Origin of the sequence: Erythrobacter sp. NFXS35 (assembly GCF_040148725.1) — a bacterium.
Classification (GTDB): domain Bacteria; phylum Pseudomonadota; class Alphaproteobacteria; order Sphingomonadales; family Sphingomonadaceae; genus Erythrobacter.
On the sequence record NZ_JAGDEB010000001.1, the window covers coordinates 1,021,599 to 1,079,269 of the forward strand.

The 57,671-nt window shown below is 65.0% G+C and carries 47 protein-coding genes, 1 tRNA gene and 1 riboswitch (2 of these 49 cut by a window edge); of the genes, 14 read left to right on the forward strand and 34 right to left on the reverse strand.

Annotated elements, in window-relative coordinates; translation table 11 throughout:
* Together J3454_RS05030 and J3454_RS05035 are read right to left on the reverse strand one after the other, a co-directional pair.
* On the reverse strand, nt 1-2,825 hold the 5' portion of the coding sequence (locus tag J3454_RS05030) for an SDR family NAD(P)-dependent oxidoreductase (protein WP_349512651.1). 859 nt of this gene lie to the left of the window's left edge; 2,825 of the gene's 3,684 nt are visible here — the first part of the coding sequence; its start codon is at nt 2,823-2,825; its stop codon lies off the left edge, out of view.
* Between the two features lie 106 nt (nt 2,826-2,931).
* Nucleotides 2,932-8,442: an AMP-binding protein gene (locus tag J3454_RS05035; RefSeq protein WP_349512652.1), complete on the reverse strand. Its 5,511-nt coding sequence runs from the start codon at nt 8,440-8,442 to the stop codon at nt 2,932-2,934.
* Nucleotides 8,443-8,812: 370 nt separating this feature from the next.
* Here J3454_RS05035 and J3454_RS05040 point away from each other — a divergent pair, with 370 nt between their 5' ends.
* On the forward strand, nt 8,813-10,975 hold the full coding sequence (locus tag J3454_RS05040; RefSeq protein ID WP_349512653.1) for a putative bifunctional diguanylate cyclase/phosphodiesterase: 2,163 nt from the start codon (nt 8,813-8,815) through the stop codon (nt 10,973-10,975).
* A gap of 32 nt (nt 10,976-11,007) precedes the next feature.
* Here the strand turns inward: J3454_RS05040 and queF are convergent, their stop codons facing one another.
* Nucleotides 11,008-11,481 carry a preQ(1) synthase gene (gene queF, locus J3454_RS05045; protein ID WP_349512654.1) on the reverse strand — a complete coding sequence of 158 codons (474 nt, stop codon included), beginning with the start codon at nt 11,479-11,481 and terminating at the stop codon, nt 11,008-11,010.
* 125 nt (nt 11,482-11,606) lie between these two features.
* Between queF and J3454_RS05050 the strand changes: the two genes are divergently transcribed.
* From J3454_RS05050 to J3454_RS05095, 10 genes are all read left to right on the forward strand, one after another.
* Entirely contained in the window at nt 11,607-12,704 is a 1,098-nt protein-coding gene (locus J3454_RS05050; protein WP_349512655.1) for a hypothetical protein, read from the forward strand.
* Between the two features lie 48 nt (nt 12,705-12,752).
* The gene (gene sseA / locus J3454_RS05055; RefSeq protein ID WP_349512656.1) at nt 12,753-13,625 is read left to right on the forward strand and encodes a 3-mercaptopyruvate sulfurtransferase; all 873 of its coding nucleotides are present in this window, start codon (nt 12,753-12,755) and stop codon (nt 13,623-13,625) included.
* The gene (metC, locus tag J3454_RS05060; RefSeq protein ID WP_349512657.1) at nt 13,622-14,821 is read left to right on the forward strand and encodes a cystathionine beta-lyase; all 1,200 of its coding nucleotides are present in this window, start codon (nt 13,622-13,624) and stop codon (nt 14,819-14,821) included. Before sseA ends, metC begins: the two co-directional genes overlap by 4 nt.
* Nucleotides 14,818-15,933 (forward strand): mechanosensitive ion channel family protein, encoded by a 1,116-nt coding sequence (locus J3454_RS05065; RefSeq protein ID WP_349512658.1) that lies wholly within the window; start codon nt 14,818-14,820, stop codon nt 15,931-15,933. Before metC ends, J3454_RS05065 begins: the two co-directional genes overlap by 4 nt.
* A 67-nt stretch (nt 15,934-16,000) precedes the next feature.
* Nucleotides 16,001-16,756: a uroporphyrinogen-III C-methyltransferase gene (cobA, locus tag J3454_RS05070; RefSeq protein ID WP_349512659.1), complete on the forward strand. Its 756-nt coding sequence runs from the start codon at nt 16,001-16,003 to the stop codon at nt 16,754-16,756.
* Nucleotides 16,753-17,052 carry a DUF2849 domain-containing protein gene (locus J3454_RS05075; RefSeq protein ID WP_296717930.1) on the forward strand — a complete coding sequence of 100 codons (300 nt, stop codon included), beginning with the start codon at nt 16,753-16,755 and terminating at the stop codon, nt 17,050-17,052. The genes cobA and J3454_RS05075 overlap by 4 nt, the downstream gene beginning before the upstream one ends.
* A gap of 1 nt (nt 17,053) precedes the next feature.
* Entirely contained in the window at nt 17,054-18,685 is a 1,632-nt protein-coding gene (locus J3454_RS05080; RefSeq protein ID WP_349512660.1) for a nitrite/sulfite reductase, read from the forward strand.
* A complete protein-coding gene (locus tag J3454_RS05085) occupies nt 18,678-19,139 on the forward strand; it encodes a DUF934 domain-containing protein (RefSeq protein ID WP_349512661.1) in 462 nt (153 codons plus the stop codon). Before J3454_RS05080 ends, J3454_RS05085 begins: the two co-directional genes overlap by 8 nt.
* Complete coding sequence (locus tag J3454_RS05090) at nt 19,129-19,905, forward strand: phosphoadenylyl-sulfate reductase (protein WP_349512662.1); 777 nt, start codon at nt 19,129-19,131, stop codon at nt 19,903-19,905. Before J3454_RS05085 ends, J3454_RS05090 begins: the two co-directional genes overlap by 11 nt.
* A gap of 92 nt (nt 19,906-19,997) precedes the next feature.
* The gene (locus J3454_RS05095) at nt 19,998-20,570 is read left to right on the forward strand and encodes a hypothetical protein (protein ID WP_349512663.1); all 573 of its coding nucleotides are present in this window, start codon (nt 19,998-20,000) and stop codon (nt 20,568-20,570) included.
* On the opposite strand, the gene J3454_RS05100 is transcribed toward J3454_RS05095, so the two are convergent.
* The 31 genes from J3454_RS05100 to J3454_RS05250 form a co-directional block, all read right to left on the reverse strand.
* Nucleotides 20,567-21,481, reverse strand: coding sequence for an NAD-dependent epimerase/dehydratase family protein (locus J3454_RS05100; protein ID WP_349512664.1), 915 nt, complete (start codon nt 21,479-21,481; stop codon nt 20,567-20,569). The genes J3454_RS05095 and J3454_RS05100 overlap by 4 nt on opposite strands.
* A 10-nt stretch (nt 21,482-21,491) precedes the next feature.
* Nucleotides 21,492-22,625 (reverse strand): glutamate 5-kinase, encoded by a 1,134-nt coding sequence (gene proB, locus J3454_RS05105; protein ID WP_349512665.1) that lies wholly within the window; start codon nt 22,623-22,625, stop codon nt 21,492-21,494.
* A gap of 53 nt (nt 22,626-22,678) precedes the next feature.
* Complete coding sequence (cgtA, locus tag J3454_RS05110) at nt 22,679-23,752, reverse strand: Obg family GTPase CgtA (protein WP_349512666.1); 1,074 nt, start codon at nt 23,750-23,752, stop codon at nt 22,679-22,681.
* Between the two features lie 84 nt (nt 23,753-23,836).
* Nucleotides 23,837-25,780 (reverse strand): TonB-dependent receptor plug domain-containing protein, encoded by a 1,944-nt coding sequence (locus tag J3454_RS05115; protein WP_349512667.1) that lies wholly within the window; start codon nt 25,778-25,780, stop codon nt 23,837-23,839.
* A gap of 121 nt (nt 25,781-25,901) precedes the next feature.
* A riboswitch (cobalamin riboswitch) is annotated at nt 25,902-26,091 on the reverse strand.
* Nucleotides 26,092-26,339: 248 nt separating this feature from the next.
* Nucleotides 26,340-26,415 (reverse strand) — tRNA-Ala (locus J3454_RS05120).
* Between the two features lie 115 nt (nt 26,416-26,530).
* Nucleotides 26,531-27,484, reverse strand: coding sequence for a hypothetical protein (locus tag J3454_RS05125; RefSeq protein ID WP_349512668.1), 954 nt, complete (start codon nt 27,482-27,484; stop codon nt 26,531-26,533).
* A gap of 183 nt (nt 27,485-27,667) precedes the next feature.
* Complete coding sequence (locus J3454_RS05130) at nt 27,668-28,408, reverse strand: Bax inhibitor-1/YccA family protein (RefSeq protein WP_349512669.1); 741 nt, start codon at nt 28,406-28,408, stop codon at nt 27,668-27,670.
* Between the two features lie 138 nt (nt 28,409-28,546).
* Nucleotides 28,547-29,350: a pyrroline-5-carboxylate reductase family protein gene (locus tag J3454_RS05135; RefSeq protein ID WP_349512670.1), complete on the reverse strand. Its 804-nt coding sequence runs from the start codon at nt 29,348-29,350 to the stop codon at nt 28,547-28,549.
* A gap of 125 nt (nt 29,351-29,475) precedes the next feature.
* The gene (locus J3454_RS05140; RefSeq protein ID WP_296717886.1) at nt 29,476-29,967 is read right to left on the reverse strand and encodes a type III secretion system chaperone family protein; all 492 of its coding nucleotides are present in this window, start codon (nt 29,965-29,967) and stop codon (nt 29,476-29,478) included.
* A gap of 194 nt (nt 29,968-30,161) precedes the next feature.
* Entirely contained in the window at nt 30,162-31,499 is a 1,338-nt protein-coding gene (locus J3454_RS05145) for a tetratricopeptide repeat protein (RefSeq protein WP_349512671.1), read from the reverse strand.
* A gap of 143 nt (nt 31,500-31,642) precedes the next feature.
* Nucleotides 31,643-33,346, reverse strand: a complete 1,704-nt coding sequence (ftsZ, locus tag J3454_RS05150) for a cell division protein FtsZ (RefSeq protein ID WP_349512672.1) — start codon at nt 33,344-33,346, stop codon at nt 31,643-31,645.
* Nucleotides 33,347-33,473: 127 nt separating this feature from the next.
* Nucleotides 33,474-34,796, reverse strand: coding sequence for a cell division protein FtsA (gene ftsA / locus J3454_RS05155; RefSeq protein WP_349512673.1), 1,323 nt, complete (start codon nt 34,794-34,796; stop codon nt 33,474-33,476).
* On the reverse strand, nt 34,796-35,722 hold the full coding sequence (locus J3454_RS05160; protein ID WP_349512674.1) for a cell division protein FtsQ/DivIB: 927 nt from the start codon (nt 35,720-35,722) through the stop codon (nt 34,796-34,798). Before J3454_RS05160 ends, ftsA begins: the two co-directional genes overlap by 1 nt.
* Nucleotides 35,700-36,743 carry a D-alanine--D-alanine ligase gene (locus J3454_RS05165; protein WP_349512675.1) on the reverse strand — a complete coding sequence of 348 codons (1,044 nt, stop codon included), beginning with the start codon at nt 36,741-36,743 and terminating at the stop codon, nt 35,700-35,702. Before J3454_RS05165 ends, J3454_RS05160 begins: the two co-directional genes overlap by 23 nt.
* Nucleotides 36,713-37,678: a UDP-N-acetylmuramate dehydrogenase gene (gene murB, locus J3454_RS05170; protein WP_349512676.1), complete on the reverse strand. Its 966-nt coding sequence runs from the start codon at nt 37,676-37,678 to the stop codon at nt 36,713-36,715. Before murB ends, J3454_RS05165 begins: the two co-directional genes overlap by 31 nt.
* A gap of 5 nt (nt 37,679-37,683) precedes the next feature.
* Complete coding sequence (murC, locus tag J3454_RS05175) at nt 37,684-39,114, reverse strand: UDP-N-acetylmuramate--L-alanine ligase (protein WP_349512677.1); 1,431 nt, start codon at nt 39,112-39,114, stop codon at nt 37,684-37,686.
* Nucleotides 39,111-40,334: an undecaprenyldiphospho-muramoylpentapeptide beta-N-acetylglucosaminyltransferase gene (murG, locus tag J3454_RS05180; RefSeq protein WP_349512678.1), complete on the reverse strand. Its 1,224-nt coding sequence runs from the start codon at nt 40,332-40,334 to the stop codon at nt 39,111-39,113. The genes murC and murG overlap by 4 nt, the downstream gene beginning before the upstream one ends.
* Entirely contained in the window at nt 40,331-41,569 is a 1,239-nt protein-coding gene (locus tag J3454_RS05185) for an FtsW/RodA/SpoVE family cell cycle protein (protein WP_349512679.1), read from the reverse strand. The genes murG and J3454_RS05185 overlap by 4 nt, the downstream gene beginning before the upstream one ends.
* The gene (murD, locus tag J3454_RS05190) at nt 41,566-42,930 is read right to left on the reverse strand and encodes a UDP-N-acetylmuramoyl-L-alanine--D-glutamate ligase (protein ID WP_349512680.1); all 1,365 of its coding nucleotides are present in this window, start codon (nt 42,928-42,930) and stop codon (nt 41,566-41,568) included. The genes J3454_RS05185 and murD overlap by 4 nt, the downstream gene beginning before the upstream one ends.
* Nucleotides 42,931-42,942: 12 nt before the next feature.
* The gene (gene mraY, locus J3454_RS05195; protein ID WP_349512681.1) at nt 42,943-44,013 is read right to left on the reverse strand and encodes a phospho-N-acetylmuramoyl-pentapeptide-transferase; all 1,071 of its coding nucleotides are present in this window, start codon (nt 44,011-44,013) and stop codon (nt 42,943-42,945) included.
* A complete protein-coding gene (locus J3454_RS05200; RefSeq protein WP_349512682.1) occupies nt 44,014-45,540 on the reverse strand; it encodes a UDP-N-acetylmuramoyl-tripeptide--D-alanyl-D-alanine ligase in 1,527 nt (508 codons plus the stop codon).
* A complete protein-coding gene (locus tag J3454_RS05205) occupies nt 45,537-47,021 on the reverse strand; it encodes a UDP-N-acetylmuramoyl-L-alanyl-D-glutamate--2,6-diaminopimelate ligase (RefSeq protein ID WP_349512683.1) in 1,485 nt (494 codons plus the stop codon). Before J3454_RS05205 ends, J3454_RS05200 begins: the two co-directional genes overlap by 4 nt.
* Nucleotides 47,021-48,736: a peptidoglycan D,D-transpeptidase FtsI family protein gene (locus J3454_RS05210; RefSeq protein ID WP_349513140.1), complete on the reverse strand. Its 1,716-nt coding sequence runs from the start codon at nt 48,734-48,736 to the stop codon at nt 47,021-47,023. Before J3454_RS05210 ends, J3454_RS05205 begins: the two co-directional genes overlap by 1 nt.
* 5 nt (nt 48,737-48,741) lie before the next feature.
* The gene (locus tag J3454_RS05215) at nt 48,742-49,320 is read right to left on the reverse strand and encodes a hypothetical protein (protein WP_349512684.1); all 579 of its coding nucleotides are present in this window, start codon (nt 49,318-49,320) and stop codon (nt 48,742-48,744) included.
* Nucleotides 49,317-50,261: a 16S rRNA (cytosine(1402)-N(4))-methyltransferase RsmH gene (rsmH, locus tag J3454_RS05220; protein ID WP_502878562.1), complete on the reverse strand. Its 945-nt coding sequence runs from the start codon at nt 50,259-50,261 to the stop codon at nt 49,317-49,319. The genes J3454_RS05215 and rsmH overlap by 4 nt, the downstream gene beginning before the upstream one ends.
* Nucleotides 50,258-50,752 carry a division/cell wall cluster transcriptional repressor MraZ gene (locus J3454_RS05225; protein ID WP_349512685.1) on the reverse strand — a complete coding sequence of 165 codons (495 nt, stop codon included), beginning with the start codon at nt 50,750-50,752 and terminating at the stop codon, nt 50,258-50,260. The genes rsmH and J3454_RS05225 overlap by 4 nt, the downstream gene beginning before the upstream one ends.
* 434 nt (nt 50,753-51,186) lie before the next feature.
* Entirely contained in the window at nt 51,187-51,957 is a 771-nt protein-coding gene (locus J3454_RS05230) for a hypothetical protein (RefSeq protein WP_349512686.1), read from the reverse strand.
* Entirely contained in the window at nt 51,938-52,327 is a 390-nt protein-coding gene (locus J3454_RS05235) for a hypothetical protein (protein WP_349512687.1), read from the reverse strand. Before J3454_RS05235 ends, J3454_RS05230 begins: the two co-directional genes overlap by 20 nt.
* A gap of 32 nt (nt 52,328-52,359) precedes the next feature.
* A complete protein-coding gene (locus J3454_RS05240; protein WP_349512688.1) occupies nt 52,360-53,388 on the reverse strand; it encodes a cysteine synthase A in 1,029 nt (342 codons plus the stop codon).
* Between the two features lie 52 nt (nt 53,389-53,440).
* Nucleotides 53,441-53,812: a DUF1905 domain-containing protein gene (locus tag J3454_RS05245; RefSeq protein WP_349512689.1), complete on the reverse strand. Its 372-nt coding sequence runs from the start codon at nt 53,810-53,812 to the stop codon at nt 53,441-53,443.
* Between the two features lie 25 nt (nt 53,813-53,837).
* The gene (locus J3454_RS05250; protein WP_349512690.1) at nt 53,838-54,155 is read right to left on the reverse strand and encodes a 2Fe-2S iron-sulfur cluster-binding protein; all 318 of its coding nucleotides are present in this window, start codon (nt 54,153-54,155) and stop codon (nt 53,838-53,840) included.
* A 107-nt stretch (nt 54,156-54,262) separates the two neighbouring features.
* Here J3454_RS05250 and J3454_RS05255 point away from each other — a divergent pair, with 107 nt between their 5' ends.
* From J3454_RS05255 to J3454_RS05265, 3 genes are all read left to right on the forward strand, one after another.
* On the forward strand, nt 54,263-54,880 hold the full coding sequence (locus J3454_RS05255; protein ID WP_349512691.1) for a DNA-3-methyladenine glycosylase family protein: 618 nt from the start codon (nt 54,263-54,265) through the stop codon (nt 54,878-54,880).
* Nucleotides 54,881-55,097: 217 nt separating this feature from the next.
* Nucleotides 55,098-57,059 carry a S9 family peptidase gene (locus J3454_RS05260; RefSeq protein ID WP_349512692.1) on the forward strand — a complete coding sequence of 654 codons (1,962 nt, stop codon included), beginning with the start codon at nt 55,098-55,100 and terminating at the stop codon, nt 57,057-57,059.
* A 68-nt stretch (nt 57,060-57,127) separates the two neighbouring features.
* A protein-coding gene (locus J3454_RS05265; RefSeq protein ID WP_349512693.1) for an SDR family oxidoreductase crosses the window boundary here: on the forward strand, nt 57,128-57,671 show its 5' portion. 263 nt of this gene lie beyond the right edge of the window; only the first 544 of its 807 coding nucleotides appear in the window; the start codon lies at nt 57,128-57,130; its stop codon lies beyond the right edge, outside the window.

The window sequence follows — 57,671 nt, forward strand, 5'->3', positions numbered from 1 at the left end:
TCATGCTCGGTCGGCATCTTGCCGAGATACAGTTTCGACAGCACTCCGCCACCGACCTTCTTGGCCTCGGCCGCGATCTTGTCGGCGGGGAGGAATGGCACGCCTTCAGGGGGAACGCGCAGCAGCCAATCTGCGTCGGCTTCGGGCGTTGCGGCCCGGTCGGCCCATTCGGGCGCGTCGAGGAACAGCCCGGCCTGGCGCAAGCGTGACACGAGAGCGGCGGCGATGGCGGGAGTGAGCAGATACTGATCCCAGCTGCACTCTCCGTCGCCTTCCCGCGCGCAAGCCAGCGCCAGATCCCGCAGTTCGCGCGGGTTGTTGGTGTCATGGCTCATCTTGACGGTATCGTTGCGGGCGAGCCGCGCCAGCACCGCCTCGACCCGCACCCCGCGCCGGATCGCCTTGATCGCGGCGGCGTGGATGGCATTGAGGCGCTTGTTTTCGAGGATCAGCTTGCCGCGCCGCTCGAACAGGCCGGGCTTGCCGCCGGTGCCCGACAGGCGGTCCCCATCAACCGGGCCCGGCGCAATCGCGTTGAACTGCACTTCGGGGCCGAGATAGCGCGCCATGCTTTCCACCATCGCGCGCTGGCCCGCCTTCGACACGGCGTAATCGGCGCGGTTGGGATAGGCGACCGCGAGGTATTTCTCACCGCCGAAATAGGACGAGACATTGAGGATGTAGCCCGATCCTTGCGCCTTCATCAGCGGCGCGACGTGGTGCATCAGGTAGTAGTTCGACACCAGATTGGCATCGAGCGTGTAGTTCCAGGCATCGACCCCCATGTCGACCACCATGTCCTCGGCCCCGGCAACACCGGCGTTGTTGATGAGGTAGTCGATCCGCCCGAACGCCTTCAGCGTCGCATCGACTGCGCCCTTGAGGCTTTCGAAATTGCTGACATCCACATTGGCAAGTGTTTGCACCCGGCGTTCAACCCCGGAAAAGCCGATATCTTCCAGCTCGGACACAATGCGCGCGCGGGCCACGGCCAGTTCGCTTTCGCGCCGGGCGACGATCATCACCTTGCCGCCCGCCAGCGCCAGCAGCCGCGCGACCTGTCCGCCGATGCCCGCAGAGCCGCCGGTAATAAGCGCGACCTTGCCCAGATGCAGCCCCGTGATGTTTTCCGAGAAGCCCGGCATCGCCTTGCGCGCACCGGTCGCCTCGCCGATATTGCCGGGGACGTAGAGCGTGATCGCACCGAGCTTGCTTTCCTTGAGCAGGATGCGCGCGGCGTGGCCGGAAGTGAAGCGAGTGTTCTCGCCTTCGGTGTTGGTGAAGCGGACGATCTGGTTGCCCCATTCTCCCTGCCGCCGGCGTCCCTGCTTGACGTCGAACCCGGATTCGTAGCGCCAGATCCGCACGAGCTGTTCGGTCGCCGCTCGCAGGATGTGGCCATAGACATCGCCCTTGCCGTCGCTGGCCGGGCTGACGAAGACGAAACGCGGCTCCTGCAACAGGTTGTCGTGACGCTTCCAGTAACGGCTCATCGTCCGGGCCAGCGCCATGTTGCCGCCCAGTTCGGCATCCATCAGCGCCTCGACCGCTTGGTCGTCGGCTTCGACGAGCGCGCCCGACAATTCTCCCGCGCCCAGCATCGGCAGGAACAGAGCGCCGCTGATCGGCGTGCCCTTGGCGGTATAGTCCTCCAGCGCGGCTTTCATCGCCTCCGGATCCTTGCGGTTGAAGCGGATGATGGTGAGGCCCTCCCCCACCCCCATCGCCTTGCACCGCTTTTCGGCAATCGCCACGTCGGCCTGACGCGGCAGGCCGAGCGCGACTTCGGCCCCGCAGGCTAGCTGCACCTGCGCCATTTCGAGCGCTTCCTCCCAATCGTCGCCCGCAGCAATCAGCACGGCCAGCCCGGTGCCGTCCATCGAGCGCATGGTGGGCCGCGAAAGATAGGTCGAGCGTTCCTCCTTGCGCACGGTCATCCCATGGGTGACTTCGAAATCGTGCCCATTATAGGCAGCGCTCTCTTCGCTACCGAGGAAGACGCAGGTGGTGGCGATGTCGGCCGGTGTCGGGAATGTCTTGGCGCGTGGTTTTCCTCCCGTGGCGCGTTCGAGCGACATCATGTCGAAGAATTCCTGCGCCGTCGTGCCTGCCTCATCCCCGCGCGCAGTGTCCATCGTGGCGAAGACGCTGCGGATGCGCTCGCTTTCGATCGGACCGGGATAGACAAGGTTCACCCGGATACCCTTGGGCCCGAGTTCGAGGGAGAGCTCGCGGCTCCACGCGTTCATCGCCGCCTTGGGCACGACATAGGCCGCGCGGGCGTAATACGGCGTGCGGCTGAAGATGGTCGAAACGTTGATGATCGATCCGCCCTCGGGAATGTGCGGCGCAGCAACGCGCGCGACGTTGAAGGCGACCCCGAAGATGTTGCGCATCGCATCGGCAACAGTCTCGCTGTCGGTGCTGCCCGCTTTCTGAAGGCTTGCGAGTTCTTCCACGGAGAGCGGGAGTTGCTCGATCGGCTGCTTCGGCCCGGCGCTTCCGGCGTTGTTCACGAGAATGTCGATCCGCCCGAACTTGGCGACTACTTCGGCAATCGCGGCGCGGACAGAGGCGATATCCCCGCCGTCGAGCGCGACGGTGGCAACCCGCGAAGGTTCAATTCCGGTCGCCTTGATCAGTGCTTCGGCGGCGGCAACCGTGCGGTCGGGCGTGCGCCCCGTCATCACCACTGTTGCGCCTTCTGCAAGATAGTGGGCGGCGATATGCCCGCCCAGGTTGCCCGCCGCACCGGTTACGACGGCAACCTTCCCTGCAAGGCGGCCGGTGGCAGGCGCAGCGGTAGCGGCTTTCGACTTGACCATAGCACTCTCCTCGTAAAGTGGCAGCGACGCTGTCGTTCGCTTGCCTGATCGTTCAATCTTCCGGGGAGGAGAGCGAAGAACGTTTCGAAAAAATGCAACGCGCAGGTTAGGGCTCCGGTTCCCCGGTGCCGATCGCAGCCCCCAAGGCAGCCCATGCCTCAAGCAACGCATCGCGGCTTCTGAGGCCCATTTCGGGCAGCGCGTGATTGACGACATAGGTCGATCCGGCGTGCCTGTTCTCCCACATCGCCTGATGCGCTTCGGGCAATTCGTCCCAGCCCACCACCTGCGGTTCGGTCACTTCGAGCAGTCCGGCGGCGATCATGTCATTCATCCGTGCGACTTCGAATGCGTTGCACAGGTGGGTGCCGAGAATGCTGGCGGTCGGCATCAGGATCTGGCGTTGGCGCGTCCACACCTGCGGGGCGTAGAAGGTGAAGCGGCAGCCGGTCAGATCTTCGGCAAAGATCACCCGCCCGGTGAAGGGCTTCACCAGCGAAGTCGAGATGCCGAGCGTGTCCTGCCCGGCCCGCTCAAACACCAGATCGGGGTTGCCGCGCGGATTGTCGGATGATCGCAGGATCTTGCCCACTGCCGAACCGAACGGCTTCATCACCCGGTCCTGATAATCGCGCACCGCCGCCTTGAAGACCTCGATATCCTCCTTGGCATCGGGCAAGCGCGGCATCGTGTCGGGCCAGAGGAAATTCGCGCCTTCGCGCCGCTGGATCGCTTCAAGACTGACGATGCCTTCGATTGCATCCTCCAGCCCCAGCGATTGCAGGAATTCGCGCTGGCCATCGGTGGTTGTGGCGATCACAGAACGCGCGTTGAAACGGCGCGCGGCTTCGATCATCTCAAGGCCCGTCTCGTCGAGCAGTTCCTTGCTGCCCGGCCCGTAATAGATCAGCACCGCCTCGCCCCCGCGCAAGGCCGCACGGCGCAGCATTTCTTCGGCCGTGGCCGTTCCCGGCTTGCCCATAAAGCTGAAATGATAGCCGGACGATGCGCCGTAGAACGCCAGCGTGCCGCCTTCTGCGAGCAGTTGGAAGCTGCGCGGGAACGCCGTTTCGCCTGCGTGGCTGACGACATAATCGGCCAGCTTGCCGCCGTTCAGTGCCTTGTATTCCTCCGCCAGCGGCGCGCCTGCGGCTTCCCACGTCTGCGCCTCCGCCTTGTCTTCCGGCACCACGCTGTAGAGATCGGCGAAGCGCGCATCCTTGCGATTGATCGCCCCCACCGCGCCTTGCACGTCGGTGATGAAGCTGGCGCGCTCCTGCGAGGACACCAGCCCCGTCACCTGCAATCCGGTGCGCACCGATGATCGCAGCGCATCCAGCCCCGTCCCCGTTGCCGCGCCCTCGACGAACAATGTCCGCCCCGGCGCAATCTGCAATGTGGTGAACAGGCAGCGGGCAATCGTGCCGAGGTTGAGCACATAACTCCCCGCCTGTTCCAGCGTCAGGTCGGGCGGCAGCTTGTGCATCTGCGGCGCCTGCACCGCGAGGAACTGCGCGTGGCTGCCGGTCTCGGTCTCGTAGCCTTGGATCGAGAAATCGGCATACATCGGATCATTGCCGACTAGCGGGCTGAGCAAGTCGTTGGTGCCCGAATAGACCGTCACCAGATCGCCAACCTTGATCCGCCCCTGCGCCCGCGTCTCCGACCCCAGCGCAGCGACCAGCGCGATCCCGCCCGATCCGGTGATCTGAACGTCTTCTTCGTGGCTATCGAAGGGCGACACCGGGATGCCGGTCAGCGCCCAGATGTCGTTGAAGTTGACCTCGCTGGTCAGCATGTAGAGCAGCGCCTCGTTGGGTGCGGGCTCTGGCACTGCCACGATCAGCTCCTTCTCGTGGCTTGCGGGCGGGCCGAAGCGGGGCTGGCCGGTGTCGGGATCGCGGGCGATGCCGAAGGCATATTGGTGGCCGGGAATCGGGGTGACGCCGGGAAAGAACGGCGCTCCCATTGGCAGCAGATCGCCTGCTGCCTCAAGGGCTTGCGCACGCATCTCGTGCTCGGCGTCGATCCACACGCCGTTGCGCCGCACCGGCAGCGGCGGCGCGACCTTGTCGATGAACTGCCTGATGCCCGTCTTGCCGCCTTCGGGATCGACGATGGCTTCGGCGAACAGTCGCGCCTCGCGCGCAAGGCCTGCGGTGATCCCCTGTTCGAGCCCGGCACGTACGGCTTCGAGCACCCGCGCACCAGCCTGCCCACGCCCTGCCCAATCGAGTTGGCGCAGAATCCGCTGGAGGAAATCATCCTTCATCACGGCATCGAGGCTGACATCCGACGCCGTATCCCAGCGCGTGACCGCCGCCTGCCGGTCAGCAAAAGCACGGCCGAGCATGCTATCTGCGCCGTGCTTCACATAATCGCGCACCGCCGCGTGCGCTGCCGAGAGCGCATCCTGCGCGCCATCGACCAGTTCATCGACCACACCAATAGCCTCGGCAGCTTCGGCATTGATGCTGCGCCCGCCGAGGATCAGGTCCATCGCATCGCGGACGCCTTCGGCCCCACGCCGGTCGGCGAGCAGGCGCGGCAGGCGCTGCGTGCCGCCATAGCCGGGCAGCAACCGCAGACGGATTTCGGGCTGCCCGAACCGCGCCACCGGCTCGGCAATGCGGTAATGGCAGGCGAGCGCAAACTCCATCCCGCCGCCCAGCGCCACGCCCTGCACCGCCGCGACGCAAGGCTTACCCATGCGCTCGATCGTGCGGAAGGCGAGGTGCGCGTTGTTAGGCAGCACCATCGCGTCTTCCACCGAGTGGATCTCCTCCAACATCTGGCGGATATCCGCCCCCGCGACGAAGGACGATGTGCCCTGCCCGGTGAACACCACCGCCACGACATTATCATCGCGTGCGAGGTAATCGGTGACCAGCACCAGCTCATCGATGGCGCGTTCGTTCAGCGCGTTGACCGGGGGGTTGGTAACGGTGACGGTCGCCACCTGCTTGCCCGGCGCAACCGTATTATATTGCACCAGAAAATAGCGATGCCGGTCGAACAAGGCCTGTTCGTCCGACAGGCGCTGCTTGCGCTGCCAGTCGCCGATCACGGTGCGCAATTCGTCGAGCGATTCCGGGTTGCGCAAGGTCGTGACGTCGCCGACATCCTCGCCCACCACCAGCGCGCGCACCATCCGGCGCATGTATTTGCCGCTGCGGGTTTCGGGGAATTGCGAGACTTCGATGAAGTCGGCGGGAACGGCAACCGCGCCTTTTTCCGTGCGCACCAGATCGAACAACCGGCGCTTGTCCTCAATCGTCAGCTTGCGCCCCGCGACTGGCACCACGAACGCGAGCGGGGTCAGCCCTTTCTCGCGGTGTGGTGCGCCGACTACCAGCACATTGCCGACCGGGCTGTCGGGTGCGAGCGCCTTGTCGCGCAGCACCGCGCCTTCGATCTCCTCGGTGCCCATGCGGTGGCCGGAGACGTTGATGACATCGTCCGACCGCCCGTGGAGCGAGAACGAACCGTCGTCGTGCGCAATCGCGAAATCGCCTTGGGTATAAGCCCATGCGCCCTTCCAGCGCCGCCAGTAGCCCTCCTCCCAGCGCGCCGCATCGCCGCGCCATGCGGGATCGACCCGGCCATCCTCGATCTTGAAGCCTTCGATGTCGCCCCAGATCGTGCGCGCGAGATAGGGGTAAGGCGCGGCGATAACGATTTCGCCCTTCTCGCCCGTTTCGGCTCGCCGCCACGGCACGCCGCCGCCGTCGGTTTCGCGCGCAAAGGGAACCTCCGCCGCAGCGCCCGCTTCGGCATCCTCGACCCACACGTCACCGATGATCCACGGCAGTGGGTAGGAATGCGCGTCGGGACGCAGCGGAAAGTCGTCATTCGCGTAGAAATGCGTCCACGCGATGCCGCCATGTTCGGTCGCCCAGTAGGAATTGATGTACCGGGGCGTGACGTGCTCCATCCCGAACGCCTGCACCGAAGGCGAGACCGGTTCGGCGCAGAAGGTCGCGACCCGCAGGCACCCCATATCGTAGCGTTTGAGTTCGGCGAGATTATCGGGATCGGACATCACCGATTTGAGGAAAGTCACCCCGGCCTTGAAGATCGCGACATTGTGCCGCTCGATCATTGAGGCAAAGCGTCCCGCATGCGGGAATACCGGCGAGGCTTCTGCGACAAGGCTGGTCACCCGTGTCATGAGCGGCGCGCAGATCAAGTAGCTTTGCCCGGTAATCCAGCCCGGATCGGCGACCACGTAAAGCACGTCGCCAGGGCGCGCATCGAAGCTGACCGCCATGGTCTTTGCTACCCCGGCCGCATAGCCGTGCGAATGGACGATCCCCTTGGGTTTTCCGGTCGAACCCGAGGTGTAGATGAAGAACATCGGGTAATCGGCATCGACCGGTAGCGGCTTTGACGAAGCCCAGATAGCGCGGACGAAATCGGCGTCTGGCAAAGCCAGCAGATCGGCCTCGGTCTGAACCGCAAACCCGGCGGCGCGTGCTTTTTCCAGCACTGCGACCAACGCTGCATCGGTCAACTCATGGCTCCAGCGGTCGCGTTCCTCGCGCCAAATAATGTCGGGCTGGTGGGTGTGGCGGCATACGATCACCGCTTCCACGCGCGGCGGCAGAGTGACGAGGCTGGAGGCAATCGCGATCCGCACCCTTGCGGCATCCGCGCTGGTGATGCGGCCGTCCGCGCCCAGCGTGATTAGCGCCCGCCCCACGCCGCGCATCACATCCGACCGATCGACCGTGATCTCGCCGGTCAATGCTTCACGCACAGCCTCGACGATGGTGTCGCGATCCTGTTGCGGCAACTCGAGATCGAGCCCGGAGAGGATTTCGAGCGCGGTCGTCACCGGCACAAAGTTATCGAGCGCCGGGTCGGTGTAGGCGTTCTTGAACGCGGCGACCTGCGCGTTGCGATAGCTTCCATCGGAGGTGACGATCACCCGCGCACCGGTATCGGCGATGCGGTCCGACAGGGTCTTGTCGGAGAAGCCGCCGAACACTGCAGTATAGACCACGCCCAGCCGCTTGGCCGCTTCGGTCCAGTAGATTTGCGGCACGATGTTGGGCATGTTCAACGCCATGCGGTCACCCGGCTTCAGGCCCAGCCCCTGCAAGGCCACCGCGCATTTCGCCACTTCCAGCAGCAACCGCTTGCGGCTGACGGTGAAGCAGTCGAGCGGCGCGCCCTTGCCCCCGCCCGCCGACATGTCCCAACGATCACCTTCGAAGATCAGCGCAGCTTCGCCGCCGTGACCGGAGAGTACATGGCGATCGAGTTCGGAAAAGGCGGCATTGGTGCGTCCGCCCACGAACCAGCGCCAGTGCGGCGGGGTGGAGCCATCGAAGCCGGTGTGCCACGGCGTGAAGTCCTGCGGAAGATCGGGGCTGACCGGCGCCGCGCTGGCCGCATCCCAGCCCTGCCAAAGCCCGTCATCGCCTTTCTCCAGCCACGCACCGGAAGGCCCGCAATCGGCGACGAACCAGTGCATGTTGCGCGCCGCAATGGCGCCGTGGAAGCCGCCCGGATCGGCCAATGCATCGGCACGCATCGCATCCCAGTCGGCGCGGTCAAGCACGCGATTGGCAGCGGCATCGGCCTCGGCAGTACGCGCCCGGGCGTCAGGCATTGTGTTCTCCCCCAATTGTCCTCAAACCGCGCCAGCCGATCCCCCAGCTTGCCCAGTCTTGCAAATATATTACGCCATACATTGCCGTGCGGCAACATTGTGACAGCATTGCTTTGCGTCCCTAACGCAGCAACCCCCAAGACGTTCCATCGCGACTTGCAATTGGCTTGCATCACGCTTTGTCGGCCGCCTACGGGTAATGGTTTTTCAATTGCCTGCAGGTAAAGGGGAAAAAGGCATCTGTTATAAACCAGCAGGCGGTGCCGGAACGGCTTGCCGATCAGGGTTCAAACGGCGGAACCTTCCACGGGGACAAAGCAAGGCAATGGGCTTTCTGAAATCGGTCAGGGACCAGGCAGCGCGAAGCGGCTTGTCGAAGAGGCAAACCGCCTCGGCCGCTGCGTTGCCATCGCTCCCTGACCGCGGGAATGTGCTCAGCGATGTCGAACAGCTCGGCATCGGCATGTTCTGGGCGACCGATGCCGAAGGTCGCCTCGCATTTCTTTCGCAGCGCGCGCTGACGGATCTCGGGCTGACCGCCGCGGACGTGATCGGCAAGCCGTTGACGCAGGTGTTCAGCGAAGCGGAGGCGGACCCGGATGCAGCACACCAGCGCGGGATCGGTTTCAAGCTCAAGGCCCATTCGAAGATCGAGGAACACGTCGTGGCGATTGCTGCTGCCAACGCACGCAGCCCAGAGCTGGGCACGCGCTGGTGGCGGCTCAACGGGCGGCCTCTGGTCGATGGGTCCGGCACCTTCCTCGGCTATCGCGGCAGCGCGCTGGATATCACCAGCCAGTATGCCCGCGACACGCAGACCGCACGCCATTCGCAGGTCGACGAGCTGACCGGCCTCGCCAACCGCCGCAAGCTGGGCCAGCGGTTGACCGCGACTTTGGCCGCATTCCGGGCGAGCCAGCGCAGTTGCGCGCTGATGATGCTTGACCTCGACCGTTTCAAACATGTTAACGACACGATGGGGCACCCGGCGGGAGACGAATTGCTGAAGCAGGTGGCCGAGCGGCTCAAGAGCATCATCGGCGACAGCGGCGAAGTCGGGCGGCTGGGCGGCGACGAATTCCAGGTGCTGCTCCCCGATATGGATGATCGCGGAACCCTGGGCGAACTTGCCAATCGCGTCGTCCAGTCCCTTTCGCAGCCCTATCAGGTCATCGGTCGCCGGGCGATCATCGGCACGTCGGTCGGCATTGCGATTGCGCCCTATGACGGGGTGGACACAGATGATCTGACCCGGGCAGCCGACATGGCGCTGTATGCCGCCAAGGAAGCGCGTGGCGGCACGTTCTGCTTCTTCACCACCGGACTTCGCGACGCGGCGACCAAGACCGCGAAACTGGGCGAACGGTTGCGCGACGCGGTGGATCGCGGGGATCTCAACCTCGCCTATCAACCGCTGGTCGATCCCGCTACCAACGAGGTGCGATCATTCGAAGCGTTGCTGCGCTGGCATGACGAACAGGACGGCCCGATCTCACCGGCCGATTTCATCCCGATCGCGGAGAACGACGATCTGATCCTCAATATCGGCGAAATGGCCCTGCGTCAGGCATGTCAGGATGCGATGCAATGGCCCGATACAATCCAGGTGGCGGTCAATGTTTCGGCCAAGCAATTCGTTCGGCCCGGCTTCCGCAAGACGGTGGCAGCAGCGCTGGAAGCATCGGGCCTTGCTCCGTCGCGGCTGGAACTGGAAATCACCGAAAGCGTCTTCGTCGGCGATCTCGAAGCCGTCGATGCAGTCTTCCGCGATCTTAAAAAGCTGGGCGTTCGGCTCGCGCTGGATGATTTCGGCACCGGATATTCCTCGCTCGCCTATCTCAAGCACGGCCATTTCGACAAGATCAAGATCGACCAGAGCTTCGTGCGCGGCTGCACCGAAAATGGCGATATCAACCCTGCGATCATCTCCGCCATCGTGGCCTTGGCGAAAGCACTGGACATGGTCACCGTCGCCGAGGGCGTTGAGGCGATGGATGAACTGGAGTTGGTCCGCGCACGCGGCGCCGATCTGGTGCAGGGCTATGTCTATTCGCCCGCGATCCGGCAGGACGCGGTGCTGTCCAGATTTGCCGACGGCACCATGCAGGTCAAACCCAGCGGCCCGCCGCGCCACCGGGCGGAGCGCATTTCGATCTTCCGCAAGGTCGGCCTCATTCACGAAGACCACTATTACGACGTGATCCTGCGCAACCTGTCAAAAACCGGTGCACGCATCACCGGTCTGGCCGGGGTGCCGAAGGGAACCGACGTGGTGCTCGATCTGGGCCACGGGCAATTGGTGGTGAGCAAGGTCGCGAACGCAACCGAAAGCAGCCAGGGCCTTCAGTTCGAAACCGCGCTGATCAGCGACGGTAGCGGCGGCTTCATGACTCGGCACCGAATTTCGCCCTATTCGCTGGCCGAAGCGGGCATTCCGCTCGCAGCGCTGGGTGCAGGCGCATTCCCACTGGCCAAATGGCGGGAGGGGCACAAGAGCCCGCCGACTTTCGTGCAGCTCGATCTGGGCCTGTAAGCGCAGATCCGCAAGCAGCGAAGACCTGCCTTTCAGCCGCGCCCGCGATAGGGGGCCACGCCCTGATCCGGTAGCCAGAGGTCTGCTGGCGGCGCGCCCGATTGCCAGAACACATCGATGGGGATGCCGCCGCGCGGATACCAGTAGCCGCCGATCCTGAGCCACTGCGGGCGCATTTCTTCGAACAAACGCACGCCGATGCCCACAGTCACATCTTCGTGAAAGCCGTTATGGTTGCGAAACGCCCCAAGGAACAGCTTGAGGCCTTTGCTCTCGACGATGGTCTCGCCCGGGACGTAATCGATCACCAGATGCGCGAAATCAGGCTGGCTCGTCACCGGGCACAACGATGTGAATTCGGGCGCGGCAAAGCGCACCAGATAGGTCAGGCCGGGCCGCGGATTGGGCACATAATCGAGCACAGCCTGTTCGGGCGAGGTCGGCAGAGGCGTGTCCTTGCCGAGAAACTGCGGGGCCGCGGATGGGGTATCGGGTGTGGTGTTCATGCCGCGCTGTTGCCGTGAATGGGGGACGGGTGCAAGCGGATAGCTGGACGGGCGGGCCACGAAATCCCTATGTGAGCCAGCAATTGTTCAGCCGTCCTACCCCAGCAAATCGACCAGCCCAGCCGATGACCCGCGCACCGTTCCTCCTGTTTCGTCCCGCTGCCGCGCTTGCCGCGCTGGGCCTTGCCGTGCCGCTGGGGGCGCAGCCGCAATCACCCGGCAGCTATTCGCTGCCAGAGCCGACCCCGACGCCCACGCCTGCCCCCGCCGGCCCCGTGGACGAGCGTGCTGGGATCGCGATTCCGCCAAGGACGGTCGAAACGCCGCGGATCCCGCCTGCGCCGATGCTGACGCCGGAGCCGTCGCCTACATCGCGACCGCTTGTGGTGCCGCAACCCACCGCGCGTCCGTTGACACTACCTACACCCCCTTCACCGCAAGCGGCTCCGTCCCCGGGTTCATCGCCGTCCACCACTGCCGATCCGCTGCCACCCGAGGCCCAACCCGGTTTCGCGGGACTGGAACAGCCCACCAGCCCCGCGCCTGCACCTGAGCCAATCGCGCCCGCAACGCCCGCGCCTTCCACTGCGCTGGGCCAGCAGGTATTCAACTGGGTGTGGCTTGGCGGGGCCGGAGCATTCCTGGTGCTGGCGCTCGCCGGACTGGCACTGTGGCGGCGGCGCAAGCCCGGCGTACTGCGCCTCGCCGCGCCGCAGACGACCGCCGAAGCAGCCCTCCCTGCAGAACTGCCGCGCATCGACCTGACGCTGGAAATCACCGGGGCGACCCGCAGCATGATGATGTTCACGTTGAGATACCGCCTTTCGCTTGCCAATCGCAGCGATCGCGCGGTCAACGATCTTGCCGTGGCGGTGCAGCTCGCCAGCGCGCAAAAGGGGAAGAAAAATGCCGCGCCCGTGGCGGCGGCCCGTCACCTCGCGCAGGTGGAACGGATCGGCCCCTTTCAGAGCCGCAGCGTCAGCGGCGAAGTGCAGATGCCGCTATCTGCAATCGACCCGATCATGCAGGGTCAGACCCCGCTTTTCATCCCGCTGATGCATGTCACGCTGGAAGGCGAAGGCCAGCAGGCGCTGGTGCGCAGCTTCGTGATCGGCAGCGCGAGCGGGGGCAGCGATGGCCGGGTCCAGCCTCTGAACCTCCAACAGACGCCTGGCTCGCTGTCGGGGCTGAGAGCGCGGGCGATCGTGGCTCCAGCCGATTGATTGCCCCCTGCCCTTGGCGGATCGCCATGGGGCCGCTAGCCTTGGGGGATGAACGAACCTTTCCCGAGCCTTGTTTCAAGCGAATGGCTGGCAGCGCATCTGAGCGATCCCGGCGTCGCGGTGCTCGACGCCTCGCGTCACCTCCCCGCTGCGAGCCGCGATCCGCAAGCCGAGTTCGCAGCCGCGCATATTCCCGGCGCACGCCTGTTCGATCTGGCGGCGCTGGTGGACGAAACCTCGGCCACGCCGCAGGCCCTGCCGCGCCCCGATCAACTCGCCGCTCATCTCGCGGAACTGGGCGTCGCGCCGGACAGCGCAATCATCCTCTATGATGACAGCGCCGTACGCACGTCTGCGCGGGCGTGGTTCATGCTCACTGCCAGCGGGTGGGACAAGGTGGCGATTCTCGACGGCGGACTGGCGAAATGGCGGGCCGAGGGGCGACCGCTGGAGAGCGGAACGGCCGAGATTGCCCCGTCGCAGCCCGCCGCCCTCGTCCCGGCGAAACACGTTCGCCGCAAGGCCGATATGCTCGCAGACCTGACGAGCGGGGCCGAACAGGTCGTCGATGCCCGCAGTGCCGACCGGGTCTATGGCACGGGCACCGATCCGGTCCATGGCGGTCCGATGGGGCGCATTCCGGGCAGCCTCAACGTGCCTTACGCCGGATTGTTCAATGCCGATGGCACCTACAAAACCCCCGCTGCCCTGGGCGCCGCCTTCGCCGAAGCCGGAGTCGATCTTTCACGCCCCGTCACCACCACCTGCGGCAGCGGCGTGACCGCCGGCGTTCTGTTGTTCGCGCTGCACCTGATCGGCAAGCATGACACCGCACTATATGACGGCAGCTGGTCCGAATGGGGCGCGGACCCCGATACGCCAAAGGCCCAAGGCCCGGATCAAGGGCAGTCCGGCGCATGAGCGGCAGCGGCGATGACGAGCATCTGAAGCCCGCCACGCGCCTCGTGCGCGGCGGCAGGCGGCCGGAATGGACGGGGCCGGTGGTCAACCCGCCCGTTTGGCGCGCGTCCACTCATCTCTATGCCAGCGATGCCGAGCGGCGCGGGGCGGGCAAATCCAATACCGACGGCCAGTTCTTCTATGGCAGGCGCGGTGCGCCGACGCAGTGGGCGCTGGCAGAGGCGCTGACGCAGATCGAACCCGGCGCGCATGGCACGGTGCTCTATCCCAGCGGCGTCGCTGCGATTGCCGGGTGCCTGCTGGCGGTGCTGAAGCCCGGCGACCGGCTGCTGATGGCAGACAATGCCTATGATCCCTCGCGCAGCATGGCGACGGGGCTGCTGAAGCGCATGGGGGTGGAAACGACCTTCTTCGATCCGCTCGACCTTGATGCCTACAGGGCTCTGTTCGCGGAACCGGCACGCGCCGTGTGGCTCGAAAGCCCCGGCAGCCTGACCTTCGAGGTCTGCGACATTCCCGCCCTATCCGCCATCGCGCGCGAACACGGCGCGGTCAGCATGATCGACAACACCTGGGCCAGCCCGCTCGGCCTTGCCGCGCTTTCGCATGGCTGCGACATCACCATGATGAGCCTGTCGAAACACGTCGGCGGCCATTCCGATCTGATGATGGGATCGGCGAGTGCGGGTGCGCGATGGTATCGCACCCTACGCCGCACCGCGCAGGATCTGGGGCAGGTCGTCTCCCCCGATGATGCCGCGCTCGCCGCGCGCGGCCTGCGAACTATGGGTGTGCGGCTCGAAGCGCAGACGCGCGCGGCGCTGCGGATCGCCGACTGGCTGGGGCACCAGCCGCAGGTCGCACGGGTACTTTGCCCGATGCTGCCCTCGGCGCCCGGCCACGAATTATGGCAACGCGATTTCACCGGCGGCTGCGGTTTGTTCGGTTTCGTCCTCGCCAGCGATGATCGCATGGCTGCGGCACGGGTGGTCGATACGCTTGATCTGTTCGGCATCGGATACAGTTGGGGCGGATACGAAAGCCTCGCCCTCGTCACAAGCCCGCAGGATTATCGCTGCGTAATGCCCAGCCCCGACCGCGCCGGCCCGGCGATCCGCCTGTCAATCGGGCTCGAAGACCCGGACGACCTGATCGCCGATCTCGCGAAGGCGCTGGCACAGATGGAGACTGCATGATCATTACCGCTCTCACCGCACCGCAAGCCACGGAAACCCCGGCTCCTGACGGTGACCAGACCCCCGCCGCCGCCGACGCCGCAGCCTCGCCCGCACCCAGTCCGACGCCTGTCGAGACCCCCGAGCCGGAACCGGTCGAACCGGTCGAGGCCGCGGATAGGCTGCGCGAAGGCGTCGCCGCGCAGAACGAAACGGCGGGCGCGTTCCTTGACCGGCTCGATCGCATCGCGGTGGAGGTCGGTGATATCCGCATTTCGATGTTCGATACCTTGCTGGTGGTGGGCGTCATCCTGCTAGTCATCACCGCAGCGATCCTGATCAACCGCTTCGGGCGCAAGATGATCCGCGGCGTGAGCAAGTTCGACGAGACGCAGAAGCTGCTTTCGGAGAAAATCCTGACGATCATCGTCTGGGCCGCGGCGTTCTTTATCGGCATCGATCTGCTCGGCATTGATCTGACCGCGCTGGCGTTTTTCGGCGGCGCGTTCGGCCTTGCTATCGGTTTCGGCCTGCAGAAGACCTTCGGCAACCTGATCGCAGGAATCATCCTGTTAATGGACAAGTCGATCAAGCCGGGGGACGTGATTGCGGTGGCCGATCAGGCGGGACAGCAGACCTTCGGCCAGATACGCAAGATTGGCATTCGCGCGGTTTCGGTCACAACGCGGGACGAACGCGAATACCTCATCCCGAACGAGAACCTGATGATCAATCAGGTCGAAAACTGGTCTTATTCCTCCAGGAACGTCCGCATCCAAGTCGAAGTCGGGGTGAGTTATGATGCCGACATGAAGCTGGCCGAGGAGTTGATGCTGCAGGCCGCGAAAAAGGCGCGCCGGGTGCTCGATACTCCGCCGCCCACCGCCTGGATGAACGGCTATGGCGATAGCTCGGTCAATTTCACTATCCATTGCTGGATCAGAGATCCCGAAGAAGGCGTCGGCAATATCCGCAGCGAGGTGCTGAAGAACCTGTGGTGGCTGTTCAAGGAGCACGATATCGAGATTCCGTTCCCGCAACGCGATCTGAATATCCGGCAGAACAAGCAGTTCGAGCGGCTGATCGCGGCATTGGCGGAACGGGACGATCCTTCGCCTGACACAGGGCAATAGTTCCGCTTCGCAGCCGCCAAACCATTCTCGCTGGCATCGCAGGCCATTCGCGCGCATTTGCGGTGGCATGCAGATTGGCACCATCTATCTTGTCGGCGCAGGACCGGGTCCGGTCGACCTTCTGACTCTGCGGGCCGCGCGCCTGATCGAAGCGGCGCGAGTGATCGTTCACGATGGGCTGGTCGGACCGGATATTCTTGCGCTGGTGCGGGCCGATGCCCGGCTGATCTCGGTTGCCAAACAGCGCGCCCGCCACACCATGCCGCAGGACGAAATCAACGCTCTGCTGGTGCGAGAAGCGATGAAGGGACGCGATGTCGTAAGGCTGAAAGGCGGCGATCCGTTCATCTTCGGGCGCGGCGGCGAGGAAGCTGAAGCCGCGCGCGCCGCGGGTGTTCCGGTCGAAGTCGTTCCCGGCATCAGCGCCGCCAACGGCGCGGCGGCGGCGAGCGGCATTGCGCTGACCCATCGCGACGCCTCCAGTATCGTCAGCTTCGTCGCTGGGCAATGCAAGGGGCTGGCCGAGCAGAACTGGTCCGGCCTTGCGGGCAAGGGCCGCACGCTGGTGATCTACATGGGCGTCTCCACCGCCGCACAGATTGCCGATAAGCTGATGGCCGATGGCCTCGCCCCTTCGATGCCCGTCGCCGTGATCGAGAACGCCGCGCGCCCCGAAATGCGGGTGCTGCGCGGATTGCTCGCCGGATTGCCGGAGCTGGTGGAGCGCGAGGCGGTGCAAAGCCCCGCACTAATCGTGATCGGCGAAGTGACCGCGCGGGATAACGTGACGCTCGTCGTGCTTGCCAAGGAAGCAGCGGAATGAAAATCCTTACCGGCAACGACCTGCGCTCGGGCGCGGTGACATGGTGGAACGGCACCGGCTGGTCGCTGTTCGTCGACGATGCGGTGGACGTGGGCGACGAGGCCGAGGAAATCCTCGCCCGCGAAACCGCCGCGAGGCGCGTCAACGTGCCCTACGCCATCGAAGCCACTATCGACGCCGCCGGACACGTCCGCCCGGCGCATATCAAGGACCGGGTGCGCGCGCTCGGCCCGACCGTACGGCGCGATCTCGCCGTGCCGACTGCCGACAAGACCGGCTGGGACTGGGTGATCTGAGATGTACCAATATGATTCATACGATCAGGCGATGGTCGATGCCCGCGTAGAGGAATTCCGCGATCAGGCCCGACGCCGGTTGGAAGGCAAGCTGACCGAAGACCAGTTCAAGCCGTTGCGGCTGATGAACGGGCTGTATCTGCAACTCCACGCCTATATGCTACGGGTGGCTGTGCCCTATGGCACACTCAATTCGCTGCAGATGGAGGCGCTGGCCGACATCGCCGAAAAGTACGATCGCGGCTATGGCCACTTCACCACCCGCCAGAACATTCAGTACAACTGGATCAAGCTGGAGGACGCCGCCGATATCCTCGCCGATCTTTCGCGCGTCGAAATGCACGCCATTCAGACGAGCGGCAATTGCATTCGCAATATCTCGTCCGATCACTTTGCGGGCGCTGCTGCAGATGAAGTGGTCGATCCGCGACCCTATGCCGAGCTGCTGCGGCAATGGTCCAGCTTCCACCCGGAATTTACCTACCTGCCGCGCAAGTTCAAGATTGCGGTGATCGCGTCCGAGAAAGACCGCGCGGCGATGCGGTTGCACGATATCGGCATCCGGATCATCCGGAACGATGCGGGCGAAATCGGCGCGCAGTTCTATGTCGGCGGCGGCATGGGTCGCACCCCGATGATCGCGCCGCTGGTGCGCGATTTCGTGCCGCTCGATCAGCTCATCACCTATGCCGAGGCGTGCCTGCGGGTCTACAACCGCTACGGCCGGCGCGACAACAAGTACAAGGCGCGGATCAAGATCCTCGTCCATGAGCTTGGCGCAGCGGAATACACCCGCCAGGTCGAGGAGGAATTCGCCCATATGCTCAGCGTCGGGGTCGAACCGCCGCGTGAGGAACTGGCACGGATTGCGACGTATTTTGCCGATCCGGCGTTCGTGGATGGGCCGAAGACGCTTGACCGCTCGGACCCGGATTTCGCCTTGTGGGTGACACGCAACACCCACCGGCACAAGCACGACGCCTATGTCTCCGCCGTCATCAGCCTCAAGCCGGTCGGCGGCATTCCCGGCGATGCGACCGCCGATCAGATGCGCGTCGTCGCCAAACTGGCACGCGACTACAGCTTTGACGAGCTGCGCGTGATGCACACCCAGAACCTGCTGCTGCCGCATGTGCGGATCGCCGATCTCCATGCGGTGTGGAGCGCGCTCGATGAAGCAGGCCTTGGCGCGCCCAACATGGACACGATCGAGGACATCATCGCCTGCCCCGGCCTGGATTATTGCAGCCTCGCCAATGCCCGCTCGATCCCGCTTGCCCAGCGCATCTCCGAACGCTTTGCGCAAGCCGGTCGCACCGAACTGGTAGGCGAGTTGAAGCTCAAGATTTCCGGCTGCATCAATGCCTGCGGACACCACCACGCGGGGCACATCGGCATCCTTGGCGTCGACAAGAAGGGCACCGAGAACTACCAGCTCTCGCTCGGCGGGTCGGAGGCCGAGGACGTCAGTCTCGCCAAGATCACCGGCCCCGGCTTCGACGAGGACGGCGTGATCGCTGCGGTCGAGAAAGTCACTGATGTCTACCTCGCCAGCCGCACCGATGGCGAACGCTTTCTCGATACCTATCGCCGCATCGGCATGGAGCCGTTCAAGGAGGCGTTGTATGGTTAATGCCCGTGATCTCGGCACCAGCCCCGACGAGGTGCAGTTCCGCTTCCGCGATGACGAGCCGGTCGACCACGGCACGGTCACCGTCGATGCCGCCATTGACCAGTCCAACGCCGCTGCCGTACGGATCGAACCGGGCGACGATGCGCGTCTGCTCATCCCGTTCCTCGACCGGCTGTCGCTGGTCGAGGTCAACTTCCCCGGCTTCGGCGACGGGCGCGGCTATTCCGCCGCCCGCATTCTGCGCGAGGCCGGCTATGCTGGCGAATTGCGCGCGGTGGGCGACGTTCTGATCGACCAGCTTTCGCACATGCGTCGCTGCGGCTTCGACAGCTTCGCACCCGACAAGCGGCTGGACGAAGACAACGCCGCCCGCGCTTTCGCCACTTGGGAAAACGTCTATCAACGCGCGGCTGATGCGCGCCGGACCATTGCGGACAAACGCCATGAAGCCTGAATCGACCCATGCAACAGCCGATCGCACCCGCGACACGCTCGACCTCGCGCCCCGCTTTACCGAGCACGATGCCTTGCGGCTCAACCGGATGTTCCGGGGTTCCTCGACGCAGGAAATGCTCGAAGCGGTGATCCGCGACAGGTTGGCGGGCGATCTCGCAGTGGTCTCGAGCTTTGGCGCGGAAAGCGCGGTGTTGCTGCATCTGGTTGCCAGCGTAGACCCGTCTGTGCCGGTGCTGTTCCTCGATACGGGCAAGCATTTTGCCGAGACGCTGGCCTATCGCGATATGTTGGCAGAGCGGCTGGGCCTGAACCTCGTGATCCTGACCCCCGATGCCGCCGAACTGGCGAAGAGGGACGACACCGGCCTGCGATGGTCATACGATCCCGATGGCTGCTGCGAGATTCGCAAGGTGCGCCCGCTGGAAAAGGCGCTCAGCAATTACGACGCCAGCTTCACCGGGCGCAAGGCGTTCCAGTCCTCGACCCGTGCCAACCTGCCGCGGTTCGAAGTGGACACCTCGGACGCGCAGGGGCGGCTGAAGATCAACCCGCTGATCGACTGGGACGCGAGCCGGATCGCCGGCCATTTCATCCAGCACGACCTGCCCCGCCACCCGCTGATTGCGCAGGGCTACCCCTCGATCGGCTGCTCGCCCTGCACCACCCAGGTCGCGCCGGGCGAAGACCCGCGCTCGGGCCGGTGGAAGGGCTGGGACAAGACCGAATGCGGCATCCACAAGCCGGGCGAGGAGCCATTTCTCTGACGATGTGCGCTCCTGCGAAAGCAGGAGCCTATTTACGGTCACCGCATGGACACCCGCTTTCGCAGGAGATCACAAGGAGTTAACATAGCTGTATGTTTGCCCTTCTCCTCGCTGTCGCCCAGATTGCCGAACCGACGCCTACGCCCGATTGTTCGTACGATCTGGAGGCCATGCTAGCGCTTGATCGCGACGCCTTCGACCAAGACATGGACGGCGGCTGGCGGGTGCTCGGCATGAAAGAGGGTTGCGAAATCGCCACTGCGGAGCTGATCCGCGCATGGCGTCACGAAAAGCGCGATCATGCATCTATCCTCTACTGGCACGAAGGCCAGATGCGCGCGTCGGGCGGGCAGACAAATGAGGCCATCGCGCTGTTTCAGCTGTCCTATAAGCCGCCCGAATTCGATGTAGACTTCGGCTGGAACCACTATGTTTCGGGAACCATCGCGTTTCTGGTCCGTGGCCGGGCACACCTGCGCCAGTCGATCAAGCGACTGAAATCGCTCCCTGCAGGTGAAAGCACATCCTTCACAACACCCGACGGAAAAGTGGTCAAAATGTCATGGCCGCCCAACCTCAACGTTCTCGAAGCATTCGAACGGTGCTGGGGCAAGAGCTACAAGGAAGCTTACGGCACCGAGGCCTGCGCCACGCCTGAAAGTTAAAGCCACCCCTCGCGCCGGTACCACTCTGCCGTCGCCTTCAGCCCCACGTCGCCTGCGATCCTCGGCTGCCAATAGCCCGGCGGCACGTGGCGGTCGGAGCGCGAAACCCAGTTGGGATGGCACATATAGCCGACCCGGTCGGGCGTCAGCTTGGCGCGGTCGCCGCGCAGCAGACGGTCGCTGGCGGCCGCGACTTCGAGCACGGCGCGCGGCAAATGCGGAGCGAAGACCGATGGACGGCCCACCGACCGGCCAATCGCGGCGGCGAGTTCCTTGTGACTCCATCCACCCTCGCGCCCGTCGTCGGGTTCGTAGATTTTCTTGCGGGTAGGCGCAGCATTCTCCGTCAGCGCAATCAGCAAATCCGCCAGGTCATCTGCGTGGATAATCGAAGTCGCCCCGCCCGGGGGCAGCGGCACCGCGCCCCGCTTGGCCGCACGGAACAGGTCGAGCATGTCGATATCGCGCGGGCCATAGACGGCGGGCGGGCGGATGATCGTCCAGTCGAGCCCGCTCGCCTCCACCACCGTCTCGGCCCGCGCCTTCGACGCACCATAGGCCGACAGCTTGGGCTCGCGCGCGGCGAGCGAGGAGACGAACACCAGCCGCTTCACACCAGCCGCCCGCATGGCTTCGACAACCCTCGCAGTCCCGGTCACGTTGGCGGCTTCGAACGCAGCCGGTTCGGGCGTGTTGGTAAGGCCCGCGACATGGATCACCGCGTCCGCTCCGGCAAACAGCGCTGTCAGCGCCGCGAGGTCGACCAGATCGCCCGGCACCCATTCGACACGCTCGCGCGCCGCCTGTTCGCGCCGCGCCAGCGCCCGCACCCGATGCCCAGCCGCCAGCGCCGCATCCAGTACTGCGCTGCCGACGAAACCGGTCGCGCCGGTAATCGCCAGAACGCTCACGGACGCAGGCTCACAGCAGCACCAGATGGTCCCGGTGAATCACGCAGGCACGCGGCAGATGGCCCAACCGCTCGGCCACTTCCTCGCTGCGCAATCCCTTGATCGCGTCGCACTCGTCCCAGTCATATTCGATCATGCCCTTGGCGATAGTCTTGCCATCCGGGCCTTCGACCTTGATCACGTCGCCGCGCTCGAACTCTCCATAGACGCCGATGATTCCAGCCGCGAGGATGCTCTTGCCTTGGTGCAGCGCTGCCATGCAGCCGCGATCCACCCGGATCGAACCGTTGAAGCGCAGTCGGCCGCCGATCCAGCTTTTCCACGCATTGTCGTCGCGCTTGGGCAGGAACAGCGTGCCGCGGTTCGCGGCCATTGCGCAGGCGATCGGCAGGTCGTCCACCCCCTTGATGATGGCGAGCGCGATACCGGCACGCTCTGCGATCTCGGCGGCAAGCAGTTTGGACGTCATCCCGCCAGAGCCCTTGCCCGAGGAAGACTTGCCGCTCGCCATCTTGTGGATTGCCTCGGTTACGCCGCGCACTTCGGGCAGGAATTCGGCGTCGGGATGAGCCGGATCGCGATCGTACAGCCCTTCGACATCGGTCAGCAGCAGCACGCCCTGTGCCGAAGCCGCCTGCGCCACCCGCGCGGCCAACCGGTCATTATCGCCGAAGCGGATTTCCGAGGTGGCGATCGAATCGTTCTCGTTGATTATCGGCACCGCGCCACGTTCGAGCAGTTCGCGCAGGGTTTCCGAAGCGTTGAGATAGCGACGGCGACCTTCGAGATCGTCGAGCGTCAGCAGCATCTGACCGGTCACCAGGTTATATTCAGCCAGCAACTGCGCCCAGGTCGCAATCAGGAACACTTGCCCTGCCGAAGCCGCTGCCTGCGCATGGGCCAGCGTCTCGCGCCCGCCACCCGGCAGACCGAGCAGCGAAGCGCCGAGCGCGACGGCGCCCGAACATACGACGATGATCTCCTGCCCGCGCTCCCGCGCGCCGGCGACCTCGGCCGCCACGCTGCGCAGCCAGTCGTGGCGCAGCTCGCCATCGGGGTGCACCAGCAGGGCCGAACCGAGCTTGATGACCAGGCGCGGGCATTTTTCGATATCGCGGAAGTCGAGCAGACTCTCGATTTTCATGGGTATCCTCGGAAATTGGTAAACCGATCAGCGCATACGCACTGCCGGACAGGTCAGAGCGGCGACCACGCGCTCGCGTCGCCGTCCTCCTCTAACTTCTCGACGGCCGCGGCCTTGGTCTCGGTCGTGGTGCGTTCGGGAAGATAAGCGAGCACCGCGTCAAGAAGTTCCGGAATTCCGGCTCCCGTCACACCAGAAACGGCGAAGACCTTGTCCGCTCCGGCTTCGAGCAGTTCCTTGCGGAAGCCGTCGACCAGTTCCTGATCAGCGAGATCGCGCTTGTTCAAAGCCACCAACCGGGGCTTGTCTTCGAGATCAGCCCCGTAGGCGGCGAGTTCTTCCTCGACGATCTGCATCGCTTCGGCCGGGTCGGCATCGTCAGTGCCGGTGATGTCGACCAGATGGATGAGCACCCGGCAACGTTCGATATGGCCGAGGAAACGGTCACCGATGCCCACCCCTTCGGCCGCGCCTTCGATCAGGCCCGGAATGTCGGCCAGCACGAATTCGCGTGCCTTGTGGCGCACCACGCCCAGTTTCGGCACCAGCGTGGTGAAGGCATAATCGCCGACCTTGGCGCCGGCATTGGACACCGCGTTGATGAAGGTCGATTTGCCCGCATTGGGCAGGCCGACAAGGCCGACATCCGCCAACAGCTTGAGCCGCAGCCACACCCACGCCTCTTCGCCCGCAATGCCCGGCTGGTGCTGGCGCGGGGCGCGGTTGGTGGAGGTCTTGTAGCTGGCATTGCCGCGCCCGCCCATTCCGCCTTCAAGGAAGACGACGCGCTGGCCCACCTGCGTAAAGTCGGCAAGCACCTCTTCCTTGTCTTCGGACATGATCTGCGTGCCGACCGGCACCTTGATGACAAGCGGCTTGGCGCTGGCCCCGGTGCGGTCCTTGCCCATACCATGCCCGCCGCGCGGAGCCTTGAAATGCTGCGAATAGCGAAAGTCGATCAGGGTGTTGAGGCCGGCGACGGCTTCAAACACGATGTCCCCGCCGCGCCCGCCATTTCCGCCGTCGGGCCCGCCGTATTCGACGTACATCTCACGCCGGAAGCTGACGGCCCCGGGGCCGCCTCCGCCGGACTTCACATAGATCTTGGCTTGGTCGAGGAAATGCATGGCGGGCGCATAGGCAATTTTTGCTGCGAATGCGAGGGGAATGGCAAAACGCCCCCTCCCCCGCGTGACGGAGGGGGCATAAGGTCAGAATCGCGCTTCAACGCCGACGACCGCCGAGCGGCCGGGGGAGACGAAGCTGAACACCTGTTCGTAGCGTTCATCCAGCAGGTTATCGATGCGGGCAAAGCCGCTGATCCCCTCGGCCAGCGCCACTCGCGCGTTGAGGTTGACCAGCGTGTAATCATCCAGCTGCACTCGCACCGGCACGAAGCTGGGATCGGTGAAGGCATCGTCCAATGCCGCACCATTGTGCCGCACCACCAATGTGGCCGAAGCGGCATCGCCAGGCGCGGTCCATGTCACAGCGGTGCTGGCGATGTGTTCGGGGCGGCGCACTTCTTCCGCGCCGTTTTCTTCGGCATTAATGTAGCTGTAAGCCGCATCAAGGCTCCACTGTTCGGCGAGCCGCGCGTTGAACGACACTTCAACGCCGCGTTGCTCGCTTTGGGTGGTGCGGTTGGACGGGGTAGCGATGAAGGTGGGGGCCGGGAAGGTGGTGAAGATCTCGCCCTCCAACTCGCTGTCGAAATAGGTGACAGCGAGACGCGCATAGTCGCCGATGTCCTGATCCACGCCGACTTCCCAGCCGGTCGATTTCTCCGGCCGCAAGGCGTCATTGCCGATGAAGCGCCCGTCGACGAACCCGAACAGTTCGAAGAAGCCGGGGTTCTTGACGCCCGACCCTGCCGCCGCGCGCAGGCGGGTGGTGTCGGTGAGGCGATAGCCCGCGCCGATGCGGAAAGTGGTGGCGTCCTGGAACCGATCGTTGATGTCGTGGCGCAGTGCTGCCGAAAGGTCGAACACCGCGCCCGTGTAGCGGTATTCGCCGACAAAACCGATCTGCTCGATTTCGCGCCGCCCGCCGAAGGCAAAGCCGCCCGGGGTGGTGTTGCGGAAGCCCTCCTGCTCGTAATCGGCCGCGAAGGTGAGATTGTGCGCATTGTCGAGCCGCAAGGCGGAGACATAGGACGCCTTCACCCGGTCGCCCTCGCTACCGTTCGAGCGACCGAACGGGCCAAAGGTGTCGCGCGCGATATCTGCCACCTGCGCGGAAAGATCATGGGTCCAGCGCCCGTCCAGCGCCTCGCCCCGCGCGCCGATCAGGGCGTAGATTGCTTCATTGGTGAAGCGCGTTCTGGGCGAATCGATGGTGAAGCCAAAGGTCGGGCTGGCGGGATCGAAGTCGCTATCGTTGAACCGGCCTTCGGTACGAATGAAGCGGGCGGCGGCGCGCAATTGCAGGCCTTCCGACACTTCGGCCGCACCCTTGCCCGAAAGCGTGTAGCTGTCGCGCCCGATGTCGCGGGTGCCGCCTCGCGCATTGGGCTGACCATCGGTGCTGACCACCACGGCAGACAGCGCCGCATCCCAGCTATCGCCTGCCGCGCCGTAACGCAGCGCGCCGTTGATGGTGTTGTCCGTGCCGCCTTCGATCCGCGCCGCGAAACCTGGCACAGCGCGCCCGCTGGCGCTTTCGTAAGCAATCACGCCGCCGATCGCGTCCGGCCCGTAGAGCGCCGATTGCGGCCCGCGCAGCACCTCTACCCGCGCGCCGACATCGGCTTGCAGCGTGCCGATGTCGAATTCGCCCGCAAAGGGATCGGAAACCTCAATGCCATCGACCAGCACCAGCACGTGATTGGCTTCAGAACCGCGCAGGCGGATCTGGGTCTGGCCAGCTACGCCCGCAACCGCGACGCCGGGAACGTCGCGCAGCACATCGGCAATGTCGCGGGTCTGGCGCTGTTCGAGCTGTTCGGCGGTGATCACCAGAGCCGATCCGGTGTAATTTTCAGGCAGCAGGATATCGCCAGAGCGACTGGCGCTGACGATGATGTCAGCGCGTTTCCTGTCGGCGATCACAATCCGATCAAGGCCCTCGCCCGCAGGATCGGCCTGCGCAGACACAGCCACAGCCCAAACCAGCGCCGCCCCAGCGACGCTGTTCAACAATTTCAGATTCTTCACGGATTCCTCCCGTCATCAGCAACATGAAGGCCACGAGGGGTTTGATCCCATCCCCCACGGCCCAGCGATGTCGCTCACAACGAAAGTCTGTTTCCGCGCCTGACCAATCCCTGAGCCAAGCAAAGAGCGACACGCCCCGGTCGGTCTCCTGGCTCACGGATCAGCGCATCCGGTGCTCACCTTCCCAGAGCGTTGCCGCTCCAGTGGCTGCCCCCGTTCAGGGCGCGCACACCGCATACTCACCGCTTACAGTTGCAGGGACAGCTGCGGAATCAAACCGCATTCCCGTTACCTTGGCGCGTCTTGTTGTTAGGCGCTCGCCTGCGCGAGCGCAATACGCGCCATTAGGCGCGGCGGCCGTGCAGGTGTGCTACGCACGTCTGCGCCTTCGGCTTCGACTCCGGCCTTGCAACGCTATGCGCCGTTACAACGCACAATAATGGCAATGACGTTCGGCGCGCAGCGCCGCAAGCGCGACCGCGCGTCGCTGCTTATGCGGCGAAGCCAGGGCGGACGGACGTCCGCCGCCCGGCGTTTGAGAGCGAAATCAAAAACCGCCTGGTGGAGCCGAGCGGGATCGAACCGCTGACCTCGTCATTGCGAACGACGCGCTCTCCCAACTGAGCTACGGCCCCGTTCCAGGTTAGCCTGCCAAGCCTGCCCAAAAGGCAAGCCGGCCAAGGCGAGCGGGCGGATTAGCGGGAAGGACGCGCCCTTGCAACGGGCATTTTTCGACCGGGATCCATGGAATCAACTCTCCGCTCCAGCTTGCGGATCGTTGGATAACGGTTGCACCACCGGCTGCGAGGTCACGTTCTCGTCGACCGGGACGACGGGGACCGCGATCCCGGTTTCCGGATCGATCACCGTCTGTACCCGCACCCCCTGACCCGAAAGATCCGCCACACCCGGCACCGGAACGCCGCTGGCGCGGGCCTGCTGCACCGCCACCCAGCCGGGCTGCGAGGCACCGTACATCGCGCCCCACTTCGCATCCCACTGCGCCGAGGCGATCTGATACGCCTCGTATTCGTCGAAGAAATTTTCGAACGGCATCAACAGACCATCGAAATTGGCGCGGGCAAAGCTCAGCGGATCGGATGGCGGTGCCGCCATTGCCCGGTTAGACAGATCCAGCGCGGCGCGGCAGAAGCCCGAGCGTGCGGCGGGCAGCGCGAAGAAATTATAGACCTGCGTCACCGCCGCATCACGCGCGACCATTGCCTCACGCCGTGTATCGTGGCGCCGAGCGACTTCCTTTTCGAGCCGGTCGTTCACCGCTTTCAGCGGGCGCACATTATTGGTGAGAAACGCACGATATCCGTTGAGGATCGGTTCGTATTCCGGCGCCAGACAATTGAGCGCAGCGACATTCCATGCAGAACGCAGATGCCACACCAGAAGATCGTCGCTGAGGCCGGTGTTGATGGTCACGCGGCGCCCGTCAGGCCCGCGCGGAGGAATATTCATCACGTAATGCGCGCCGCCGGGCGGCAGCGGGCGATAGGGCACGGCCTCGACCACGGGAGGCGGTGGAGGCGGCGGCGGCGGCGGAGGGGGTGGTGCAGGAGTCGCGCAGGCGGCGAGCAGCGTCGCGCCAGCCACGACTGTGGTTATCGCAAGGCCGAAAGGGGTACGCCGGACAAGCTCTTCCTGGCGAGTGCCGTTTTTGGGCGACGATATATGCTGCGGGGCCACGCTCATGGGTACTTCAACCTCTCCTGCCGGTTCGGGATGGACGATGATGCCCGGCTTCTGCTTGCTCCAGCCTGAAGCCGGGGGATAGCCGCGCCATATAACAAAGCAAATGCCCGAAGCCTGTGGAAAGGCTCCGGGCATTCGACATTTCAACACCTGCGTCAGGTGAACCGCGTTGCGGCTCCTCGGTTACTCGCGGTTGCCGAGGAAGGTGAGCAGGAACTGGAACATGTTGATGAAGTCCAGATACAGGCTCAGCGCGCCCAGAACCACGGCCTTGCCAGCGAATTCGGTGCCGCGCAGATACTGGTATTCGGCCTTCAGACGCTGCGTGTCATAGGCGGTCAGACCGGCGAAGATGAGCACGCCGATGAAGCTGATCGCGTAGTGGAACGCGGGCGACTGCAGGAAAAGGTTCAGCACCATCGCGACGATCAGGCCGATCACGCCCATGATCAGGAAGCTGCCCATGCCGGACAGGTCCTTCTTGGTGGTGTAGCCCCACAGCGACAGGCCCGCGAACGCCGCAGCGGTCGCAAAGAACGTCGTGGCGATCGAGCCGCCGGTGTAAACCAGGAACACCGACGACAGCGACAGACCCATCAGCGTCGCGAAGCCCCAGAACATCAACTGCAAAGTGCCGGTGCTGAAGCGGTTGGCGCCGAAGCTCATCGCGAACACGATGGCGAGCGGCGACAGCGCCACGATCCAGCGCAGGATGCCGCCAGTGAAGATCGCCTCAGCAGTCCCGCTGGTGAACGCCAGCAGCGCGACGATGCCGGTCAGCAGCACGCCCGACGACATGTAATTGTAAATCGAGAGCATGTGCTTGCGCAGACCCTCGTCGAACCGGCCAGCGACATCGCCACCGGCACGCGGCACGGAGCCGACGCGCTGCGCATTGCGCGAAGTGTCATTCCAGTCAGCCATTGCGAAAACCCTTGATCCTTCAGTGAAGCGCGAAAGGCCGCGCTCTCCATGTTGGCGAATATCGGTGTTTCGCCCGCGCTTTTCAAGCGAAACCGGCTTGCAAAGCGCGCAATTCGTTCAGCTTAACACCTGTTAAGCTTACGCGCCTTGCGAAAGCTCCGCTCCCTTGTCGCGGGTCGCACGCAAGGTGGCGACCAGCAGGCGGTGCAATGCGGCGTCGTTATCCAACACATTCAACCCTTCGCGGGTCATGCCGCCGGGGCTTGCCACCCGGTCAGCAAGCGCTCCCGCGCCGGTATCCGATGCCGCTGCGAGCGATGAAGCACCGTCGACGGTTGCAAGCGCCAGTTGATCTGCTGAGGCGCGGTCCAGCCCCAATTCCTCGGCCGCTCTCGCCAGCGCATCGATGAAGCGGTAAACGAACCCCGGCCCCGATCCGGCCAGCGCGGTGACAAGATCGAAGCGGCTCTCGTCCTCAAGCCAGATCGCTGTGCCAAGCTTGTCGTAAAGCGCCAGACAATCATCGCGCGCGCCCTCGTCCAACCCGGATTCGAGCAGGATGACGGGCGACTTGTTGATGCGCGCGGCAAGGTTCGGCATCACCCGCACATGGCCTTTGGCGGCGGGGAACACCTCGGCCAGCTGCGCGCAGGTGATCCCGGCCAGCAGCGAGCACACGGTGACGCCCGCACCGGTCAGCGCCTGCAGACCCGGCGCCAGCTTGCGCAACTGCTGCGGCTTGAAGCCGAGCATGACCGCATCATGCGCGCCCGCTGCCTCGGCCTCTCCCGCCTCGCGATAGAGCGAAACACCCTCCGGAGCCTTAGGCAGCGCGGGATCGAGAATGGCGCAGCGCGCCGGATCGACGCCTGCCGCCAGCCACCCGGCGAGCATCGCCCCGCCCATATTGCCGCAACCGATGATGAGAAGCTGATTGATCATGAAATTATACCGTCCGGACTAAGCCTGTCGAAGCCCCGTCCTTCCTCGCGACCCTTGAAAAAGGCGCGAAAGGATGTCCCGATGGGATCGGGCCGGACGGGTGAGCGAATGTTGCCCTTAGCCTTTCAGGCCTCGCCCGCCGCGTCAACCATGGCTGCTTCCAGCGCGGCACGCGGGCTCTTGTCGCCCCACAGCACGAACTGGAATGCGGGGTAGAAACGATCGCATTCGTCGATCGCACATTCGACCAGCGCCTGCGCCATATCGAGCGTGAGCCGTCCGTCCTCGCTCAGCAATGCGCCGTGACGATAGAGCAGCACGTCGCCGCTCGACCAGATGTCGAAATGCCCCAGCCACATCTGTTCGTTGACTAGGCAAAGCAGTTCATAGGCAGACGCGCGTTTGTCCTCGGTCACGCGGATATCGGGTAGGCACAGGAACTGGAGCACGCGGTCTTCGGCCCGCCAGATCGCGCGCAGCTGGTAATTGGCCCAGCTGCCCTGCACTTCGCCGCTCATTTCGTCGTCGGAAACGAGTTCACACGGCCAGCCGCGCGCCTCGAACAGCGCTGCCAGCATCTCAACCGGCGCAGCATCGTCCTGTTCGGAATAATCCATCGGTCGCGCCCTCATCGGGCAGTGAGCCGGCAGCAGTGCCGGTCGGCGAGTGAAAGGGGCTGTGCTGCAATCATCGACGCACGAATGGACGTGGGAGGGGGCGCTTGGCAATGCGCAGCACCGGGGCAGTTGGGGAGAACCCACCTAGCTTGTTCAAAGCCTGTGCAAAGATTGTGGGGGAGAGGCGAAAAAAATCATTTAACTACCTGTATTTCCTCGCCATCTGGACTGACGTACAGGAAGGTGTCGAGCCCCTTGGCCTTGAGCCCGCGCACCAGCGCCTGCCCTGTCTCGCGATCATCGAGCGGCCCGGCGAGCAGGCGGTGCGCCTCGCCCCAGGGTGTGGTGTGCGGCTTCAACTTCGCCAGAAGATCGCCGCCGCTGCGCGACAGACGGCGCCAGTCATAGCCGAGCGCGCCGGCATTCTTGCCGGTAGCAAGCTGCACCCATACGCGGCTGGAATGCACCGGCTTGGGCGGCTCCTTTGGTTTGGCCGGCGGCGGAGTTTCGCGCTTGATGGCAATCCGCGTGAGATCGACCGCGCCCGCGCCCACGCGGGCATCGGGCAAGGTATCGCCGCCCAGATCGGCGAAAGCATCCGCGACTCGCAGCGGCGCAGGCGCAGGCGCAGCCATGGCCGTCGCGACAACAGGCAACGATGCCGGCGCAAGGGTGGTTTGTGATACCGGAGCGGCAGTCGGCACTGCCGAGGTCTGTGGGCGACTGCCGAGCGGCGGGCCGGCCGGTTCGAGCCGACTGTCGACTTTCGATTCGGCCGCAAAGCGCGCAAGGCGCGGATCTTCACGGCCGATATCAGCCGCCCGCGGGAATATCCCGAGATTGGCCGCCGCAGCCTGCTGCGCCGGGGTAAGACGCGGCATGTACGCGAGGTACGGTACGATCCGGCTGGACAGATCGCGCGGCATCACCTGCTCCACGATCGCTGTCGCACGATCCTGATCGCCGAGGATAGCAAGGCCGAAAGCGCGAGCGCGAAAGGCAGCCGTATCGCGCTTGTCGAGCAACGGTCGCAGCGCCTCTTCGAAGCGCGCACGATTGCCCGATATTGCCTGGCTAACTGCGAGGCGGCGACGGGCTTCATCGTTGCCGGGATCGAGTTCGATCGCACGGATATAAGCGGCCTGTGCAGATTGCTGCTCCCCGACGAGATCGAAAGCCAGCGCCTGATCGCTCAAGACTTCCCGCATGGGAACCCCAGCGGCGCGGGCACGATCGAATTGCGGGATCGCCTCGCCCGGACGACCCGAAACCAGGTACACCGTACCAAGGCCAAGCGCGACGCGGGGATGATCGGGGTCGATATCCGCCGCACGTCCATAGAAGCCGACCGCCGCATCGAGATCACCGACCCCGAGCGCCGCCGTTCCCGCCTCCACCAGCGCATCGAGATCGCGTGGCGCCTTGGCAAGCGCAACCAGGGCGCGGTTGAGGCGCTGCACTTCATCGCTCGGCAGTGGCTGCACGACTTCGCGCGAGACGACCTCCTGCGCCGCCGCTGCGACCGGCATCATGCCAAGGCAAGCTACGGCACCAAGCGAAAAGCCAAGGGCTTGAAAGCGATATGTCACGCAGCGAGACCTAGCGTGATCGGGTCGCATTGCCAGCGACACACGGCACTCGAGCGGCGAATAGCACCGCACGCGCGCCGGATGGTCTACTGGTTGCGGTTACGGTCGAGAAAGCGCGGAATGCTGAGCGCGGGGCCATCCTCACCGTCATCTTCGTCCTCTTCGTCACGCCCGGTGCTGCGCGACAGGTTGGCCATGCGTTCGAACAGCGTGCTGCCCCCGATCGCAGCACCGCCGCCGCTGCTGTCACCGCCGCCGTCACCAGCGGCACCGCCCAACAGTGCGCGCCTGCGACTACCACCGAGGCGCGCGGTCACCGGAAGATCGTCCGCTGCCAGGCGATCGGCACTCGCAAGCAGATCGTCCTGCGCCGGCTCCGCCTCGGGCTCTTCGGCTTCGGTGTATTCGGTGTACTCACCGGTCAGATCGAGCAGCGTATCCTCTTCTCCGTCATCTTCCCCGACAATGGCTGCTTCCGGATCGCTCACTTCTTCGGCGCTGCGCAAGCCTGCGAGCGGATCGACGATGCCGTCGACATCATCCTCATGATCGATGCCCATGTCGTCCCCGGCCTGCATCCCGGTCAGGTCGAACGGCGCGGAGCCATCGGATTCTTCCTCGGCTGCAGGCTCTTCGGGCGTCATGTCGGGCGGGGTCAGCGTGAACCCGGCACTGGCCAGCGACGCGAGCGGCGCAGGGGATTCCGGCACATCGTCGGGCAGTTCAGTCAGCCCTTCGTCCTCGGACAGTTCAAGCACCGGGCGCTTGGGCGCGCGCGAGGTGCCGAGCGAAACCGGCTGCGAACGCTCGACCTGGCCGGCGGCGCTTTGTTCGATGCCGGTGGCGACCACGGATACGCGAATCTTGCCATCGAGGTCAGGATTGAAGGCGCTGCCCCAGATGATGTTGGCGTCTTCGTCTACCAGTTCGCGGATGTGGTTGGCGGCCTCGTCGACTTCCAGCAGCTTCATGTCCTCGCCGCCAATGATCGAGATGATCACGCCCTTGGCACCGGCCATGCTGACGCCGTCGAGCAGCGGATTGGCAATCGCCTGTTCCGCCGCCTTGAGTGCGCGATTATCGCCGTCGCCCTCACCGGTGCCCATCATCGCCTTGCCCATCTCGCTCATCACGGAGCGCACGTCGGCGAAGTCGAGATTGATCAGGCCCGGCATCACCATCAGATCGGTGATTGAACGCACGCCTTGCTGCAGCACTTCATCGGCAAGCTGGAAGGCCTCCTTGAAGGTGGTTTCAGCCTTGGCGATCAGGAACAGGTTCTGGTTGGGAATTACGATCAGAGTGTCGACGTGCTTCTGCAACTCGTCGATCCCGGCCTCGGCGGCGCGCATCCGGCGGGTACCTTCGAACAGGAACGGCTTGGTAACCACGCCCACCGTCAGCACACCCATGCGGCGCGCGGCTTCGGCGATAACGGGGGCGGCGCCGGTGCCGGTGCCCCCGCCCATGCCGGCCGCGATGAAGCACATGTTCACGCCTTCGAGCGCCTGCTCGACATCGGCCACGGTTTCTTCCGCAGCGGCCTTGCCAACTTCGGGCCGCGCTCCCGCGCCCAGACCCCCGGTGATATCCGGGCCCAACTGGATGCGCTTTTCCGCCGGCGAGGTGCTGAGCGCCTGCGCATCGGTGTTGGCGACGATGAATTCGACGCCTTCGATCTCGGCCTCGATCATGTTGGCGATCGCGTTGCCGCCCGCTCCGCCGATGCCAATCACGGTGATGCGCGGACGCAGGTCATCCGTGGCGGCGGGTCCGATATTGATGCTCATCAGCTTGTCCTCCAAAGCGGGAGATGCGGACGTTTCCATCCTTCCCCCGCCGATCTATCACCTCTGTGACATATTACCGGGGCACTTTTGATAGGCCTTGCGCCCTTATCCACAGGGCTCGCCCCCATCAGAAGTTCTCCTTGAGCGCCCGCATGAGCCGGAAGAGTGGATCAAGCCACCCGCTTCGGCGTGCCGGACTGCGATAACTCGCTGCTCGCCCGGCACCGATCGCGCGGATATCGACCGGGTCTTCGGCGGCATAAAGACAAAGTCCGGCAAGCGTAGCAAAGCCTGGCGCGTGATGCGCCTCGGGCATGCCGACAAGCTGCGGCGGGCGCCCCAGCCGGACCGGCTGGCCGAGCGCGCCCTGCATGAAATCCGCCATTCCGGCCAGCTCCGCGCCGCCACCGGTCAGCACCACCTGCCCTGCGCGGCTGCCGGAAAATCCCATGTCCTTCAGCGCCTTGCCTACATCTCCGGTCAGCACTGCCAGTTGCTGGGTGACGACCGAAATCAGCTCGGCACGCACGATCCGGTTCTTGTCGTCGGCCCCGCGCGCCAATGGCCCGGCAGCAGCGCCATCGGGTGCATCATTCGGCCCGTTGACCGGGATCAGCTCGCGATGATCGGCTGGGCTGGCTATTGCCGAACCGGCGACACATTTCAGCCGCTCGGCCTGCGAGCGGCGAATGCCAAAGGCGCTTGCGATTGAATCAGTGATATCGGCCGATCCGATCGGCAGCGCTTTCAGTCCCAGTAGCATCCCGCCGGCGAACACCGCGACATTGGTGACGTCGGCCCCAATTTCGACCAGCGCCACGCCCAGTTCGCGCTCTTCGAGGCTGAGGCAGGCATGACCCGCTGCCAGCGGCGCGGCGACCACACCCTCCACCATCAGGTGCGCATTCTGGACCGCTTCGGTCAGGTTCCTCACCGGTGCACCATCGGCCAGCATTACATGAATATCCACGCCGAGCCGTTCAGCGTGCAGACCGCGCGGATTGGCGATCCCGTGCGCCCCGTCGAGCGTGTAGTGCGCAGGCTGCGCGTGCAGCACGGTGCGCCCATCTGGCTGGATCGTCTCCTGCGCATGAACCAGCAGCTGTTCGACATCCTCGTCCTCGATCCGCCGTCCGCCGATTTCGATATCGACCGACACGACATTGCTGGCGAGCCCTGCCCCGGCGCAGGCGATCCACACGCTGCGCACGGGAATTCCGGCGCTTTTCTCAGCGCGTTCCACAGCATCGCGAATGGCATGGCTGGCTGCCGCCATATCGGTGACATAGCCGCGCTTGATCCCGGCGCTGGCGCGGTGGCCGGAGCCCATCACCTGCAGACCGCCGTTCTCGGTCTCGCCGATGATCATCGCCGAGATACGGAACGAGCCGATATTGACCGCCGCAAAGCTGCGGGCAAGGCGGCGGTTAGAGGAAGCGCGCGAGGCCACTACAGCGATCCTCCCGCAGCCGCGGCGACCTTGGGGCCTTCGCTGTCGCCATCGGGCAAGCGCATGTAGAGGCGCGGCGGCGAACGCATGTCAAACGAAAGCACCTTGCCGCCGATCAGGCGGTTCTGACCATCCAGACGGGCGAACCTGACCAGCGCGCCTGCTGCCTCGACCTCGCCTTCAGGCAAGGCGAGCAACTGCCCGGTGGCGAAAGTGAGATTCCAGCGGCGATTGCCTACCCATTCGGCCGCCTCGACCTGCGGTGCCAGCGCAGGGGCGGCGCCGAGCAGTTGTTCGAGCCGCGCAGCCTGCTGACCGGCTCCCGGCCCGGCCAGCCGCAGCATCCCATCGGCCTTGGCGGGCGCAACCGTTTCCAGTTCGACCCCGGCCGCATCGATCAGCACCAGCCGATCGGGCTTTTCCAGCACCGCGTGCGGCGCGCGCTCAACGATATCGATGGCCAGCGTGTGCGGAAGCTGGATCGAGACCCGCGCATCCCTGACCCACGGCAGTTCGCTGGTGAGCCGGGTGCGAATGGCTTGCAGATCGACCTCCGGCATCGGGCGGCCCAGCTGGTCGGAAATGAGCGCGTAAACCTCGCCCTCGTCCATCCGCCGGGTGCCGGTCACGCGGAAGCCCCGGACCGCGAAACCCGCATCCGCCGCCATCACAGCGACCTGACGCTGCGCCAGCGCAGGAACGCCTGCAAAATTGGCGATGATGAACCCGATGCCCACCACGCCGCCAATGATGATCGCGAGCCAGATTCGGCTCCACTGTTCCTCGGTGAACGGGAGCAAGCCCATCAACCAGTCGATAAACCCGCTGGCCTTGCCTTGCGCCTTGCGGGCGGTGACGGCGCGGCTCTGCGCCTTGGCCGCGCGACGCACGCCGGTAGAGGCGCTACGCCGGATCTGTTGCGCCATGCTGCCCTCCCTGCCCTGCGTGCCCTATCTGCTTCGCTTGTTTGGCTGCGTGAACGCGCAGCGCCTCGGCCACCAGAAGTTCGACCAGATCCGCATAGGGTATGCCGCAATGCGCCGCCTGCTCGGGCACTAGGCTGAGCGGGGTCATACCCGGCTGGGTGTTGGTTTCCAGAACGAACAGCCCGCCCTCGCCCGCTTCGTCGTCCCAGCGGAAATCGGTGCGGCTGGTGCCGTGGCAACCGAGCACCTGATGCGCCTTGACCGCATATTGCTCGCACAGGGCAGTGATTTCCGGCGGGAGGTCGGCGGGGAAGATGTGCTGGGTGCGGCCTTTGGTGTATTTGTGCTCGTAGTCGTAAAAGCCGTTTGCGATCACCAACTCGGTCACGCCCAAGGCGCGCGGGCCATCCGAGCCGTCGATCACGGCGGTGGTCAGTTCGCGGCCCTTGATGAAAGGTTCGGCGAGCAGTTCGGCAAATTCCTGCCACGGGCCTTTGGCGTCGGGTGAGATCGGGTTGCCGACATTACTGCCTTCCGTGACGATGGCGACACCGACCGATGATCCTTCGTTCACCGGCTTCAGCACATAGGGGCGCGGCAGCGGGTCGCGTTCGAACAATTCCTCACGCGTCACGATCCGCCCGCCGGGCATCGGGATGCCGTGGGGCACCAGCGCCTGCTTGGTCAGCTGCTTGTCGATCGCGATCACCGAGGTGACGAGGCCCGAATGGGTATAGGCGAGGCCCATGAGGTCGAGCATCCCCTGCACCGAGCCATCTTCCCCCGGCACGCCGTGGAGCGCGTTGAACACCACATCGGGCTTTGCTTCGGCGAGCCGCAGCGCGACGTCGCGCCCCATATCGATCCGGGAGACGCGGTGACCCTTGCTTTCGAGCGCATCCGCCACGCCTGTGCCGCTCGACAGTGATACGGCGCGCTCGCTGGCCCAACCGCCCATCAGGACGGCGACGTGGAGTTTTTTCGTTTCGCTCACGGCCGTCCCACTCGCTGGATTTCCCATTCGAGGCTGACGCCCGAATGCTGGTACACCTTCTGCCGCACCAGTTCCCCCAGCCCTTCGATGTCGGCGCTGGTGGCATTGCCGGTGTTGATCAGGAAATTGGTATGCTTGTCGCTGACCCCTGCACCGCCCAGCGTCAGCCCCCGGCATCCGGCGTCGTCGACGAGTTGCCACGCCTTTCGCCCTTCCGGGTTCTTGAAGGTCGATCCGCCGGTCTTGGTGCGCAGCGGCTGGCTGGCTTCGCGCGCGGCGGCGATGCGGTCCATCTCCGCGCCGATTTCCGCCGGATCGCCCGGGTGGCCGCGAAACCGCGCGGAGACGACGATCGCTCCGTCGGGCAAGGCGGAGTGGCGGTAGGAATATTCGAGTTCTTCCGCGTTCAACGTAATGAAGCTGCCATCGTGCAGGATCACTGCGCAACTGAGCAGCACATCGGCTACCTCACGCCCATAGGCGCCGCCGTTCATGCGCACGAAACCGCCGACGGTGCCGGGGATACCGCGCAGGAATTCCAGCCCGGCAATGCCCGCATCGCGCGCGGTCGAGGCGACGAGAATGCCGCTCGCCCCGCCGCCGCAGGTCAGTTCGTTGTCACCGGTGATCTCGACCCCGGCAAATGCCTTGCCCAGCCGCACCACCACGCCCGGCACGCCGCCATCGCGCACGATCATGTTGGAGCCGAGGCCCAGCGCCATCACCGGGATTTCGCCGTAGAGCCGCTCGAGAAAGCGTTTGAGATCGTCCAGATCGGCCGGTTCGAACAGCCAGTCCGCCGGACCGCCGGTCTTGAACCACGTATAGGGCGCGAGCGGCGCCTTGCAGGTGAGCTTGCCGCGAATTCCTTCGAGCGGGATCGGCGCGGTCACGCCGCCCTCGACGGTGCAGGTCGGTGCCGCGCCGTGATCATATTCGTATCCGTCACCGGGTTGCACCATGCCCCTCATGCGCCGCGCTGCCCGGCGATCGCTTGCCCCAACCCCGCCGCCCAGCGGGTGATATCGCCCGCGCCGAGGCAGACGACCATGTCGCCTGGCGCCAGCTCACCCGCCAGCGCTTCGGCCAGTTCGTCCGGCCCGGCGATCTCGCGCGCCGCGCGGTGCCCGCGCGCTCTCATACCTGCGACCAGCGCCGTGTGATCGACGCCCGCCAGCGGCTCCTCGCCCGCAGCATAGACCGGCGCGACATAGGCGATGTCGGCATCGTCGAAGCAGGATTGGAAGGCGTCCATCAGATCACTGAGGCGCGAATAGCGGTGCGGCTGGGCGACCGCGATGACCCGGCCTTCGGTGCCCGCCACAGCCTCACGCGCGGCGGACAGTACGGCGCGAATTTCGACCGGATGATGGGCGTAATCGTCGATAATGGTCGCCGCGCCGCCGCCCACGGCGACACTGCCGACTTTGGTGAACCGCCGCCGCACGCCGCCAAAACGGGCAAAGCCGGTGCGGATCACATTATCCGAACAGCCCATCTCCACCGCCACCGCAATCGCGGCGAGCGCGTTCTGGACATTGTGGCGGCCCGGCATCGGCAGGTGCACGCCTTCGATGCGGCGATCCTCGGCACCGCGTTGGCGCACGATCACATCGAAGGTGTTGCCGCCATCGAGACTGCGCACGTTAACGCCGCAGATATCGGCTTGCAGCGAGAAACCATAGGTGACGACCTTGCGATCGCGCACTTCGCCGATCACCGCCTGCACCACCGGATGATCGACGCACAGCACCGCCGCGCCGTAGAACGGGACATTATGGATGAACTCCACGAACGCCCGCTTCACCCCGTCGAAATCGCCGTAGTGATCCAAGTGTTCGGGATCGATATTGGTGACGACCGCGATGGTGCCATCCAGCCGCAGGAAGCTGCCGTCGCTCTCGTCCGCTTCGACCACCATCCAATCCGAATCGCCGAGCCGGGCGTTGGAGCCGTATTGTTCGATGATCCCGCCATTGATGACCGTCGGATCGATCCCGCCCGCGTCGAGCAGCGTGGCGATCATGCTCGTCGTCGTCGTCTTGCCGTGCGTCCCTGCCACCGCGACGGTGGATTTAAGCCGCATCAGTTCGGCCAGCATTTCCGCTCGGCGCACCACGGGGATGCGGGCTTCCAATGCGGCGGCGACTTCGGGGTTGATGCGGCGCACCGCGGTGGAGGTGACGACCACGGCGGCACCCTCCACATTCTCATGCGTGTGGCCGATATGCACGGTGATCCCGCGCGCGCGCAGCCGCTCGACGCTCGGGCTTTCGGCAATATCGCTGCCCTGCACGGTGTAGCCGAGATTGCGCATTACCTCGGCAATGCCGGACATGCCGATCCCGCCGATGCCGACAAAGTGGATCGTGCCGATATCGGTGCCGACACCCTTCACGTGTTTGCCCTGTCTTTAGCGGCCTTGCGGGTCGATGGTTGCGGACGGGCGGCAGTCTGCGCTGCGCGCGGGGATGCCTCGCCGACGCGGATCACGTCCATCAGATCGATTCCGCTCATGCTTTCGACCAGGTCGGCCAGATCCTTCGCCGCTTCGGGCCGGCCGCAGTTGAACGCGCCATGCGCCGCGTTGCCGAGGCTGCCGGGGTTCATAGCCATCGCCTGAATCTGCTTGGCAAGCTCCTTGGGCTGGAACGCATCCTGCCGGATCATCCGCGCCCCGCCCGCCTTGACCATCTCGCGGGTGTTGACCGCCTGGTGATCGTCGGTCGCAATCGGCAGCGGGATCAGGATCGCCGGACGGCCCACCGCGGTCAGTTCCGCAATTGTCGAAGCGCCCGCACGACCGATGAACAGGTGGGCGTCGGCCAGCCGTTCATGCATATCCTCGAAATAGGTGCCAAGTTCGGCGGGAATATCATGTTCGGCATAGCGTTTGCGCACCGCGTCGAGGTCTTCGGCGCGGCATTGCTGGGTCACCTGCAACCGCTGACGCAGTGCCGGGGGGAGCATGGCGAGCCCATCGGGCACCACATTGGACAGCACCCGCGCACCTTGGCTGCCGCCGGTCACCAGCACCCGCAGCAGGCCTTCTTCGGTAAAGACAGGGAAATCCGAGGCGCGCAGGGCCAGCACCTCTTCGCGCACCGGATTGCCGGTGAGATGCACCTTGGGCGCGTGTTCGGGTTTGAGCCGGTCGACCTTCGTGTAAGATGTCGCGATGGCATCGACCTTTCCGGCCAGCAGCCGGTTGACCCGGCCCAGCACGGCGTTCTGTTCGTGGATGACACTGGGCAAGCCGGCAGACCGCGCCGCCAGCAGCGCAGGCAAGGCGGGATAGCCGCCGAAGCCGACGATGGCGGAAGGCTCGAACGCCTCGAACAGCCGCAGCGCCATGCGCCGCCCTTCCAGCACCGCGGCGATCCCCTTGGGCCAGCCGAGCGGGTTCTTGCCGAACCGTCCTGCGGGCAGGACGTGGGCGGTGAGATAATCAGGCTTGCCGGGGATGTTCGCCCCGCGCTCGTCGGTGATCAGCGCGACGTGGTGGCCGCGTGCATGCAATTCCGCCGCCAGCGCGAAGGCCGGGATCAGGTGGCCGCCGGTGCCGCCTGCGGCCAGCACATAGTGGCGTGAGGCTCCGGTTCTGGTCTCGCTGGTCATGTGCCGATTTCCTTGCGCTCGATCAGATCGCGCAATCCGCCCGCCTCGCGTGCGAGGAAGGGATTGCGCCGCGTGATCGCCAGCAATAGCCCAAGCGTGAAGCACACCGCCAGTGTCGATGATCCGCCGTATGAAATCAGCGGCAAGGTCATGCCCTTGGACGGGAACAGCTTGAGGTTCACCAGAATGTTGATGAACGCCTGCCCGCCAAACTGGGTGATGAGGCCGACGCCCGCCAGCAGCGCGAACAGATTGTCCTCACCCACCATCCGCATCAGCGCGCGGATCACCACCGCGCCATAGACCAGCACGATCAGCGCGCAGGCCAGCAAGCCGAATTCCTCGCCGATGACCGAGAAGATGTAGTCGGTGTGCGCCTCGGGAAGGTTCATCTTGCGGATGCCGAGCCACAGCCCACTGCCCGTCCACCCGCCTGCCGTGAGCGTGCGCTGCGCCAGGTCGACCTGATCGAAAGCAGTGCCGCCGCCCAGAAAACTGTCAATGCGGTGCCGGGCGTTGTCGTAGAAGAGATAGGCCAGCGTCAGCGCGCCGATTCCGCCCCCGATCAGCACGGCGATGCGCTGCCATGCCATCCCCGCCAGCAGTACCATGACCAGCCAGATCCCGCCGAACAGGATGGCATCGCCAAGGTTCGGCTGCAGCATCAGCAGCGCTGCAACCAGCGCCATCAGGCCGGTGACGAAGGCAATCACCGGCAGGCTGGAATCGCGCAGTCGCCAGCTCAATATCCAGGCGCAGATGATCGCGAAGCCGGGCTTTAGAAATTCGGACGGCTGCAGCGATGTGCCGACATTGATCCAGCGCCGTGCGCCGTTCTTCTCCTCGCCGATGATCGGCACCACGAACAACAGCGCCAACATGATCGCGCCGACCAGAATGCCGAGCCTGCGGGCCTGTTCGCGCGACAGGAACGACAGGCCCACCATCAGCGCAAGACCCATCGTTTGAAACACGATGTGGCGTTTGAAGAACATGAATTCATCGAGCGTGACCTTGGCGGTCGAAAGCTGGTCTGCGCTGGCGGGCGAGGCAGCGGCGACCGCGACCATCCCGAACGCCATCAGCAGCACGATCAATCCCAGCATGACCCGGTCGATCTCGCGCCACCACACCCGCACGCTGTCGCGCCAGCGGCGCTGCACGATGGCAGGCGGAAGATAGGTGCCCGCGCTGCCTGCGCCGGACGAAGGGGCAGGTTGCCAGGCCGAACTCATGGCAGGATACTCCGCCCGTCTGGGCCGGTGTCGCACCCGGTCATCGCACCGACCATCTGGCGGAAATGGGTGCCGCGCTTCTCGTAGTCACGGAACTGGTCGTAACTGGCGCAAGCGGGGGAAAGCAGCACCACGTCGCCTTCGCGCGCGGCGGCAACCGCGCGGCGCACGGCTTCGCTGATGAGTTCACAACGTTCGACCTGTACGGCTCCCACGAGCAGATCGGCGAACATCGGACCAGCCTCGCCCACGGTATAGGCGGCAGCGACATTACCGAGATGGTCGCCGCAGGCGCCCAGCCCGTCTTCCTTGGGCAAGCCGCCGCAGATCCAGTGGATACGCGGTGCGCCGGCGTTGATGGCCGGATCGGGCGGAAAAGCGGCCAGCGCAGGGGCGGCAGACGCGGCGTTGGTCGCCTTGCTGTCGTTGATGTAGGTCACGCCCTTGGCATCGCACACGCGTTCCATCCGGTGCGGCAGGCCTGGATAGCTGGCGAGTCCCTGCGCGATCACATCGCCCGGCAGACCGAGTTGACGGCAGATGGCAACCGCGACGGCAGCGTTCTGGGCGTTGTGCGGCCCGGCAAGCGCGGGGGAGCGCCCTGTGGCCAGTCCGGCGGCGGCAAGATCGGCGGTCTTCACCCGCACCAGCGACTTGCCTACGGCATTGAGCCGGTCGGCGATGGCGCGGGTGTGCGCGTCCTCGTCGCAGATCAGAGCGGTGCCGCTGGCCTGCATCTGGAACAACCGCTCTTTCGAAGCGGCATATGTCTCAAAATCGGCATAGCGATCGAGGTGATCGGGGGTGATATTGGTCAGCGCGGCGATATCGCAACTGAGCGTGAAGGTCAGGTCGATCTGAAAACTCGACAGCTCCAGCACGTAAACGCCACCTTCAGGCAACGGCTCCTGCGCCATGATCGGATCGCCGATATTGCCGCCCATGACGCTCGGCACGCCAGCCTGCGTCAGAATGTGATGTGTCAGCGCGGTGGTGGTTGATTTGCCGTTGGTCCCGGTGATGCCGACCACGCGATGCGCTGGCAGGTCGGCGCGCGCGCAGGCAAACAGTTCGATGTCGCCGATCACCGGCAGGCCGTAATGCCATGTGTGCGGGCCGATGGGGTGGGTGTTGAGCGGCACGCCGGGAGACACGACCACGCCGGAAAACCCGGTCAGACCGAGTTCAAGCGGATCGACCATCCGGCAGCGCCCCTCGAATGGCGCGCGCGCGATATCCTGCCGATCCCAAGCGATCACCTCGGCCCCGCTCGCCAGCAACGCCTCGGCTGCGGCCGCGCCGGAACGGGCCAGCCCCAGCACCGCGTAACGCTTACCGGCGAAGACGGAGGATGTGATCACGCCGCTCCGCCCCTACCGCAGTTTCAGCGTCGACAGGCCGATCAGCGCCAGCACGATGGCGATGATCCAGAATCGGATCACGACCTTGCTTTCGCTCCAGCCGAGCTGCTCAAAGTGATGGTGGATCGGGGCCATGCGGAACACCCGCTTGCCAGTACGTTTGAACCAGAACACCTGCACGATCACGCTGACCGCCTCAAGCACGAACAGCCCGCCGACGATCGCCAGCACCACCTCGTGATGGCTCGCAACAGCAATCGCACCAAGTGCGCCGCCCAGTGCCAGCGAGCCGGTATCGCCCATGAACACCGCGGCGGGCGGCGCGTTGAACCAGAGGAAGGCAAGGCCCGCACCCATGATCGCGCCGCAGAAGATCGCCAGTTCCCCCGCGCCGGGAACATGCGGAATGCCGAGATAGGCGCTGAAATCAGCCCGACCGACCAGATAGGCGATGATCGCAAATGTGCCGGTGGCGATGATCACCGGCATGATCGCGAGGCCATCGAGCCCATCCGTCAGGTTCACCGCATTGCCTGCGCCGACGATCACGAAGGCGGCGAACACGTAATAGGCTGGTCCCAGCGGAATGCTGACATTCGACAGGAAAGGAAGGTAAAGATTGGTGTTGATCTGGCTGACGATCAGCCATGCGGCGATGCCCGCCACGACGAATTCGAGCGCCAGCCGCACCCGTCCCGGCACACCCGCATGGCTGTTTTTCGCAACCTTGTCGTAATCGTCGAGAAAACCGATAATTCCGAAGCCGATGGTCACTGCAAGGCAGGCCCACACGAAGGGATTGGAAAGATCCATCCACAGCAGCAACGAACAGGTGAGCGCGGTCAGGATCATCAGCCCGCCCATGGTCGGCGTGCCGCGCTTGGCGAGGTGGGTTTGCGGCCCGTCTTCGCGGATCGGCTGGCCCTTGCCCTGCCGCACGCGCAGCAAATTGATGAACCGCGGCCCGATCAGCAGCCCGAACAGCAGCGCCGTCATCAGCGTCGCGCCCGCACGGAAGGTCTGGTAACGAACCAGATTGAGAGCCCCCTCGAAGCCCAGCCATTCGGCAAGCAGATAGAGCATTCAGTCGTTCCTCGGCGCCCTTTGCATCGGGCCTGCGCCTCCCGCTGCGGTCCCGGCAGGGGCGTTTTCGGTAAAATGTGACACCAGCCTGCCCAGACCGACCGAATTCGAGCCTTTGACCAGCACCGCATCGCCCGGAGCAAGACCGAATTGCGCAAGCGCCGTGATGGCTTCGGCAGGTGTCCCGCAATGCGCGAAGGCGATGGGCTTGCCAAGCGGATCGTTGCCAGCTTTCCCCAGTTCCTCGGCGAGCGGAGTCATCTCTTCGCCCACCAAAATGGCATGGGCGACCCCCGCATCGGCGATTGGTTCGACCAGCTGGCGGTGAAAAGCATCGGAAAAGTCGCCCAGTTCCTTCATGCTGCCCAGCACCGCAAGGCGGCGGGTTGCGACTGTTTCCTTGAGCGCCTTGAGCGTCGCCCGCATCGATGCGGGGTTGGCGTTGTAACTTTCGTCGATCAGCAGCGCCTCACCGCCCGGCACCGGGATAGTGTGGCGCGCCCCCCGGCCCTTCATGCCGCCGACCTCGGCCAGTGCGACCCCCGCGCTGGCGAGATCGCCGCCCGCCGCGCGCACAGCCGCCATCACGCCCAGCGAATTGACGATCCAGTGTTCGCCCGGCTCGGCAATGGTGTAGCAAATCCGCCGGTCGCCGAGATCAGCCGTCACCAGCGCGCCGCCGCCAGCTGCAGGAATCGCGTCGAGCAGCCGGACATCGGCGTTCGCGCTGCGCCCGAAGGTGATGATCTCCGCCCCGCTGGCCTTGGCATGAGCGATCAGCCGATTGGCCCATTCGCTGTCGGCGGGAATGACGGCGGTGCCGCCGGGAACCAGCCCGGTGAAGATCTGCGCCTTCTCGTCCGCAATCGCCTCGAGGCTGCCGAGGTTTTCGATATGCGCGGGCGCAATCGTCGTGATCAGCGCGACATGCGGGCGGACATGGGCGGCGAGCGGCGCGATTTCGCCCGCGTGGTTCATCCCCATCTCGAACACCCCGAACTTCGCCCGCGCAGGCAGACGCGCAAGGCTCAAAGGCACTCCGACATGATTGTTGTAGCTACGCACCGAACGATGGGCCGCGCCCCGGCTGGCGCGGTCGAGACAGGCGAAGATCGCCTCCTTCACCCCCGTCTTGCCGACCGAGCCCGTAATACCGATGCAGACCGCGTGTGAACGCTCACGCGCCGCACACGCCAGATCGTGAAGTGCCCGGGTGGTGTCCGCGACCAGCACGTGGGGATAATCGACCGGCCGATCGACAATCGCGGCAACCGCTCCTTTTACAAAGGCTTGGGCCACGAACTTGTGACCATCCATCGCCTCGCCCTTGAGCGCCACAAAGACATCGCCAGGCTTTACATCCCGCGAGTCCATTTCGACGTCTGCCGCCTGGAAATCATGGCTGGCAACGCCGCCCGTCGCTGCAGCAATCTCGGTCGAAGTCCACAAGGCCTGGCGCACCGCATCCCGCGGCATGACCGGCCACGTGCGCAGACGCGGGTGAATGAAGGGTTTCGGCACGTTCATGAATTCACGCTCCCCGCCCCGGCGCATTGGCGCGCGACGTCGACATCATCGAAAGCTTCGATTCGCATAGTCTCTCCTGCGCCGAAAATCTGTCCCTGTTCGTGGCCCTTGCCAGCGATCAGCACGATATCCTTCGCGCCCGCCTCGGCAATGGCAGCGGCGATGGCTGCGCGCCGGTCGCCGATTTCCCGCGCCGCTCCGCCCGCTCCGGAGAGGATCGCCGCCCGGATGCTCGCCGGGTCTTCGCTGCGGGGATTATCATCGGTGACGATGACCAGATCCGCTGCGCGCGCCGCAACTGCGCCCATGTCCGCACGCTTGCCGGTGTCGCGATCACCGCCCGCACCGAACACCGCGATCAATTTTCCGCCCTCGGCCACGTGCGGGCGCAGCGCGGCAATTGCGGCCTCCAGCGCATCGGGGGTGTGGGCATAATCGACATAGGCGGGCGCGCCTGCGGCATTGAGCGCCGCACGCTCCAACCGCCCGCGCACCGGTTGGAGCCGGGTGAGCGCATCGAACACCGCGCCCGCATCCGTCCCCGTCGCCAGCGCCAGCCCGGCTGCGACCAGCGCATTGGCGGCCTGATAGGCACCGATCAGCGGCAGGTTTACCTTGCGGGTCTGCCCGTCGTGTTCGACGCCCAGCGTCTGGCCGAGTTGGGTCGGCTCGCGCGCGATCAGGCGCAGAAAGGTGCCGCGTTCACCCACGGTTCGCACATCGAGCCCGCGCGCCGAAGCTTCGGCAATGGCGCGGGCCGTCCACTCGGAAGCCTCGCCCCCGTCCCAGATCACCGCCGGACTGCCGGGTTCGACCACTTGGGTAAACAGCCGCATCTTGGCCGCGAAATAGGCCTCCATCGTGCCGTGGTAGTCGAGATGGTCGCGGCTGAAATTGGTGAACGCGCTGGCGGCGACCGTCAGCCCTTCATTGCGATATTGCGACAGGCCGTGGCTCGATGCCTCGTAGGCAACATGCGTCACGCCTTCGCGCGCGAGGCCCGCCATGTTGGCGAGGAAGGTGACGATATCGGGGGTGGTCAGCCCGGTAGACACAGAGCCATCGGGGGTGGTCACGCCCAAAGTGCCGATGCTCGCCGCGCGCTCGCCCGCCATGCGCCAGATCTGGCGCGTCATTTCCACGGTCGAGGTCTTGCCGTTGGTGCCGGTGACCGCGACGATGGTAGCCGGGACCGGCGCGAAGAACCCCGCCGCTGCCCGCGCAAAGGCCCGGCGCGGGTTTTCATAGGCGATATGCAGCGCGCCTTCTACCTTGGCTTCGGGCCGTGCGACAATCGCTACCGCACCCGCGCTGATCGCAGCGGGGATGAAATTCTCGCCGTCGAACGTTGCGCCCTGAAACGCGCCGAACACCGTGCCCGGCGCGACCTTGCGGTGATCGATTGCAAAGCCCGTGACGCTCGCTTCACCCGCGCCGTCGCTGGCGAGCCCTGCCCGCTCCAGCAGATCGGCCAGACGCATCAGTGCTTGTCCACCAGGTAGCGCAGATCGGAAATATCGACATCGCGGCGTTCGTCAGGCTGCACGCCCAACATCGGGCCAATACGCGGCACGAGGCGTCCCACCACCGGCGCGGAGGTGAAGGCGGCGGTGCGCTGGAAACTGCTGGCGACGGTGCCCTTGGGCTCGTCCACGACCACCACCACCACATAGCGCGGCGCATCGAGCGGGAAGGCTGCAGCGAAGGAGGAGATCAGCGAAGTCTTGGCATAGCCGCCGCCCGATGCCTTCTCGGCCGATCCGGTCTTGCCGCCGATCCGGTAACCCGGCGCATCGGCGCTGCGCCCGGTGCCGTAGAGCGAGATCATCCGCAGCATCTGACGCATCCGCGACGAAGTTGATTCCTTGAACACCCGCCGCCCGCGCGGGATATCCGCCGGATCAAGCTTCATCAGCGTCGAAGGCCGCCAGATCCCACCATTCACCATCGCTGCATAGGCGGATGCCAGATGCAGCGGCGTGACCGCAAGGCCGTGACCATAGCTCACCGTCATGTTGGTGATACGGCTCCACTTGCCGCCCGGCCAGATCGGTTTGCCCCGCGCGGGCAGTTCGATGAACGGGCGGCTGTCCATACCCAGATCAATCATGGCGCGGCGCAGACGTTCCGGGCCGAGTTCGTCAGCCACCCGCGCTGTCACCGTGTTGGACGAATAGACCAACGCCTGCGGCACGTTGAGAGTCGCGCCCTTGGGCTTCAGGTCCTTGATCGAGCGGCGGCCGACTTCGACAGGTGCCGCGTTCCACGCCCGGCCCAGATCACGCACCACGCCCGCATCCATGGCTGCGGCAATGCTCAACGGCTTGAAGGTGGAGCCGAGTTCGTAAACCCCGTTGGTAACGCGGTTAAACACATTCTTGGCCCCGCCTGCGCCCACGACATTGGGATCGAATTCGGGCAGGCTCGCCATCGCCATGACCTCGCCGCTATCGACGTCGAGCACAATGCCCGCCGCGCCGATGGCGTTGGTTTCCAGCATCCCACGCCGCAATTCATCCTCCAGCGCGCCCTGCACGCGGACGTCGATCGACAGCGCCACCGGATCGCCGCGCACGTCAGGATCGGTCAGACGCTCCTCCAGCACCTGCTCCATGCCCAGCTTGCCGCCCTGATCCTCCACCACATAGCCCAGCACATGCGCGGCCAGCGTGCCCTGCGGATAGTGGCGATCGGTTTCACGCGGAATTTCGAGCGCGACCTCGCCCAGCGCGAACACCTTATTGGCTTCTTCAGGCAAGATCCGCCGGCGCAGATAGCCCGACCGACCCGAAGCGAGGCGTTCGGCCATGCGCGCCTCATTGATATCGGGGAAGATCGCCTTCAACTGGCGTGCGACTTCCTCCGGCGATCGCACCAGCGGCGACCCCTTGTCTCCCATCGCGGAAGGATCGAACCACAGCGCATAGGCCGGAAAAGCGCGCGCCAAGGGCACACCGTTGCGGTCGGTGATCTCGCCGCGCGAGGGCAGCAGGGCATCTTCGAGGCTGGTGCGCTCGGGCGCCTGCCCGGCCAGCGCCAGCGAGGCGATCCGCACCAGCGCGATCAGGGCGATCAGCACAAAGCCGAGCGCCACCCACAGCACCCGGAACCGCGCGGTCCACAACAATTGTGCGCGCAGGTTGACGCGCTGGATCCGGCCCGCCGGGATGGAGGGGACTGCCGCAGGGGCAGCCATCACGCTCATTCTCCCATTCCCTTTGCGCTCATGCTTGCGGCGCGCTGCTGCGAGGCGCTGAGCGTCTGGGCCTGCGCGGCGCGGATCGGGGAGGCATCGATCAGGAAGTCGCCGAAGGCTTCGGTAAAGACCTGCCCGGCATCCTTCTCTCTCGCCGCCGAAGCCAGTGTCACCGGCGCGCCCGACAAAGGCGAGCGCATCGGTTCGGCATCGGCAGACGCGATATCGCCATCAGCGGTCACATCGCTGCGCGCCAGACGGATCGGCGAAGGCGCATCGGGGCCGCGCCGCTGGCCGAGGCTGGCCAACTGGCGCTCACCCTCGAGAAACTGGTCGGCTCGCGGCGCGCCATAGCCAAACTCGACCGCGTTCCACACGGCGAGCTGGCGCTGGCTGGCGCGCGTTTCGAACTCGGTTTCGAGCAGCAGGTTTTCACGTTCGAGCGACAATATTTGGCGTTCGGCCAACAGCACTTCGCTTTTCACCGCATGCACCTTGAAGCTGAGGATGACGACGAGGGCGAAGCACATCGCCAACACCGCCGCCCACCCCAGCGAACGCGCCTGGGAACCGGTCATCATCATGCCGCGATGCTCCTTGCCGGGGCGCCGGTGCGGATCGCATGGCGCAAGGTGGATGAACGCGCGCGCGGGTTGCGCTGGATTTCCGCCTCGCCGGGGCGAATGCCCTTGGAGACGCGCACAAAAGTAGGCGCGGGGCCGGGTATCTCGCCGGGCAGATGGCGCGAAACCGCGCGGCCCGCGCCGCTCGCTTCGCGCAGGAAGTGCTTGACGATCCGGTCTTCGAGGCTGTGGAAACTGACCACCGCCAGCACCCCGCCTTCGCCCAGCAGCGCCTCGGCGGCGGCCAGCCCGGCTTCCAGCTCGCCCAACTCGTCGTTCACGTGGATGCGCACCGCTTGAAACGTGCGGGTGGCGGGGTCTTTCTTGTCGTGCGGCTTATGGCCCAATGCGCGGCGAACCACGCGGGCGAGTTCGCCGGTGGTCGTCAACGGGCGCGCGGCGACGATGGCGCGGGCGACCCGGCGTGACTGGCGTTCCTCGCCATAGCGATAGATCACATTGGCGATCGCTTCCTCGTCAGCGGTGTTGAGGAAATCGGCCGCACTTTCGCCCGCCTGGCTCATCCGCATATCCAGCGGCCCGTCGTGCATGAAGGCAAAACCGCGGTCGCCCTGATCGAGCTGCATTGAGGAAACACCGATGTCCATCACCACCGCATCGACCTGAGTGATGCCGAGCGCAGCCAGTTCGGCCTGCATGGCGGAGAACCGCGCCGGGTGGAGTGCAAGGCGACCTTCATATTGAGCCACCATCGCCTGACCAGCGGCAATCGCATCGGGATCGCGATCGAAAGCGTGGACGCTCGCGCCTGCCTCCAGCAGCGCAGCAGTGTAGCCGCCCGCACCGAAAGTGGCATCGACGATGGTCATGCCCGGACGCGGAGCGATGGCCGCAACCACTTCATCCAGAAGCACCGGGATATGGGGCGCATCGGTTATCACGCGCCCCCCTTCTTCGCGGCCGCGACCAGTTTGGCGCAGCTTGCCTGCGCGCTTTTCCAACCAGCATCCATCCGGCCGAGTTCTTCGGGGTTCCAGACGAAGAAGAAATCGCCCGCGCCCTGAAAATACAGCCCCTCGCCCACCTTGCCGAGATCGCGCAGGTGTTCGGGCATGACGAACCGACCGCTGTCGTCGAAGGGCAGCTGCTCGAAACCGAACAATTGCTGGGCGCGCACTTCGCGGTCGAACTCATGGCTGCCGAGACGGATCGCGCGCTCTTCCTCGTTGTCGAGCTGGGCGTGCAGTTTCGCGATGCGCGACAGGCCGAAGCCGACGAGGCAATCGAAGCGGTCATGCGCGGCAAGGCACAGAATGCGGTTGCCGTCGGAGCTTTCCTTCACCGCCTTGCGGAACGCGGGCGGCAGGACAAAGCGGCCCTTATCGCCGGCGGGCGAAAAAGCTTGACCACTATATCCTCCAAAAGCCGACACGCGCCGCGATCCCCTCTCACCCCGTTGTGACCTGCCCCGTGCTTGAGACTGGCCGAAGCCCGGACATGCCTTCCCCGTCGCCGCAAGCGGACAAGCGGCAGCGGCGCGCCAGCCCCACCAGCCGAACGCGTTGCAAACAGGCATGTTTGATGGACGATGGTAATATCTGGGAAGCAGGCGGGATGAAAGGGATTTTTGCGGGAAATTGCGGGAAAACTAGTTAGCCTTCTGAATTTAATCATTTTCTTATATTTTGGACGCGCCATCACTATGCTGGTGTGTCGCACACCAGCGCGCAAATCCGGCCCCGATTGGCGCTTTTCCCGCGTTTTCCCGTAGCATCTTCCGCCCGAATCCGCCGCCGAGTCCCCCTTGTCCCGCGATTTCCCCGTTTGCGGCTACTCGCCCGATTGCGGCTACTCGCTCGACTCCGGCTACTCGAACGCCGCAGCCAGCAATCCGCCAAGGGTTTGTCCGTTCTCACCCGCCAGTTCGGGATGCTCGAACAGCGCGGCATCGGCAATCAGGGTGACCTCACCCTCGCCTACGCGGCAGGTCGCCGCCGCGCCTGCTGCCATCAGCGTGCAATCCGCTGCGGCAGGATCGGTCACAGCGATCCGGCCCGGCAGCACCAGCGGCAGCGCTGCCCCGCCTAGCGACGCATCGACCACCGCCAGCGATTGCCCCTCGTCAAAGCTGACCGCCAGCCCCCAACGTTCGACGACTGGAGGGATCAGCGCGCTTTCGACCGGACGGCGCGGATCGCCGAGCGGCAGGTCGTAATCCCCCGTTAGCGCCGGATCGAGCACCAGCAGCAATCGCCCGCCGTCGCGCACCCAAGCATCGAGCGCGACATTATCGGCAGGCGACAGGCCCCGCGGCTGGACCACCGCCAGCCGATCAAGATTCGCCAGCGGATCAGTGTCCGCCGCGCCGGGCGATAACGCGGGAATGGGCGTTAGCGTATCGAGCGGCACCGGCACATAGCCGGTTTCAATCACGCGGCGCTGCCATGGCGGACTGCTGCGACCACTTGCGATGTCGGCGATGTCCGCATCCACGGGCCAGAACAGCGGCAGACTGCTCATCAACCCCAACGCCGGACGCGGCTCGTCGACCGGCGGCGTGGGAGCGGCGCTACACCCGGCCAGGGCCAGCACCGCGCCGACCCGCAGGGCAATGCAGCTATTGCGGCGGCGCGGCATTATCCGGCGCGGGGCTCGGCGGCGGCACGTCGAGCGGCATCGCCGGTGCCGGGCTCGGCTCAGCCGCGATATCCGGAACCACACCCGCATCGGCAAGCGGATTGGCGCGCGACGGCTCAGGCGTAGGCTCGGTGGTGGGCGCGGCTTCGGGCACGGCGGCTTTATCGGTAAAATTGGCCTGACTGCCAATGATGCTGGCAAGGCCGACCAGCAGCACCATTGCGGCGATACCGAAAACCCCGATCTGCAATCGCTGGATCGCTTCCTGACGGCTTTCGCTGGCCGGTGTCGCGGGCTCCGGTTCGGCCACCGAGTCAATCGCGCCCACTGGCTGATTGCGCCCGGCCGGATAAAGACTGCGCTGGGTCATAATGCGCAGCCTAGCCAGCAGCGGCGCGCGTGTCACGCACCGTCTCCCTGCCGCGGTTCGAGCCAGTCGAACACCGGCAATTCCTTGGCGGCGAGCCATTCGGCGTTGTACAACGTCGAGAGATAACGAAATCCGGTGTCGCACAGGATGGTGACGACCTGCGGATTGTTGCGCCCCTCGGCCACCAGTTCCTTGCCCAATTCGACCGCGCCCGCGACATTGATGCCCGACGACAGGCCGAGGCACAGGCCTTCGTCCTTCAGCAAGCGCGCGACCCACATCAGACCTTCTTCGTCACCGATGCGGTATTGCGTGTCGATCGGTGCGCCTTCGAGGTTGGCGGTGATGCGTCCCTGCCCGATCCCCTCCGCGACCGAGGACCCTTCGGCCTTCAACTCGCCGTGAGCGTAGTAATTATACAGCGCCGCGCCGTGCGGATCGGTCAGCGCGATGCGGATGTTCTCGTCCATCGCCTTCAGCCCAAGGCCAACGCCCGCAATCGTCCCGCCGGTGCCCGCCGCGCAGGTGAAGCCATCGACCCGCCCGCCCAACTGCTCCCAGATTTCGGGCGCGGTGCCTTCGATATGGGCGCGGCGGTTCGCGATATTGTCGAACTGGTTGGCCCATACGGCGCCCGGTGTTTCCTCGGCTAGGCGGCGGCTTGTGTGGACGAAGTGGCCGGGGTTGGCGAACTTGGTCGGCGGCACCAGCACCAGCTGCGCGCCCAGCGCCCGCAACGTGTCCATCTTTTCCTTGGACTGGTTGTCGGGCATGACGATGATCGTCTTGTACCCCTTGGCATTGGCGACCAGCGCGACCCCGATGCCGGTGTTGCCTGCTGTGCCTTCGACCACGGTGCCGCCCGGCAGCAATTCCCCACGCGCCTCGGCATCGCGGATGATCCACAGCGCCGCGCGATCCTTGACCGAGGAGCCAGGGTTGGCGAATTCGCACTTGCCGTAAATGTCGCAGCCCGCAGCTTCGCTGGGACCAGCGAGCCGGACGATGGGGGTATTGCCGATCAGTGCGAGTGTATCGGCAAAAGGCTTGGTGATGTTCATGGCAAGGGAATTAGGCGCTCACGCGGCTGGCTGCAACGCTCAAGTCCCGGCATCACGAAGCCAGTACGAGCAGCACCTCGACTTCGCTGCCGTCGGCGATCCGTTCCGCCTTGCGCACCGCTGCCTTCAAAGGCAACAGCCAGCCGCCCGCCTGTTTCGACGGGAACAGCGATGTGCGCCATGTCGTCCCGCCAATCGTCGCCTCGACATACACCGATCCCCACGCAGCAGCATTGGTGGCATGGGCGCGGATAGCCAGAGCGGTGTCGCCGTCGATGGTCAGGAAATACCAACTGCCCTTGGTCGGAGCGCCAGCGCTTCCCTGCCACAGCCACACCGGCCCGCGCACGTGCCACGGGCCCGCAGAACCACTCGGCAAATGCCCGAGTTCGTCGCGCAGGAACCGGGCAAGGTCATCGTGCACCGGCCTGTTCCTGCGCGCCGAAGGATCAATCTTCCGGAGCGATGGTGACGTGCAGCCCGTCCAGCGCGGCGGTCAGCGGAACCTGACACGACAGGCGCGAGGTGGCTACGCGGTGATCGGAGGATTCGAGCAGGTCATCCTCGTCCTCGCTCATCGCGGGCAGCTTGTCGGCGAAGGCCGGATCGACATGGACGTGGCACGTCGCGCACGAACAGCATCCGCCGCACAGCGCCAGCAGTTCGTCGAACCCGTTGTCGCGGATCGCTTCCATCACGGTCAGGCCTTCATCGACGCTGATCTCGCTGGTTTCGCCTTCGCGATTGGTGACGACCAGTCTGGGCATAGGTTCGGTATCCTTTTGGGCTATTGAGCGCAAAGCGATGCGCTGGGAGAGTGCAACCGCGGCTGCTAAGACAGTCTGCTTTGGTTGGCAAGTTAAGGAAAGTGGCAGTGGGCCTGACGGCGGAAAAATTGCGCGAAGACCTTGATGCGCTGGCGCTGCGTGAGCCGCAGCTGGCCAGCGCACTCACCCGCGTCGGCTATCCCGATGCGCGGATACGCTCGCCCGGATACAAGACGCTGCTGCGCACCATCGTCGGCCAGCAGGTCTCGGTCGCTTCGGCGGCATCGGTGTGGACGAAGCTTGAGGCGGAACTCGGCCCGGATTTCGCCCCCGCTGACTTGCTGGGGCGCGAATATGACGCCCTGCGCGCCTGCGGACTATCGCGCCAGAAACAGGGCTATGCCCGATCCCTGTGCGAATTGGTGATCGCGGGCGAACTCGATTTCGACAATCTGCCCGCCGATGACGAGGAAGCAATTGCCTTGCTCACCCTGATCAAGGGGATCGGGCGCTGGTCGGCGGAAATTTATCTGCTGTTCGCTGAAGGCCGCCCCGACATCTGGCCCGCCGGAGACCTCGCCGTACAGGAAGGCGTCAAGCGCCTGCTGGATCTGACCGAACGTCCGGCGGAAAAAACCACCCGCAAGCTGGCCGAGCCGTGGTCCCCGCAGCGCGGCAGCATGGCGATCTTCACATGGCATTTTTACGCCAATCCGGCGCTCTGACGCGACCGGCCGCGTTGCGGGTCTCCGACAGGTGTATTAAGGATATAACACAGAAAAAGCTTGTGCTGGAGAGGAGATTTCCCCCATGTTCATTCGCGCAATTTCTCGCATCCCCTTTGTTCGTCTGTTGGCCTGTGGCACCGCCGCGCTTGCACTGCCGGGCCTAGCTTCCGCAGACAATCACCAGACACCCCCATCCGACCAGACCGGAGCAATAATGACCGCCCAAGCACAGACCGCCCCCTTGATCCCGCGCGATGCGCTGTTCGGCAACCCGACCCGTGCGGCAGGCCAGATCAGCCCTGACGGTCAATGGCTGAGCTGGCTCGCACCCAAGGACGGTGTGCTCAACATCTGGGTTGCTCCGGCGGATAATCCCGATGCCGCGCGCGCCATGACTAATGCGACCGATCGCCCGATCCGCCAGCATTTCTGGTCGCCCGATGCCAGCGCCGTGATGTATATTCAGGACAAGGGCGGGGACGAGAATTTCCTGCTCTACCGCGTGGACATCGATAGCGGTGTAGAAACCACCCTGACCCCGTTCGATGACACCCGCGTGCAAATCGTTGGCGCATCGAACACGATCAAGGACAAGGTGTTGATCGGCGTCAACAACCGCGATCCGCAATGGCATGATGTCCACATGCTCGATCTGCGCACCGGCGAACTGGAGCTGGTGCTGGAAAATAACGCCTATGCCGGGTTCATGGCCGATGACAGCCTGACCCTGCGCATGGCGATGCGCCAGAACGAAGCAGGCGGCACCGACTATTTCCGCGTGAGCGATGGAACAGTCGAGACAACCCCGTTCGAGACGACGGCGATGGAGGATTCGCTCACCACCTCGCCGGCCGGTTACACCACCGATGGCGGCACACTGTACTGGATCGACAGCCGCGGGCGGAACACCGCCGCATTGTTCGCCCAGGACACCGCCACCGGCGAGCGACGGCTGATCGCCGAAGACGACAAGGCCGATATCGGCAACACCCTGCGCGATCCCATCACCGGCGAGATCGAGGCCTATGCGGTCAATTACCTCACGACCGAATGGACCGCGACCGATCCTGAAGTCCGCGCTTCGTTCGATTGGTTGGATCAGCGGCTCGAAGGCGATTTCGGTATCAACAGTCGTACCGATGACGACAGCGTGTGGATCGTCTGGAACGATCCGCTGACCAAGCCGGTGACGACCTACATCTATGATCGTGAGGCCAGCACGCTGACCCCGTTCTATGTCTCGCGGCCGGAACTTGAAGGCATGCCGCTCCAGCCGATGCACCCTGTCGAGATCGCCAGCCGCGATGGCCTTACCCTGCCCTCCTACCTCACCCTGCCGCCCGGCAGCGACACGGATGGCGACGCCCGGCCCGACAAGCCGGTCCCGATGGTGCTGCTGGTTCACGGCGGCCCGTGGGCGCGCGACGGGTACGGCTTCAATTCCGCCCACCAGCTGCTCGCCAATCGCGGCTACGGCGTGCTGAGCGTCAATTTCCGGGGCTCGACCGGCTTCGGCAAGGACTTCATCAACGCCGGCAACAAGCAGTGGGGCCTGAAGATGCACGACGACCTGATCGACGCGGTCAACTGGGCTGTGGATCAGGGCATCGCGCAAGAGGACAAGGTCGCAATCATGGGGGGGTCCTATGGCGGCTATGCGACGTTGGCGGGCCTCACCTTCACGCCGGAAACCTTCGCCTGCGGGGTGGACATCGTCGGCCCGTCTAACCTGGAAACCCTGCTTTCCACGATCCCGCCCTACTGGGCACCGCTGGTGAAAACCTTCCACGAACGCATGGGAAATCCAAACACCGAGGAAGGTCTTGCGCTGCTGCGGGCCGCCAGCCCGCTCTACAAGGCGGACGAGATCGTCAAACCGCTGCTGATCGCGCAAGGGGCGAACGACCCACGGGTAAAGCAGGCCGAAAGCGACCAGATCGTGAATGCGATGCAATCGGCCGGGATCCCCGTCACCTATGTTCTGTACCCCGACGAGGGCCATGGTTTTGCCCGCCCCGAAAACAACATCGCCTTCTTCGCCATCGCAGAGAACTTCCTGGCAGAATGCATCGGCGGCAGGGCCGAGCCGCTGGGCGATGCGCTGGAGCCTTCGAGCGCCCAAATCGTCGAGGGCGAAGAATATGTGAAAGGGCTGGAGGCAGCGCTCGGAAGCTGATTCTGCCTGCTGACAACCGCCCTGTCCCGCTCTAGACGGGTTGCAAACTGCAATCGAGAGGGGATCCCATGACAGAACGGCGCAGCATCTTCATCACCGGCGGCGCGTCCGGTATCGGGCGCGCGATCGCCCGGCATTTCGGGGAGCGGGGCTGGTTCGTCGGGATCGCCGACGTCAACGAGGCCGGGATGCAGGACACGCTGGGACTGATCGAAGGCGGGTTTAAATATTCACACCGGCTCGACGTGCGCGACCGCGCGGCGTGGGACGAGGCGCTGGCAGCGTTCCACACCGCCGCCGGATCGCGGATCGACGCGGTGGTGAACAATGCCGGGATCGGCACCGGCGGATCGCTGCACGAACTCGACCCGGAAGAGATCGACCGCTGCCTCGATATCAATCTGAAAGGCGTGCTTTACGGCGCGCAGGCGGCCTACCCTTATCTCAAGGCGAGCGCTCCCGGGTCGGCGCTGATCAACATCGCCAGCGCGGCAGGGATCGCGGGATCGGCGGGGATGAGCGTTTATTGCGCCACCAAGTTCGGGGTGCGCGCGGTGTCCGAAAGCCTCGATGCCGAATGGGCACCGGACAAGATCACCGTCGCCTCGATCT

Bases quoted from the DNA above. Each gene is read 5' to 3' on its own strand.
- J3454_RS05215 (WP_349512684.1), bottom strand. From the start codon at position 49,320: ATGATGATGACCGGTTCCCAGGCGCGTTCGCTGGGGTGGGCGGCGGTG.
- J3454_RS05240 (WP_349512688.1), bottom strand. From the start codon at position 53,388: ATGAACATCACCAAGCCTTTTGCCGATACACTCGCACTGATCGGCAAT.
- J3454_RS05235 (WP_349512687.1), bottom strand. From the start codon at position 52,327: ATGACCCAGCGCAGTCTTTATCCGGCCGGGCGCAATCAGCCAGTGGGC.
- J3454_RS05135 (WP_349512670.1), bottom strand. From the start codon at position 29,350: ATGATCAATCAGCTTCTCATCATCGGTTGCGGCAATATGGGCGGGGCG.
- J3454_RS05165 (WP_349512675.1), bottom strand. From the start codon at position 36,743: ATGGGAAATCCAGCGAGTGGGACGGCCGTGAGCGAAACGAAAAAACTC.
- J3454_RS05200 (WP_349512682.1), bottom strand. From the start codon at position 45,540: ATGAACGTGCCGAAACCCTTCATTCACCCGCGTCTGCGCACGTGGCCG.
- murB (WP_349512676.1), bottom strand. From the start codon at position 37,678: ATGGTGCAACCCGGTGACGGATACGAATATGATCACGGCGCGGCACCG.
- J3454_RS05080 (WP_349512660.1), top strand. From the start codon at position 17,054: ATGTACCAATATGATTCATACGATCAGGCGATGGTCGATGCCCGCGTA.
- J3454_RS05230 (WP_349512686.1), bottom strand. From the start codon at position 51,957: ATGCCGCGCCGCCGCAATAGCTGCATTGCCCTGCGGGTCGGCGCGGTG.
- ftsZ (WP_349512672.1), bottom strand. From the start codon at position 33,346: ATGAGCATCAATATCGGACCCGCCGCCACGGATGACCTGCGTCCGCGC.
- metC (WP_349512657.1), top strand. From the start codon at position 13,622: ATGAGCGGCAGCGGCGATGACGAGCATCTGAAGCCCGCCACGCGCCTC.
- J3454_RS05140 (WP_296717886.1), bottom strand. From the start codon at position 29,967: ATGGATTATTCCGAACAGGACGATGCTGCGCCGGTTGAGATGCTGGCA.
- murG (WP_349512678.1), bottom strand. From the start codon at position 40,334: ATGACCAGCGAGACCAGAACCGGAGCCTCACGCCACTATGTGCTGGCC.
- J3454_RS05205 (WP_349512683.1), bottom strand. From the start codon at position 47,021: ATGCGTCTGGCCGATCTGCTGGAGCGGGCAGGGCTCGCCAGCGACGGC.
- J3454_RS05050 (WP_349512655.1), top strand. From the start codon at position 11,607: ATGACCCGCGCACCGTTCCTCCTGTTTCGTCCCGCTGCCGCGCTTGCC.
- J3454_RS05095 (WP_349512663.1), top strand. From the start codon at position 19,998: ATGTTTGCCCTTCTCCTCGCTGTCGCCCAGATTGCCGAACCGACGCCT.
- J3454_RS05250 (WP_349512690.1), bottom strand. From the start codon at position 54,155: ATGCCCAGACTGGTCGTCACCAATCGCGAAGGCGAAACCAGCGAGATC.
- J3454_RS05260 (WP_349512692.1), top strand. From the start codon at position 55,098: ATGACCGCCCAAGCACAGACCGCCCCCTTGATCCCGCGCGATGCGCTG.
- J3454_RS05210 (WP_349513140.1), bottom strand. From the start codon at position 48,736: ATGGCTGCCCCTGCGGCAGTCCCCTCCATCCCGGCGGGCCGGATCCAG.
- queF (WP_349512654.1), bottom strand. From the start codon at position 11,481: ATGAACACCACACCCGATACCCCATCCGCGGCCCCGCAGTTTCTCGGC.
- J3454_RS05035 (WP_349512652.1), bottom strand. From the start codon at position 8,442: ATGCCTGACGCCCGGGCGCGTACTGCCGAGGCCGATGCCGCTGCCAAT.
- J3454_RS05085 (WP_349512661.1), top strand. From the start codon at position 18,678: ATGGTTAATGCCCGTGATCTCGGCACCAGCCCCGACGAGGTGCAGTTC.
- J3454_RS05160 (WP_349512674.1), bottom strand. From the start codon at position 35,722: ATGGCGCAACAGATCCGGCGTAGCGCCTCTACCGGCGTGCGTCGCGCG.
- cobA (WP_349512659.1), top strand. From the start codon at position 16,001: ATGCAGATTGGCACCATCTATCTTGTCGGCGCAGGACCGGGTCCGGTC.
- J3454_RS05065 (WP_349512658.1), top strand. From the start codon at position 14,818: ATGATCATTACCGCTCTCACCGCACCGCAAGCCACGGAAACCCCGGCT.
- cgtA (WP_349512666.1), bottom strand. From the start codon at position 23,752: ATGCATTTCCTCGACCAAGCCAAGATCTATGTGAAGTCCGGCGGAGGC.
- J3454_RS05130 (WP_349512669.1), bottom strand. From the start codon at position 28,408: ATGGCTGACTGGAATGACACTTCGCGCAATGCGCAGCGCGTCGGCTCC.
- J3454_RS05125 (WP_349512668.1), bottom strand. From the start codon at position 27,484: ATGAGCGTGGCCCCGCAGCATATATCGTCGCCCAAAAACGGCACTCGC.
- sseA (WP_349512656.1), top strand. From the start codon at position 12,753: ATGAACGAACCTTTCCCGAGCCTTGTTTCAAGCGAATGGCTGGCAGCG.
- proB (WP_349512665.1), bottom strand. From the start codon at position 22,625: ATGAAAATCGAGAGTCTGCTCGACTTCCGCGATATCGAAAAATGCCCG.
- J3454_RS05185 (WP_349512679.1), bottom strand. From the start codon at position 41,569: ATGAGTTCGGCCTGGCAACCTGCCCCTTCGTCCGGCGCAGGCAGCGCG.
- J3454_RS05090 (WP_349512662.1), top strand. From the start codon at position 19,129: ATGAAGCCTGAATCGACCCATGCAACAGCCGATCGCACCCGCGACACG.
- J3454_RS05075 (WP_296717930.1), top strand. From the start codon at position 16,753: ATGAAAATCCTTACCGGCAACGACCTGCGCTCGGGCGCGGTGACATGG.
- mraY (WP_349512681.1), bottom strand. From the start codon at position 44,013: ATGCTCTATCTGCTTGCCGAATGGCTGGGCTTCGAGGGGGCTCTCAAT.
- J3454_RS05145 (WP_349512671.1), bottom strand. From the start codon at position 31,499: ATGATGCCGGTCGCAGCGGCGGCGCAGGAGGTCGTCTCGCGCGAAGTC.